The sequence below is a fragment of the Spirulina subsalsa PCC 9445 genome, from assembly GCF_000314005.1.
Taxonomy (GTDB): domain Bacteria; phylum Cyanobacteriota; class Cyanobacteriia; order Cyanobacteriales; family Spirulinaceae; genus Spirulina_A; species Spirulina_A subsalsa.
Map to the genome: position 1 here is coordinate 1,359,650 of NZ_JH980292.1, position 57,671 is coordinate 1,417,320.

Annotated in this window: 47 protein-coding genes, 1 tRNA gene and 1 CRISPR repeat array (2 of these 49 running past the window's edge); of the genes, 18 read left to right on the forward strand and 30 right to left on the reverse strand. The window is 48.5% G+C overall.

Annotated features, from left to right (window positions below; all coding sequences use genetic code 11):
* Positions 1 to 656: direct repeats of the CRISPR family, unit length 37 nt; unit sequence GTTTCAATACCTCATAGGCATTATACGTTATTTCAAG (it extends 1,352 nt beyond the left edge of the window).
* Positions 657 to 901: 245 nt separating this feature from the next.
* Both SPI9445_RS24575 and SPI9445_RS0106460 read right to left on the reverse strand, forming a co-directional pair.
* Positions 902 to 3,757 carry a DUF3769 domain-containing protein gene (locus SPI9445_RS24575; protein WP_017303916.1) on the reverse strand — a complete coding sequence of 952 codons (2,856 nt, stop codon included), beginning with the start codon at positions 3,755 to 3,757 and terminating at the stop codon, positions 902 to 904.
* Positions 3,758 to 3,940: 183 nt separating this feature from the next.
* Positions 3,941 to 4,057: a photosystem II reaction center protein I gene (locus SPI9445_RS0106460; protein WP_017303917.1), complete on the reverse strand. Its 117-nt coding sequence runs from the start codon at positions 4,055 to 4,057 to the stop codon at positions 3,941 to 3,943.
* A gap of 181 nt (positions 4,058 to 4,238) precedes the next feature.
* Here SPI9445_RS0106460 and SPI9445_RS0106465 point away from each other — a divergent pair, with 181 nt between their 5' ends.
* The 6 genes from SPI9445_RS0106465 (at position 4,239) to SPI9445_RS0106490 (ending at position 12,235) form a co-directional block, all read left to right on the forward strand.
* The gene (locus tag SPI9445_RS0106465; protein WP_017303918.1) at positions 4,239 to 7,196 is read left to right on the forward strand and encodes a calcium-translocating P-type ATPase, PMCA-type; all 2,958 of its coding nucleotides are present in this window, start codon (positions 4,239 to 4,241) and stop codon (positions 7,194 to 7,196) included.
* Positions 7,197 to 7,361: 165 nt separating this feature from the next.
* Positions 7,362 to 8,018 carry a glycerol-3-phosphate 1-O-acyltransferase PlsY gene (gene plsY / locus SPI9445_RS0106470; protein ID WP_017303919.1) on the forward strand — a complete coding sequence of 219 codons (657 nt, stop codon included), beginning with the start codon at positions 7,362 to 7,364 and terminating at the stop codon, positions 8,016 to 8,018.
* Between the two features lie 246 nt (positions 8,019 to 8,264).
* Positions 8,265 to 8,717 carry a hypothetical protein gene (locus tag SPI9445_RS0106475; RefSeq protein WP_017303920.1) on the forward strand — a complete coding sequence of 151 codons (453 nt, stop codon included), beginning with the start codon at positions 8,265 to 8,267 and terminating at the stop codon, positions 8,715 to 8,717.
* 276 nt (positions 8,718 to 8,993) lie between these two features.
* Positions 8,994 to 11,300 (forward strand): nSTAND1 domain-containing NTPase, encoded by a 2,307-nt coding sequence (locus tag SPI9445_RS24580; RefSeq protein ID WP_017303921.1) that lies wholly within the window; start codon positions 8,994 to 8,996, stop codon positions 11,298 to 11,300.
* 270 nt (positions 11,301 to 11,570) lie between these two features.
* A complete protein-coding gene (locus SPI9445_RS0106485; protein WP_017303922.1) occupies positions 11,571 to 11,816 on the forward strand; it encodes a DUF2281 domain-containing protein in 246 nt (81 codons plus the stop codon).
* Entirely contained in the window at positions 11,813 to 12,235 is a 423-nt protein-coding gene (locus SPI9445_RS0106490) for a type II toxin-antitoxin system VapC family toxin (RefSeq protein WP_017303923.1), read from the forward strand. Before SPI9445_RS0106485 ends, SPI9445_RS0106490 begins: the two co-directional genes overlap by 4 nt.
* Before the next feature lie 192 nt (positions 12,236 to 12,427).
* Here SPI9445_RS0106490 and SPI9445_RS24585 read toward each other — a convergent pair whose 3' ends face one another.
* From SPI9445_RS24585 to SPI9445_RS0106505, 3 genes are all read right to left on the reverse strand, one after another.
* On the reverse strand, positions 12,428 to 14,656 hold the full coding sequence (locus tag SPI9445_RS24585) for a S8 family serine peptidase (protein ID WP_017303924.1): 2,229 nt from the start codon (positions 14,654 to 14,656) through the stop codon (positions 12,428 to 12,430).
* A gap of 453 nt (positions 14,657 to 15,109) precedes the next feature.
* Entirely contained in the window at positions 15,110 to 15,628 is a 519-nt protein-coding gene (locus SPI9445_RS0106500; protein WP_017303925.1) for a ComEA family DNA-binding protein, read from the reverse strand.
* Positions 15,628 to 16,023, reverse strand: a complete 396-nt coding sequence (locus tag SPI9445_RS0106505) for an NINE protein (protein WP_017303926.1) — start codon at positions 16,021 to 16,023, stop codon at positions 15,628 to 15,630. Before SPI9445_RS0106505 ends, SPI9445_RS0106500 begins: the two co-directional genes overlap by 1 nt.
* A 168-nt stretch (positions 16,024 to 16,191) precedes the next feature.
* Here SPI9445_RS0106505 and SPI9445_RS0106510 point away from each other — a divergent pair, with 168 nt between their 5' ends.
* The gene (locus tag SPI9445_RS0106510; RefSeq protein ID WP_017303927.1) at positions 16,192 to 16,509 is read left to right on the forward strand and encodes a DUF1825 family protein; all 318 of its coding nucleotides are present in this window, start codon (positions 16,192 to 16,194) and stop codon (positions 16,507 to 16,509) included.
* Between the two features lie 69 nt (positions 16,510 to 16,578).
* Here SPI9445_RS0106510 and SPI9445_RS0106515 read toward each other — a convergent pair whose 3' ends face one another.
* Entirely contained in the window at positions 16,579 to 18,459 is a 1,881-nt protein-coding gene (locus SPI9445_RS0106515) for a transglycosylase domain-containing protein (RefSeq protein ID WP_420329817.1), read from the reverse strand.
* Positions 18,460 to 18,799: 340 nt separating this feature from the next.
* On the opposite strand from SPI9445_RS0106515, the gene tyrS reads away from it, so the two are divergent.
* Genes tyrS through SPI9445_RS0106530 form a run of 3 tightly spaced genes read left to right on the forward strand, consistent with a single transcriptional unit; the run spans position 18,800 to position 21,269 of the window.
* The gene (gene tyrS, locus SPI9445_RS0106520; RefSeq protein WP_017303929.1) at positions 18,800 to 20,023 is read left to right on the forward strand and encodes a tyrosine--tRNA ligase; all 1,224 of its coding nucleotides are present in this window, start codon (positions 18,800 to 18,802) and stop codon (positions 20,021 to 20,023) included.
* 17 nt (positions 20,024 to 20,040) lie between these two features.
* Positions 20,041 to 20,742 carry an orotidine-5'-phosphate decarboxylase gene (gene pyrF / locus SPI9445_RS0106525; RefSeq protein ID WP_017303930.1) on the forward strand — a complete coding sequence of 234 codons (702 nt, stop codon included), beginning with the start codon at positions 20,041 to 20,043 and terminating at the stop codon, positions 20,740 to 20,742.
* The gene (locus tag SPI9445_RS0106530; protein ID WP_017303931.1) at positions 20,739 to 21,269 is read left to right on the forward strand and encodes a hypothetical protein; all 531 of its coding nucleotides are present in this window, start codon (positions 20,739 to 20,741) and stop codon (positions 21,267 to 21,269) included. Before pyrF ends, SPI9445_RS0106530 begins: the two co-directional genes overlap by 4 nt.
* Positions 21,270 to 21,342: 73 nt before the next feature.
* Here the strand turns inward: SPI9445_RS0106530 and SPI9445_RS0106535 are convergent, their stop codons facing one another.
* From SPI9445_RS0106535 to SPI9445_RS0106560, 6 genes are all read right to left on the reverse strand, one after another.
* Positions 21,343 to 22,632 (reverse strand): DUF3086 domain-containing protein, encoded by a 1,290-nt coding sequence (locus SPI9445_RS0106535; RefSeq protein WP_033374278.1) that lies wholly within the window; start codon positions 22,630 to 22,632, stop codon positions 21,343 to 21,345.
* A gap of 127 nt (positions 22,633 to 22,759) precedes the next feature.
* Positions 22,760 to 23,146 carry a DUF3119 family protein gene (locus SPI9445_RS0106540; RefSeq protein ID WP_026079580.1) on the reverse strand — a complete coding sequence of 129 codons (387 nt, stop codon included), beginning with the start codon at positions 23,144 to 23,146 and terminating at the stop codon, positions 22,760 to 22,762.
* A gap of 172 nt (positions 23,147 to 23,318) precedes the next feature.
* Entirely contained in the window at positions 23,319 to 23,681 is a 363-nt protein-coding gene (locus SPI9445_RS0106545) for a response regulator transcription factor (RefSeq protein ID WP_017303934.1), read from the reverse strand.
* Between the two features lie 217 nt (positions 23,682 to 23,898).
* Positions 23,899 to 25,533 (reverse strand): CocE/NonD family hydrolase, encoded by a 1,635-nt coding sequence (locus SPI9445_RS0106550; RefSeq protein ID WP_017303935.1) that lies wholly within the window; start codon positions 25,531 to 25,533, stop codon positions 23,899 to 23,901.
* Positions 25,534 to 25,893: 360 nt separating this feature from the next.
* Positions 25,894 to 27,450: a M16 family metallopeptidase gene (locus tag SPI9445_RS0106555; RefSeq protein ID WP_026079581.1), complete on the reverse strand. Its 1,557-nt coding sequence runs from the start codon at positions 27,448 to 27,450 to the stop codon at positions 25,894 to 25,896.
* 330 nt (positions 27,451 to 27,780) lie between these two features.
* Positions 27,781 to 28,356 carry a cell wall hydrolase gene (locus tag SPI9445_RS0106560; RefSeq protein WP_017303937.1) on the reverse strand — a complete coding sequence of 192 codons (576 nt, stop codon included), beginning with the start codon at positions 28,354 to 28,356 and terminating at the stop codon, positions 27,781 to 27,783.
* 409 nt (positions 28,357 to 28,765) lie between these two features.
* On the opposite strand from SPI9445_RS0106560, the gene SPI9445_RS0106565 reads away from it, so the two are divergent.
* On the forward strand, positions 28,766 to 29,443 hold the full coding sequence (locus SPI9445_RS0106565; RefSeq protein ID WP_017303938.1) for a hypothetical protein: 678 nt from the start codon (positions 28,766 to 28,768) through the stop codon (positions 29,441 to 29,443).
* Here the strand turns inward: SPI9445_RS0106565 and SPI9445_RS0106570 are convergent.
* From SPI9445_RS0106570 to trmL, 4 genes are all read right to left on the reverse strand, one after another.
* On the reverse strand, positions 29,422 to 29,988 hold the full coding sequence (locus SPI9445_RS0106570) for a manganese efflux pump MntP (protein WP_017303939.1): 567 nt from the start codon (positions 29,986 to 29,988) through the stop codon (positions 29,422 to 29,424). The two genes, SPI9445_RS0106565 and SPI9445_RS0106570, sit on opposite strands and share 22 nt — an antisense overlap.
* Before the next feature lie 617 nt (positions 29,989 to 30,605).
* A tRNA-Met gene (locus SPI9445_RS0106575) sits at positions 30,606 to 30,679 on the reverse strand.
* Positions 30,680 to 31,002: 323 nt separating this feature from the next.
* Positions 31,003 to 33,135, reverse strand: coding sequence for a peptidoglycan DD-metalloendopeptidase family protein (locus SPI9445_RS27375; protein ID WP_017303940.1), 2,133 nt, complete (start codon positions 33,133 to 33,135; stop codon positions 31,003 to 31,005).
* A gap of 760 nt (positions 33,136 to 33,895) precedes the next feature.
* Complete coding sequence (gene trmL / locus SPI9445_RS0106590; RefSeq protein ID WP_017303942.1) at positions 33,896 to 34,384, reverse strand: tRNA (uridine(34)/cytosine(34)/5-carboxymethylaminomethyluridine(34)-2'-O)-methyltransferase TrmL; 489 nt, start codon at positions 34,382 to 34,384, stop codon at positions 33,896 to 33,898.
* 362 nt (positions 34,385 to 34,746) lie between these two features.
* On the opposite strand from trmL, the gene SPI9445_RS0106595 reads away from it, so the two are divergent.
* The gene (locus tag SPI9445_RS0106595) at positions 34,747 to 35,328 is read left to right on the forward strand and encodes a cytochrome b (protein ID WP_017303943.1); all 582 of its coding nucleotides are present in this window, start codon (positions 34,747 to 34,749) and stop codon (positions 35,326 to 35,328) included.
* A gap of 18 nt (positions 35,329 to 35,346) precedes the next feature.
* Here SPI9445_RS0106595 and SPI9445_RS0106600 read toward each other — a convergent pair whose 3' ends face one another.
* From SPI9445_RS0106600 to SPI9445_RS0106665, 13 genes are all read right to left on the reverse strand, one after another.
* Positions 35,347 to 36,330, reverse strand: a complete 984-nt coding sequence (locus SPI9445_RS0106600; protein WP_017303944.1) for a DnaJ C-terminal domain-containing protein — start codon at positions 36,328 to 36,330, stop codon at positions 35,347 to 35,349.
* Positions 36,331 to 36,402: 72 nt separating this feature from the next.
* Complete coding sequence (gene dnaK, locus SPI9445_RS0106605; protein ID WP_026079583.1) at positions 36,403 to 38,574, reverse strand: molecular chaperone DnaK; 2,172 nt, start codon at positions 38,572 to 38,574, stop codon at positions 36,403 to 36,405.
* 116 nt (positions 38,575 to 38,690) lie between these two features.
* Positions 38,691 to 39,626, reverse strand: a complete 936-nt coding sequence (locus SPI9445_RS0106610) for a LysR family transcriptional regulator (RefSeq protein ID WP_026079584.1) — start codon at positions 39,624 to 39,626, stop codon at positions 38,691 to 38,693.
* A 386-nt stretch (positions 39,627 to 40,012) separates the two neighbouring features.
* A complete protein-coding gene (locus SPI9445_RS0106620) occupies positions 40,013 to 40,267 on the reverse strand; it encodes a type II toxin-antitoxin system Phd/YefM family antitoxin (RefSeq protein ID WP_017303948.1) in 255 nt (84 codons plus the stop codon).
* A gap of 60 nt (positions 40,268 to 40,327) precedes the next feature.
* A complete protein-coding gene (locus SPI9445_RS0106625; protein WP_017303949.1) occupies positions 40,328 to 40,720 on the reverse strand; it encodes a type II toxin-antitoxin system VapC family toxin in 393 nt (130 codons plus the stop codon).
* Entirely contained in the window at positions 40,720 to 40,977 is a 258-nt protein-coding gene (locus tag SPI9445_RS0106630; RefSeq protein WP_017303950.1) for a hypothetical protein, read from the reverse strand. Before SPI9445_RS0106630 ends, SPI9445_RS0106625 begins: the two co-directional genes overlap by 1 nt.
* A gap of 59 nt (positions 40,978 to 41,036) precedes the next feature.
* Positions 41,037 to 41,249, reverse strand: a complete 213-nt coding sequence (locus SPI9445_RS0106635; RefSeq protein WP_017303951.1) for a DUF2283 domain-containing protein — start codon at positions 41,247 to 41,249, stop codon at positions 41,037 to 41,039.
* A gap of 93 nt (positions 41,250 to 41,342) precedes the next feature.
* A complete protein-coding gene (locus tag SPI9445_RS0106640; RefSeq protein ID WP_017303952.1) occupies positions 41,343 to 41,669 on the reverse strand; it encodes an element excision factor XisI family protein in 327 nt (108 codons plus the stop codon).
* A 95-nt stretch (positions 41,670 to 41,764) separates the two neighbouring features.
* Positions 41,765 to 42,073 carry an element excision factor XisH family protein gene (locus SPI9445_RS26915; protein WP_017303953.1) on the reverse strand — a complete coding sequence of 103 codons (309 nt, stop codon included), beginning with the start codon at positions 42,071 to 42,073 and terminating at the stop codon, positions 41,765 to 41,767.
* Positions 42,074 to 42,120: 47 nt separating this feature from the next.
* Positions 42,121 to 42,387 carry a hypothetical protein gene (locus SPI9445_RS24600; protein WP_017303954.1) on the reverse strand — a complete coding sequence of 89 codons (267 nt, stop codon included), beginning with the start codon at positions 42,385 to 42,387 and terminating at the stop codon, positions 42,121 to 42,123.
* 92 nt (positions 42,388 to 42,479) lie between these two features.
* Positions 42,480 to 43,091: a Uma2 family endonuclease gene (locus SPI9445_RS0106655; protein WP_017303955.1), complete on the reverse strand. Its 612-nt coding sequence runs from the start codon at positions 43,089 to 43,091 to the stop codon at positions 42,480 to 42,482.
* Between the two features lie 168 nt (positions 43,092 to 43,259).
* Positions 43,260 to 43,838 carry a Uma2 family endonuclease gene (locus SPI9445_RS0106660; protein ID WP_017303956.1) on the reverse strand — a complete coding sequence of 193 codons (579 nt, stop codon included), beginning with the start codon at positions 43,836 to 43,838 and terminating at the stop codon, positions 43,260 to 43,262.
* Between the two features lie 263 nt (positions 43,839 to 44,101).
* Positions 44,102 to 45,490, reverse strand: a complete 1,389-nt coding sequence (locus tag SPI9445_RS0106665) for a DUF3370 domain-containing protein (protein ID WP_017303957.1) — start codon at positions 45,488 to 45,490, stop codon at positions 44,102 to 44,104.
* 245 nt (positions 45,491 to 45,735) lie between these two features.
* Here SPI9445_RS0106665 and SPI9445_RS0106670 point away from each other — a divergent pair, with 245 nt between their 5' ends.
* The 5 genes from SPI9445_RS0106670 to SPI9445_RS0106690 all read left to right on the forward strand — a co-directional run bounded on the left by SPI9445_RS0106670 (position 45,736) and on the right by SPI9445_RS0106690 (position 53,893).
* Positions 45,736 to 47,019, forward strand: a complete 1,284-nt coding sequence (locus tag SPI9445_RS0106670) for a M16 family metallopeptidase (RefSeq protein ID WP_017303958.1) — start codon at positions 45,736 to 45,738, stop codon at positions 47,017 to 47,019.
* A gap of 30 nt (positions 47,020 to 47,049) precedes the next feature.
* Complete coding sequence (locus SPI9445_RS0106675) at positions 47,050 to 48,309, forward strand: M16 family metallopeptidase (RefSeq protein ID WP_026079586.1); 1,260 nt, start codon at positions 47,050 to 47,052, stop codon at positions 48,307 to 48,309.
* A gap of 59 nt (positions 48,310 to 48,368) precedes the next feature.
* Positions 48,369 to 50,120 carry a DNA repair protein RecN gene (recN, locus tag SPI9445_RS0106680; protein WP_017303960.1) on the forward strand — a complete coding sequence of 584 codons (1,752 nt, stop codon included), beginning with the start codon at positions 48,369 to 48,371 and terminating at the stop codon, positions 50,118 to 50,120.
* Between the two features lie 222 nt (positions 50,121 to 50,342).
* Entirely contained in the window at positions 50,343 to 53,225 is a 2,883-nt protein-coding gene (locus SPI9445_RS0106685) for a GAF domain-containing protein (RefSeq protein ID WP_017303961.1), read from the forward strand.
* 227 nt (positions 53,226 to 53,452) lie between these two features.
* Positions 53,453 to 53,893 carry a CAAD domain-containing protein gene (locus SPI9445_RS0106690; protein WP_017303962.1) on the forward strand — a complete coding sequence of 147 codons (441 nt, stop codon included), beginning with the start codon at positions 53,453 to 53,455 and terminating at the stop codon, positions 53,891 to 53,893.
* A gap of 319 nt (positions 53,894 to 54,212) precedes the next feature.
* On the opposite strand, the gene SPI9445_RS0106695 is transcribed toward SPI9445_RS0106690, so the two are convergent.
* Positions 54,213 to 55,400 carry a HetZ-related protein 2 gene (locus SPI9445_RS0106695; protein WP_017303963.1) on the reverse strand — a complete coding sequence of 396 codons (1,188 nt, stop codon included), beginning with the start codon at positions 55,398 to 55,400 and terminating at the stop codon, positions 54,213 to 54,215.
* Between the two features lie 742 nt (positions 55,401 to 56,142).
* Here SPI9445_RS0106695 and SPI9445_RS0106705 point away from each other — a divergent pair.
* Positions 56,143 to 57,671, forward strand: the 5' portion of a protein-coding gene (locus SPI9445_RS0106705) for an iron uptake porin (protein ID WP_017303965.1). The gene runs 244 nt beyond the window's last position; 1,529 of the gene's 1,773 nt are visible here — the first part of the coding sequence; the start codon lies at positions 56,143 to 56,145; its stop codon lies off the right edge, out of view.

Sequence of the window (57,671 nt, forward strand, 5' to 3'; positions counted from 1 at the left end):
CAAGCTGACTTGGACGATGACCTTCAAGATGCAATGATGGGGTTTCAATACCTCATAGGCATTATACGTTATTTCAAGATTAGTATAATCGTCGCACGCCAGATCAACCCGAGTGTTTCAATACCTCATAGGCATTATACGTTATTTCAAGAGGAGGATTCACAGGCCTGAAAAAAACATTATCCGTGTTTCAATACCTCATAGGCATTATACGTTATTTCAAGTCCGCAAAAATCCTTTAAAGTGTAAGCTCCTCGCGTTTCAATACCTCATAGGCATTATACGTTATTTCAAGAAATACAAAGCACGATAAAAGCGGAAAAGAGCCCGTTTCAATACCTCATAGGCATTATACGTTATTTCAAGTTTGTTAGTGTGAAACTATTGTCTCAATATAGCGTATCTGTTTCAATACCTCATAGGCATTATACGTTATTTCAAGTGCCTTTCCGTTTAGCCATGTCCTTTGTTAGTAGTGTTTCAATACCTCATAGGCATTATACGTTATTTCAAGTTAAAACCTCGCACTACTGCGAGGAATACTTAAGCGTTTCAATACCTCATAGGCATTATACGTTATTTCAAGGAAATCTCCTGCAAGGATGCGGCCTACCGATGTGTTTCAATACCTCATAGGCATTATACGTTATTTCAAGAGCGGCACTCTGAAACCGTTACCTAGTGGAACTTTCCCGCTTGACTTGCGCGACACCCACCCCAAAACTATAACACAGCCTCCGGGAAAAGACAAGAAAAGGCTGAAACCCTTGCCCTGTAAGGTGCGCGACGGTCTCTGAACTCAAGAGCCATTCAAACCCAGACCCTCCTTGAGTTTCAGCCATTTTCCCCGATCCCCTCAAAAAAACACCCACCCCGTCGCGCTAATTGTAACAGGGGAGTATCAATTGGTGACGCCATTAACCACGGGGCGAATGCGCTGACTCCCCCCAAACGGATCCGGAGTACCAATCCAGTTAAAGTCACCAATCCGAATCTGAAAAGAACCCACAGCCAACGTAGGGTTATAGCGCAACATTAAACTATAGGTGCGACGACTATATTCTAGAGAGAAATCTGTACTAATTTCTTGCCCGGTGTCCAAGTTAACCGAGGACTGCACCCCCAAACGGAACGGCCCATAAATTTGCTGCACAATGCCAAAGGAAAGGGTTCGTTGGTCGGCAATGCGGTCAAATAAGAAGGGGGATTGATTGGTAAATGCGGATTGAGAATAACTCACATTAAAGCCCGTGTAGTCAAAGAAAGGACGGGAAAAATGCCCCACTTGCCCCTGTAAACCAACAGTACCACTCAAGGATTCTTGACTGTCTCCATTACTGTATAAACTCGCTACTCCCGTGACACTGGTAGAGAGTTGAAGATAAGGCTGCACGGGGGTTCCGGTGTAGCGCAGTCCTTCTTCTGGTGTGGGAGGTAGGGCTTCCCCTTGCCATAACATAAAACTCCGACTGAGTAGGGCGGCGGTTTGATAGCGGGTGAGGGTAACGCGGTTATTTTCCCGCACGGGAGCCAGTAAATCCGCTCGGTCGGTGTCTGCGTTGATGATTTGAATGGCTCCTTGATAGGTCAAGTTAATTCCTGTGTCCCCTAAAACATACACGGGGGAGGTTAAAACAGCCCCGAGGTTACTTTGTACGGTTTGGAAGCCTAATGACCCGTTAAAGAGTTGATCTCGATAGCTATATTCTAGGGCGAGGGTGTGGGGTTTATTAATATCCCCAATCAGATGATTTAAGCGCGCACTGGCGCGAAAACGATTTTGATAGTTTTCGAGGTCTAAACCCGTTAAACTGGCGTTGCCTCGGAATTTGGTGCGTTTGCTTAGGTCGGCGGTGAGGGTACTTCTGACCCCAAACACAGAGGGGTCTAAAAAGCCTTCTTCAAAGATGGCGCGCTGGAGATAGTATTCTGGGCTGACTTGCCAGAGAACTTGAGGGGTTTTGATGATGGTAAAGGTGCGGGTGAGGTAAAAGCCCCCTCGTTCTGCTCCATCAATGCCAAAGGTAAATAAACCCTCTCCTCGGTCGTCGGGACGGCGATCAATGAGAATACGGTCGAGGAAAATAGGGAGGGTGAAGCCTTGATCAAAGACTAGACGGGAGCGACTGGTGAGCAGTTCATCTTGAAATTCATTGAGGCGATTGAGTCGGGCGGTATCTGCCCGGACTTCTAACTCAGGGGGGGAAAAGGGGTCGTTGGTGATGCGAATATTGGTCGCTCGCCACCCTTGGGAGTCGAATTCTACAAAGTCGGCTTCAAAGCGCAGACGGTTGACTTGTCCACTGCCTCCGGGGACCGGGACGGATTGCACAATAGTATCAGGGGTGGGGTTAATGTTGCTGGTACTCCCGACCCGAATTCCCCCAATAACGAAGGTGTACCCGGTGCTGGTGGTGATGCGTTGTAGGGGTTGTTGGGCTTGGATGCGATCGCTCAAAGGCCGTTCAGGTACAATGGCCGCGGCTTCGGCCGGGGAGAGTTGAAAGTCTAAATCCCGCCCAGAGGTCGGTTGATAGATTTCCCCTCGGGCTTGACGAATAATCCCCTGATCCTGCACTAATTGATACTCGAACTGTTCCCCCCGCAACACTTGATCCCCTCGCCGTAGGGCTACATTGCCCTCGGCATAAACTACCCGGTTGGGCAAACTCACTCGTACCCGGTCGGCGGTGAGAACAGCCCGGGAGAAGCGCAGAATTACGTTTCCATTGGCGAAAATGACTTTTTGGTTGTCGTCGTAGGTTTGACGGTCTGCATTGACCTGTAAGATGCCTCTGGGGTCAGGGGTGGCGGGGGGGGGTGGGGCAACGGCGGGCGGCGGGGAAGTGGGGGCTAGTTCTTCGTCGGCTTCGGTTTCTCGTACTCGGTTTCGGGGCTGCCGTCTGGGGGCGGGGGGAATTTCGGGGGTCACATCCTCCACCGCGTCATCGATGGCTTCATCTAGGGGGAAATCATCAGTAGTCTGGGGGGCGTTGAATTCGTACTCAATCACCTGACCGTCCTCATCTTCAATGCGCAGATGGGTAGGATCAACGTCTTGAATGGAATCTAAACGGGGATCCCCATCTTCTGACCATTGGAGGGGTACCGGCTGATCAAAAACAATAGTTGGGGAGGGAGTTTCCGCCACGGGGGGCGAATTTTGGGGGAGTAAAGGGGCTTGGCGGTCTGAGGGCAGGGCAAAGGTGACTTGAGGGGGGCGACTTGTCCGGGTAATGGCTTCCCCGAGGACTTCTGAGGAGTTATGGGTTTCGGGGTCGAAGCGGTCGGGAGGGGAGGGGGCGGCAGTCGCGAGGGGAGAAATGGGGGAAGTCAGTTCATCGCTGCTTTCCACGGGGCGGTCGGTCGCTTCTAGGGGGAGAGAGGCGAGGGTTAGGTTGGGGGTGGCGGGTAGATCAGAAAGGAACATTAACCCAAAAGAATCATAAGTGTCCAAGGCATGGGATTCTGGATGGGTTTGCCGACCGAGATGTTCCCCAGTGGTTACTTGACTGAGGCGGGAGAGAGGGGGAAAAGGCTGCCAAGGCTGGGAGTTTTGTTCTAAGGGGAAAGACTGGCTGGTCTGTAGGTCTGAAGGGGTGAAGACGACCTCGGTTTTGGGCTTTTGGGCAAGGGGGGAACAATCCACAACAACCCCCGGACAGGGCATCTGGGGGGTTGCCGCCTGAGCGGTGGCAGGAGACTCTGAAATCAGTTGGATCGGGGGGATAGAAGGGGGTATCACAAATTGAGGCATTTGTCAAGATTTAGAGACTGTCAAGATCCAAAGACAGAGGGGGAGGAGTAGAGTAGGCAATCCTGACTTAAGCCACGGCTTAGAAATCTGTGGAATGGGGCAAGGTGTGACTTGCCCCCATGAGGCATAGTCGCCGATTTTGGGCGGTTCTCTTGTAAGAATTGGGCGGATCAAAGGCTGATATTATTCCAAATCCCGACGACTCGGAGTCCGAGAGGGGTCATTGGAGAGAAAACCGAAGACGAACAAGCTGACAAAGAAGGCAACCACTAAATAAACAACAATCTTGAGAGTTAGCATTTATTAATCTCCTAAAATTAAAATGGCATTGCGAGCAGGTGTTCAGGCGGGGGGATTCCCCAAAACTAAGACCTGACAATATTTACAAATGTTATCATAATCTAACATCCTGTCGGCAGGTTAGGATAAAAAGAACACTGGTTATTTAAGCCGTGCCTTCGGTAACGCCCTTTCTCTATCTATGTTGACCCCAAACCAGCGCGATCGCGCCATTGTTAAACAGGGACTCACCTCAGAACAAGTTGAACTCAATCGTCAGAAATACGGACGCAATGTCTTGACCCCCCCGAAACGGGATCCGTGGTGGGTCTTGTTTTTGGAGAAGTTCGCTGACCCGGTGATTCGCATTCTCATGATTGCCGCCATTATTGCTTTGGTCGTGGGTGGATTCCAAGGGGAATATGTGGAAGGCCTGGGGATTATTATGGCCATTGTCTTGGCGACTACCTTGGCTTTCATTAATGAGTACCGCGCTAATCAAGCCTTTGCCATCCTCAATCAGTATGTAGATGATGTACAGGTGCGGGTGATGCGCGATGGACGTTTCACCACCATCCCCCGTAAGGATTTAGTCGTGGGGGATGTGGTCTATGTGGAACAGGGGGAGGAGATTCCCGCCGATGGGGAACTGTTGGAAACGGTGTCGTTGTTAATTGATGAGTCGAAGATTACGGGAGAGTCAGAAACCATCCAGAAAATGACCCGCACGGAAGCGGAAGAACAGGGAGTCCATGAGGACACGTATCCGGTGTTTAATGTGTACCGTAGCACGATTGTAGACCAAGGGAATGGTCTATTTGCCGTGTCGGCGGTGGGAGATCAAACGGAAATCGGTCAACTGGCCACGGCGGTGGCTACAGTGCAATCGGGGGATGAAACGCCCCTCAATCAGCAGTTAGAAAAACTGAGCCAACTCATTGGCTTGGTCGGTTTATCTTTTGCGACGCTGATTTTTTCGGCTCTTTTGCTGCGTGGCCTGTTGACTCGTGAATTAATCCTGACGGCACCCCAAGGCTATTTTCTAGGGGTTTTAATCCTCAGTGTGGTGGTGTTTTTAACTCCTGTTTGGGGTCCGGTGGTGTCCGATGGCTTGAGTTTGATGGATGAGGATTGGGAGTTACCCTCTGGGTTCACTGAGGATGGACTGAAGGCCTGGCTCAAAAGTTTGCTCTTAGGTCTGGCCGTTTCGGGGGTAGGGGTAGCGATTGGCTTGCTGTTGGATTTCTTGCCTACGCTTAAAGATGGCTGGTTGACGACGGAGGTCAGTAGTTCTCTGTTGCAATATTTTATGGTGGCGGTGACGATTATTGTGGTGGCGGTGCCGGAAGGCTTGCCCATGAGTGTTACTCTGTCTCTGGCCTATAGCATGAAGAAGATGGCCGCTTCTAATAATTTGGTGCGGCGGATGCACGCTTGCGAAACCATTGGGGCGGCGACGGTGATCTGTTCGGATAAAACGGGAACGTTGACCCGTAATAAAATGATGATCCATGAGGTGAATTTCCCCAGTCTCCACAGTACGAAGTTCACGGATTTGGAGTTTAATCGCCGTTTGATTGCGGAGGCGATCGCCGGAAATAGTACGGCGGACTTGGATCTGTTGGCAGATGGGCAAGTGGAGGCCATTGGCAACGCCACGGAAGGGGCGCTGCTGTTGTGGTTGGATCAGGAAAAGCTGGATTATATGGACTACCGCCGAGGCTTTCATATCCATTTTCGGATGTCTTTCTCAACCCAAAATAAATGGATGGCGACCTTGGGACGTTCTGGGGTGACAAGGAAGGATATTCTCCATCTTAAAGGGGCTCCGGAGGTGATTTTAGATCGCTGTTCCCATATCCTGACGGAATATGGGGTGTTCCCTTTACACAATAAGGAACCGATTTTGGCGGCGATTACGGCCTATCAAAAGCGGGGAATGCGCATTCTCAGTTTTGCCTATCAAGACCTGCCGGATAATTTACTAGAGTTTGACCTAGATGATATGGGGCATTATCTGACCTGGCTGGGCTTTGTGGCCATTGAAGACCCCCTACGGACGGAAGTTCCGGCGGCCATCCAAGCTTGTCGCCGTGCGGGAATTCAGGTCAAGGTGGTGACGGGAGATGGCGCCCAAACGGCTCAAGAAATTGCCCGTCAAATTGGACTCTGTGAGGATGACAAGACTTGGGAAACAGGCTGTTTAACGGGGCCTGAATTCCGCCAGATGCCTGATGAGGAGGCGAGGGAACGGGTGAAGTCTTTAAAGGTGCTATCCCGTGCGGTGCCGTTGGATAAACTGCGTTTGGTGAAACTGCTGCAAGAACAAGGGGAAGTGGTGGGAGTGACGGGGGATGGCACCAACGACGCGGCGGCGCTGAAACAGGCGAAGGTGGGGCTAGCAATGGGCAGTGGGACGGCGATTGCTAAGGAAGCAAGCGATATTATTTTGTTGGATGATTCGTTTCAAAGTATCGTTAACGCGATTATTTGGGGGCGATCGCTTTATGAGAATATTCAACGCTTTATTCTGTTCCAACTCACTATTAACGTGGTGGCTTTGGGGATTGCTTTGTTGGGGCCGTTCATCGGTGTTTCCCTTCCCCTGACGGTGACTCAAATGTTATGGGTGAATTTGATTATGGATACTTTCGCCGCCCTCGCTTTGGCGACAGAACCGCCCCATGATAGTGTTCTGGACTATCCTCCCCGTCCCCGCGATGCGTTTATTATTTCGGGCAAGATGGGTCGGAATATTTGTATTAGTGGGGTGATTTTCCTGCTGTTTTTAGTGGGCTTTTTGCGCTATCTACAACGGGATCATCTGATGACGGATTATGAACTCTCGATCTTTTTTGCGGTGTTTGTGATGTTGCAGTTTTGGAACTTGTTTAATGCCCGGTGTTTGGGGCTGAAACAGTCGGCTTTTCACAAGTTAAGCGAAAATTGGAGTTTTGTGGCGATCGCAACGACTATTTTAGTCGGGCAGGTCGTGATCATTCAATTTGGCGGGGAAGTCTTCCGCACAGTCCCCCTCTCCCTAGAAGATTGGTCTTGGATTATTGGCGGAACTTCGGTGATTCTCTGGAGTGGTGAAATCTGGCGTTTTACCCAACGATTACGGGAAAGTCGGGAGTCCGAAGTCGGGAATCGGGAATAGTCCAAACTCCTGCCTTTTGCCTCTGACCCCGCTTTGATAACTAATAATTCATAATGGATCAAAGCCACATCCTGCTAAAATGGGGGCGGGGAGTGCTTTGAGAAACCCCGCTGAACAAAAGCCCTAAGCCTAGGGCTTCATCGCTGTCTCTGAGGATTGGTTATTGTGTCATTGATTATTGGTGGCTTGCTCATTTTGTGTGCCTACTTATTGGGGTCAATTCCCACGGGGTACTTATTAGCGCGCTGGCTGAAAGGGATTGATATTCGGGAACAGGGTTCCGGATCAACCGGGGCCACCAATGTTTTGCGCCATGTGGGGAAAAAAGCCGCCCTCGCTGTCTTGTTGATTGATATGCTCAAAGGGGCGCTGGCGATTGCCTTAGTTCATCTCATCTATAACCTCCCCAGTCTGGCCGTAGAATTGCCTCTCGCGGCGAAACCTTGGTTAATCACCCTCGCGGGCATTATCGCCATTATTGGTCACAGTAAATCGGTCTGGTTGGGTTTTCAAGGGGGCAAGTCTGTAGCTTCGAGTTTAGGAGTCTTGCTCGTGATGAATCCTTGGGTCGCACTGGGTACCTTAGCGGTGTTTGCTCTCGTCCTAGGAATTTGGCGGATTGTGTCCTTGGGGTCTATTTGTGGTGCGATCGCCGTTAATCTTCTCATGCTCCTCCTCGGCCAACCCCTCCCCTTCTGTCTCTTCGCCGCCCTAGCTGGCCTCTACGTGATTATCCGCCACCGCAGCAATATTGAACGCATTCTCGCCGGAACAGAACCCACCATCGGCAATAAATTGCAACAGAAGACCGTAGACAGTTGATCATTACCTCTCCTCTGTAGCATGGTCAGGATTTTGAGATTAGAATTGGGATGGGGAGTGTTCAACAGCAAAAAAGCGGGATTAGCAGGTCTTGATATCCCGGCTTAACTCCCACGCCGTCTGCTCATGAAAGCAGAAGAGAAAACCGAACAAGGGTTAACGACAGAAGCCGAAAACTTACCCAACATTGGCAAAATATCGGTTTTGTGCAGATACTCTCTAATCCGGTAGATGAGGATTGAACTCATGGACGTTATTACAGTTTCTCGGTTCTTGATTCCCTGTGTCCCCTTTCTGGTCAAAAAAGCCGGGGAAGTTGATGTGGGGGATGTGATGAGTAAGGTGGGGAAGAATACATGGGAAGTCAGCCAGAAAATCTGGGCAGTGTTACAGCCGAAAATTGATCTCGAAGCGGCGACTAAAGCGGTGATGGAAGAGTTGGCGAAAAAGCCGGATGAAAAACTCTGGCAAGAAGCCTTTAAGCAAAAACTCACAGAAATGTTAGAAAATGATGCGGAATTGAGGGCGGCGCTGGGGAAGATTAAAGAAGGCTCAGACGAAGCTCAGGGGAGTGAGTCAGTTCAACAAACCATCGGTCGGATGGATAGGGGACAGGCGATCGCATCAATGAAGGATAGTAAAGCCGCTAACGTGGATATTAGTGGGAGTGGCAATACTTCCAACATCACCCAGTCATGAATGAGGATATGAACCAGAAAACAGAAGGCTAACTGTAGGTTGGGTACAACGACAGCGAAACCCAAAACCCGACAGTAGCCAACCTTTCAGCATTTCATATTCATTTAACCCCGTTCCTCATGAGAACTAAAGTTCTCTCACGCCTCTAGCGTTTGTCGTGCAAACTTTAGTTCTCTCCTATTGCTGCTCACTATCGGGTTCTCCTGACGTAACTGGAACTTCTAAACTGAGTCGGGTCAATGGTCACACATCAAGCGACAGCTTGGGGGAATTGTCATGGAAAATAATCAGATTAGCCAACGAGTGGATCACGCTGAGAAAAGCCAAATTATCAGCAGAATGCACCACAGCATGGCGATTAGTTTGTCCCTCGATGGCACCGGAAATCAGGTGATTATTTATCCAGATCGTTCTCCAACGCTGCCGGAGAAAACCACACCTTCCCCGGAACTCGGACCGAACCCCTATAAGGGATTGCTGGCTTTTCAGGAAACCGACAGCGATCGCTTTTTTGGTCGAGAAACCCAAGTCGCTAAACTGTGGGAGCAACTGCGCACCCTTTACGAAAGTGACAGCCAATCCCGAATTTTAATCGTTTACGGGCCTTCAGGCTCCGGGAAATCCTCCCTCGTGCGTGCTGGACTCATTCCCCAATTAGTCCGGCACCCGTTACCTGTACAAGAGGGGGTGAGGATTGCCACGTTAATTCCGGGAACTCATCCCCTCAAGGCTTTAAGCGATACGTTAGCGAGGGTAGCGACGGATGATCCTTGTCCGGCAGCGAAAAGTCAGGAGTTTCTGGATCTGATCCAAAAATTGGGCAAACGGCAGAATGAGGATAAATTTAGGGGATTATGGCAGATTGGGGCGATTTTACCGAATATTAAGACTTGTCCCTTGATTGTGTTGGTGGATCAGTTTGAGGAAATTTACTCTCAGTGTAAATCAGCCGAGGAACGGGATCTATTTATTGGGAATTTACTTTATGCGGCAGGTGATGGGGGTAAACAGGTGAGTGTGATTCTCACGTTCCGCAGTGATTTTTTAGGGGAATTACAACAACATCCGGCCTTATATCGACACTTCTCCGCCCCGGAACATGGGCATCTCATCCATCCCATGCTACCGGATGAGTTGCGACGTGCGATCGCCAAACCCGCCGAACTTGCCAATCATCCCTTAGATGAGGCACTTGTAGACTTATTACTTGAACAAATCGAAGGACGAGAGAACGCCCTCCCCCTCTTGCAATTTGCCTTAACACGCATTTGGGAGGGCTTAAAAGCGGGCATTCCTGCGGTTAAAACCCTTGAAGAAATTGGCGGAGTAGGGGGTGCTTTAGCCGGAGAAGCCCAGCGTTTATATGAACAATTAACCCCCGCCGATCAAATCCTAGCCCGTCGTATTTTCTTAGGCTTAGTGGAAGTGGGAGCGGGTGGCACTGACACCCATTACAGTCGCCGTCGGGTGTTATTTTCTGAACTGGTTGCTCAACGGGAAGAAGAGGAACGAGTGCGGGCAATTATTCGCAAATTTTCTGAACCCAATGTGCGGTTTTTAAGTGTTTATTCTGATCCGAAAAACTGTGACACAATTGAGGAGAAGAAACGCCATAACACGATTGAAGTTGCCCATGAGGCCTTAATCCGCAATTGGGGTCAATTAGGAGACTGGTTAAAGCAACATGAGCAGAAGTTAGCCAGAAAGCGACGCATTGAACAACTGGCTCAAGAATGGTTAGATGCAGGCAAGGTGAGCGGTTATTTGCTGAAGGATCGACCTTTAGATGATGCAAAAAAGTTTATGATGACTTGTGATGTTGAAACGAAATTATCAAGTTTAGCTCTGGAGTTTGTGGAGAAGAGTAAATGGAAACAAAGAACTCGTTTTTGTACGCTCTTGAGCTTTTTATTTTTGGGAATATTTGTGCCATCTGTTTATGCAATTCATACACAAAAACTGAACGAAGCAACCCAGATTTTAAATACACCAGAGGACAGTTGTCCTCGTAACCCTAGAATAGTGGGAACTTTACAATACCTTAAATTCGCCAGCTTGTTTGATCGTAATCTTTTAGACCGACGTCGATCTAACTTATGTCATGCTACTATTGCTAAGGTAAACCTCAACAAATTTATATTTATTGAGTCTAACTTTCAGCGAGCTAATCTACAAGAAACTCAATTAAGAGAAGCCTTATTAGATAGAACAAGGTTTGAAGGAGCTTTTCTAGAATGGACTAATTTTCGGGGTTCTGTTTTAATTAGGGCGAAGTTTGATTGTCTCAGTAATGATTGTTCTAATTGGGATAACATAACGCAATTAAGTAATGCAGATTTACGGAAAGCAAATCTCACAAATACAAGTTTTAAAAATGCTGTAATGTATAAAGTAAAATTTGATGAAGCAAAGTTATATGGCACTGATTTAAGTGGAGTTGAAGGGTTAATCACTAACCAATTAGATGGGGCTGAACTTTGTCAAGTAACCTTGCCTGATAATTTGCGAAATACAAATCTTGATCCAGACCGTGATTGTGATGACGTTATTCGATTAATGATTACATCGCTCAAGGATGAATAAGTTGCACCTAAATAGCGTAACTTTTGTAACTCAACCTTTCACAAGTTAAAATCTAGCAGATGTTTCAATTGTGTATCTTTTGTGAGGATGGTCATTTGGATTTATAGGGTCGTCTTGATACAAACAATCGAGGAAGATTTTGACAATTTGACCAAAGTTAGATAAAATGAGAATATTATTTTTTCAACCAATCTCCTATTTAACAGAAATAAGAGCTTTTGGGTAAGTCATCTCTGAAAATTAAACAGTTCTGCATGGAGATAAATAACTATGCTTCCCCTAGAAATAGCCATCCAAAAAATTCAACAATTGCCTCCTGAGCAATGGCAAAAGGTACTTGAATTTATAGAATTCTTAGAATACCAATCTATGCACCAGCAAAAAGCAACTAAAACCCTAGAAACTTCTGAAATTTCATTTGCAGAGGCAGCTAAAGAATTTATTGGCTGTCTCGATAGTGACTTAGAAGATTTGTCCTATAATCCTAAGTATTTAGAAGGATTAGGTCAAGAATGAGTCCAAAAATTATTGTAGACACGGGAGTTTTAATTGCTTTTCTCTTGCCCAAGGATAAATTTCATTCTTGGGCTGTTAGCCAATTTTCAAAAATTACTCATCCTGTCATCACCAATGAAGCGGTAATCACAGAAGCCTGTTTTCTAGCCCGAAGGATTTATCAAGGGCAAGCCACTATTTTAAAATTAATCAAACAAGGATATCTGGTTATACCCTTTACCTTAAACCAAGAAATAGAAGCGATAGAGAGCCTCATGCAACGCTATATTTCAGTCCCCATGTCGTTAGCCGATGCCTGTTTAGTGAGAATGAGTGAAATGTATGAAGATAGTAGAATTATAACCCTAGATAGTGATTTTACAATTTATCGAAAACACCGAAACCAAACAATTTCTATCATTATGCCACCGGATAATTAAGCCGACTCGTAGAAATGTGAATAGACTCTCCCCTAGTATTAAAATTAGGTTGTTATGAGCAAAAAAATATTGTCAAAAAAAGCCCCTAATTTAGCAAAATAGAAGCTTTTTGTCAAGTTACTTTGTAAAATTCAGCATTTCTGCTGGCGAGAGTCTACCTGTGACCACTTTTCCTTCCCTTATAGTCTAAACTTAACAAAGTCCGACCACCGATTCTTGCCCGTTAGAACTTTTAACATGAATTTGGGTTATTAGTAACCACGGATCTCCTGGTGATTTTCGATGGTAATTTTTACCATTAGGACAAAAAGCATAGTCTCCTGTTCCATTTTGAGTTCGATATAGAGTACAGGTTTGATTCACTTCTGAAGTAGTGAATATATCTATATCACTTTGAAGACTATAGGGGACACTAGAAGGTGAGGTTGAATCAAAGCTATAAATCTCAGCACTACATTTTGATAAAGCACTAATTGCCTGTTCCCTAACAGTACCCGTTCCATGCTCTACAAGCATTGTTAAAACCTTGATCGCTGTTCCCTGATATCGTCCTAACTGTAGTAACGCTTGCGCTGCCGCTACAGCATTTTCTTGAATAGCCTTGGTAGCATCTTGTGGATCTGGCTTTTCCTGACTTGCTGCTTTTTTAAACGTCAAATAATCTTCTAAAGACTTGCGCAAGGAATAGCTTAAACGAGTCACTTGAGAACGGGGCGAAAAGTTCTGTAATCCTAGTTTAAACTCAACATCTTCAATCTCACTGAGGTCAAATTTTGCCCGGATCAGTTGATCAATTTCCCATTGAATCTCTTCCCAATTTGCCCGCAGTTTCGGATAATCCGTCATGGTTTTTTTCCTCATAATAGGACGATGAAAAGCTGGAAATTCCCTAGAATCTTCAATAGCACCCGCGAAAGTCTGGATTTCCCCTGTATCCTGAAGAAAGGCGATCGCCTTTTCCCCATCCACCAAACCCGCACCCGTTGCCCTATCGACACCTGGCCGCGCCGGATAGCCCCCAGAAGCTGGGTTACAATACCCCTTGACAATATCCCGCGCCGTTTCCCGTAAAATTCGCCTAATCTCAGTTGGAGTCAGATTCGGTTGCACTTGCCGCAATAAGGCACAAATCCCCGCCACTTGGGGAGTGGCTACGGACGTTCCACTAAAGGCCGCCCAACCATCTTGGGGGCAGGTTTTGTCCCCAATGGCGGCATATTTGCGGTCAAGCTCACTGCCGGGGGGAACAGGTAACAGGATATAGTCGCCATAGGGAGCTTTCCCCACTAAACCACAGACATCCGGAACCTGACGCTGGGGATACACCGCACTAACAAAACCACTGGTTGCGTCACTGGCTTCTAACTCGGTTTCGGGGCAGTCTTGGGGATGCCAATAAACCCCCCCAATGGCAATCACATCCGGATGTTGAGCGGGAAACCCCCAACCCCCATTTCCCGCCGCAAAAAGTACCACAATCCCCCGATGGACGGCATCGGCAACGGTGGCCGCCAATACCCGATCATGGGCGGAAAGTTGATCCCCCCGTAGGTTTGACCCCCAACTACAGGAGATAATCTGGGGATTGAGGGCAATGGCGCGTTTTAATCCGGCGATACAGTTAACGTTTTTGCCCGGTTCGTTCTCTCGGACTACGATATTGGTTTTAATCATAGTCAGTTGAACATCGGGTGCGATCGCCAAAAGGTTAGCAGAAACCCCTGTACCGTGACCATTCTCGTCCTTCTGGGGTTCATCCGCCCCCGGACTGAGTAGCACATTCACCTGATAGTTTTGCTGCTCAAAATAGCGGTGTGCATACCATCCCGTGTCAACAATCACCACTCGGATTCCCTGCCCCCGGATGCCCTGTTCATGAACTCTCTGGACATTGAGGCCTCGTCGGAGATCCTCTGGAATCCGGAGATAATCATGGCTAACGGCCGGGGGAAAGGGGGAGGGGGTTTGATACTGGAGATAGGTGAGAGGTTCGTTAATGGCAATGCCATCTAAAACATCCTTTAAAGCAGGAGTTTTAGTGGTATCAATGCGCCCAAATTGTTTGGTGTCGAGGGTGTTGATAAAGTTAGAGGTGGTGATCACTCCGGGAGTATCCATCACAGGTCGCTCTAGGGAGATCAGGGAGGTATGGAGGGATTGCTCATAAACCTCCGCAGGGGCGGCAATGGTGAGGGAAAATGACCCCTCTTCTAAAACCTCAAACCCTAACTCAGATAGGCGTTGGCGGGCTGTTTCTAATGCGGTGCGATCGCCATAAAAATCCTCTACATTGTCCTGCGTGACCGCCTCAGCGCTAGAAAGCAAAGACTCCCCACTCTGAGAACGAATCACAGCCTCAGCATAAATCCTAGGTGGAAAGGGTTTAGACAAGAGCGCATCGGGAAGCTCGGCATCAGACATAGTATTTCACCAGCCTTAACACTTCCGGTTATAGTTATAAATACTTAGGATGTCACGGAATTGGATCAAAACTTCATAGTAGCGTTTAGTTTTCGTGACATCCTCCCGACACCGACCCTAGGGGTACGGTGCGGGCTTCCCCATATCACTGGACAGCATACCAACCCGAAGCTTTTTTAACGATCTGAACTTGTTTAACTACAAATCCATCAGGTATAGGGAGGTTTAACACGAATAGTAGCTTATTGACATGAACCTATTATACAATATCTAGGGATAAATGGTCACTCCCTAGTAAATGATTGTTGGTTAAGTTTCGGGGCATCGAACCCCTCAATTAACCGTCTTTCATCCCGACACTGACATTTGCTACGCAACGCTTTGCTACGCAACGCTTTGCGTTCACTTCGTGACGCTTCGCGAACGTACAGTGCGGCGCTTCCCGACGATGAGCTAAATCCACTGTAAATAGTGCATCAACTGCGCCACCTGCTCCCCCTTTAACCCTAAACGGCGCTGAAAATCCGCCAAATTCCGATAATTCCCACCCCTCACCCGCTCTTGTACAATCCGTTCCGCTAACGCCCCATCCAATAGGGGAATCCGGGTTAACTCCTCCAACGGGGCTAGATTAGGATTACACCGTTGGGGACTCTCTAGACTGTCGTGATCATAAAAATAAAAGCCTAAAATCGGTTCGAGGGGGCGTAAACGAGCCACCGGGACACTTAAGGCCGCCGCAATATCATCTAAACACAAAAACTGAACCCCCATCGTCGTTAACTCCACCAGCGTCCGCGCTTGGTGGATAGAAAGTCCGGGTAAACGTAACCAGTCGTCAATACTAGCCCGATTGACATCTAGGATAATCCCCAACTCCGCCGCGATCGCCACCTCCTCCAACGACTGCAACCGATAATAGGGATCCCGCAATATTCTCCCCCGTTTCCCCCCCCGATTAAACCCCAACACTAAAGATGCTCCAACAATTGACGGCGCTTTTGTTCAAACTCATATTCCGACAACAACCCCTCCTGACGCAACCCCTCCAACTGCCGCAACGCCTCCGCCACAGCCCCCACCCGTTCCGGTTGACTCCCCACCGTCACCCCCCCCAAACCCCCATTAAAACGCTGCTCAAACTCCTCCGACGGCAACAACAAATACCACACCGCCTCCACCGCACTCGCCACATGGGGAATCGGCGTAGCAAACAACAACAAATACACCACCCCCCAACCCGGTTGGCGCAAATAAAACTTATGTAACCCCACCAGAGGAACCACCATCGGCATCACCGCCCCCACCAACGCCAACAACACCGCAACCTTTTGATTTCTGGGTTGTTGCCCAAGACTCTCTAACACAGAAACCCCCTTATTTCTTCTGGCTTGCGACTCACACCTTCCCCCCCTTGACGGATACGGAAAACCGAATTGTCCCCAGACTTTGCTCTGCTTTAAAATATTCTCTAGAGAGACTCTTTAAAAAAAGTCATTCGGTAAACCCACTATAACAACCAACGCAGAGGAATCATGGGATTTTTTGAATCCGAAGTTGTGCAACAAGAAGCCAAACAACTCTTTGAAGATTACCAGTCCTTGATCCAACTCGGCAGCGAGTACGGCAAATTTGACCGCGAGGGCAAAAAAATCTTCATTGAGCGGATGGAAGCCCTGATGGAACGCTACCGCATTTTCATGAAACGCTTTGAACTCTCCGAAGACTTCATGGCACAAATGACCGTTCAACAACTCAAAACCCAACTCGGTCAATTTGGCATCACCCCCCAACAAATGTTTGATCAAATGCACCTCACCCTAGAGCGCATGAAATCCGAAATTGAGCAATGATAAAACCCGCCCCACAGAGCAGCCTTTTCTGCTCCGTTCTAGCGGGTTTTCACTTTAACCCCCAGAATCCTACTGAGGACGACGGAATTGAGAAGCCGCCGGAAACTGCTTCACCGGCTCATTCCTCAGTGCTTCCAACATAAAATCACGCCAAATCGGTGCCGCATAACCGCCCCCCGTTACCCCTTTCCCCAAAGGACGGAAATTATCGTTACCAATCCAGACCGCCGTCGAGAGTTGGGGAACATAGCCCACAAACCACACATCCCGCTCGGCGGAAGTTGTTCCGGTTTTCCCGGCGGCTGGGCGGCCAATATTCGCCGCCGTCCCCGTTCCCCCTTCAATGACTCCCTTTAAGACAGCATTCAAAGAAGCTGTTGCCCAAGGATCTAACACTAATTGGGGATTAGGCGTATTATCTAAAATCACATTACCCCGGCTATCCGTCACCCGTACCATAATCGTGGGTTCTGAGTGCCAGCCTGTACTGGCAAAAGTGGCATAAGACCCCGCCATTTCCAAGGGAGTGACCCCAATCGCCCCCAGAGGCAGAGAAACCACCGGATCCAAGGGGCTTTTAATGCCCAAGGTACGACAAACTTCAATCACATTCTTCAAGCCCACCATTTGACCCAACTTCACCGCCGGGACGTTGCGAGATTGGATCAAAGAATCCCGTAAGCTCATCGGTCCAGCAAAACCACCGCCGTAGTTTCTCGGGGAATAGTAAGCCGCACCATCCCGATAACGAACTGGACTATCATCTACTACAGAATAAGGAGTAAACTTGCCACTGGCAAAAGCCGCATAGTACACATAGGGCTTAAAGGCCGACCCCGGCTGACGCAGAGACTGAATCGCCCGGTTAAACTGACTTTCCCGGTAGTTCACCCCCCCGACCAATGCTTTGACAAAGTGGGTGCGAGGGTCTACAGCCACCAAAGCCACTTGGTCGGCATAGAGTCCACGACCTCTTAAACGACGGTGAGCGGTGGCGACCTTTTCCTCCGCCATTTTCTGAAAGTTGTAGTCTACTGTCGTTTGAACCCGCATTCCCCCTTGTAAAACTGCATCTTGACCAAAGCGCTGCTGAAGTTCACTAATCACCGCTTCTGTCACATAGGGCAGTTCACTGGCTTTCCAAGCCGTGGGACGACTCACTAACAAGGGTTCGGCTCGGGCGGCGGTTTCTTCTTCCGGGGTAATCCAGCCCAATTCCCGCATCCGGGTTAAAACCATCCCTTGACGGCGTTTGGTTTCCTTATAGTTAATAAAGGGGCTGTAATCTTCTGGGGCTTGAATTAACCCCGCCATAACGGCCGCTTCAGCCAGGTTAATCTCTGAGGCGGATTTCCCGAAGAAACTCTGGGCGGCCGTTTCTGCACCGTAACTGTTATGACCCCAATAGATGGTATTGAGGTACATTTCTAGAATTTGGTCTTTGGTAAAAATCTGTTCGACCCGAATGGCTAAGACCGCTTCTGCCAGTTTCCGGCTGACGGTTCTTTCCCGGGAGAGAAAGAGGTTTTTCACCAACTGCATGGTGATCGTTGACCCCCCTTCTACAACCGAACCTTGCCGCCAGTTGGCCACTAATGCCCGGGCAATACTGTTCGGGTTGATTCCTTCATGAACATAAAAATGACTGTCTTCAATCGCTAAAACAGCACGCTTGAGTTCAGGTGAGATTTCATCGAGTTTAACCACACTTCGGTTATACTCGCCGTGCAGACTGTCTAGTAACTTGCCTTTAATATCGTAAATATAGGTGGTTTCGGTGGGAACATAATTCCGAAGCACCCTCACATCGGGTAAATTCCGAAAACTGACCGCTAGCCCCACGAGGCCGCCTGCCACAATTGAACTGGTCAGCATGGTGATCCCAATTAATGTCCCTCCAGCCACTTTGGCTGTGCCTAGGGCAAAGTCTAGGCCAGGAGTTCTAGGGATTCGTTTTTCTGGTTTTTGTCGAACAGTGCTGGTCGCCACGGTGATTTCACTTCCTCACTCAAAAAAAAGATTAAACGCTCTGAGGAGAGACAGAACTTTACAATTGGTCTAGGCAGTTATCTATGAAAGTTTAGCTTATTGTTAAACAATCTTGGGTCAGAGAGCATTTTTTATATTGTGCCAATTTAACAAATTTAGGCTGGGACAATATGGTTTAAATGTACCATTATTGGGCTGGGTGTTTTTGACACTATATAATACGAACCGCAACAATTTATGATCAAGGGGGGGAATTTTAATCCTCTCGGCTTGAATTGGGACTTTTAGACTGTACATTAACATGACATTGGATTTTTTGACTTCAGACCTGAATTGGCTAGAACGGGGAACCCATGAAATTTTCCCCAATCAGCCCAATTCTGGGGAAATTGAGGAAAATTTAGCTTTATTCCTAAGTAAAGTTGATCGGCCATTGCGGGTCAAGTTGGGAATTGACCCCACGGGGGCGGATCTCCATTTAGGACATAGTATTCCTTTCCGCAAGTTAAGAGCGTTTCAGGACGCAGGTCATACCGCCGTGGTTATTATTGGAGATTTTACCGCACAGATTGGGGATCCGACAGGAAAATCTGAGGTGCGCCGCCAGTTAACACCAGAGGAAGTCAAGGCTAATGCTCAGACCTATTTAGACCAATTGCGTCCGGTGTTGGATTTTGAGACGGCGGGACGGCTGGAAATTCGCTATAACTCGGAGTGGCTGGGGGGTTTGGATCTCAAGGAGATTATTGGACTGTTGGCTCAGATGACGGTGGGGCAAATGTTGGCAAAGGAGGGATTTTCAGAACGCTATGCTCAGGAAAATCCAATTTATCTCCATGAGTTTCTCTATCCGTTGATGCAGGGCTATGATTCGGTGGCGGTGCAGGCGGATGTGGAGTTGGGGGGAACGGATCAGAAGTTTAATCTTTTGGTGGGTCGGGATCTTCAGCGCCATTTTGGCCAGAAACCGCAGTTTTGCCTGTTGTTGCCGTTGTTGCTGGGCTTTGATGGGGTGAATAAGATGTCGAAGTCCCTCAATAATTATGTGGGGCTGACGGAAGATGCACTCACGATGTACTCGAAGCTAGAAAAAACGCCGGATGCTTTGTTGCCAGATTATTTCACGCTGTTGACGAAGTTAGATATTGCCCAGTTGCCGGAGAATCCGAGGGAGCAACAAAAGTTGCTGGCGCTGGAGGTGGTGGCGCAATATCACGGTCGGGAGGCGGCACAGAAGGCACAGGAGGCGGCGCAAACGCTGGTCAAGGGACGGGCGCAGGAGGCGGAAGCGGTGCCGGAATATTCTCTGGCGGGGGTGGAATTCCCGGCGAAGTTGTTCTATATCTTGGGAGCAAGTGGGCTGTGTAAGAGTAGTGGGGAGGGCCGCCGACAAATTCAAGGGGGGGCGGTGCGTTTGGATGGGGAGAAGGTGACGGAGGTAGATGTGGAGTTCTCTGGGTCGGAGGATTTACAGGGGAAGGTGTTACAGGTGGGTAAGAAAAAGTTTGTTCGTCTGATTGTCTAGTTTTAATTTAAGTTCTCATGTCTCCAAGTGACCGGATTATTGTGCCTTTAGATGTGCCGACGGTGGAGGGTGCGATCGCCCTTCTGGATAAACTGCCCGAGGTCACATTCTGGAAGGTCGGCCTTCAATTGTTTATTGCCGCCGGGGTGGAAATCCTAGACCTGCTCACACAACGGCAAAAACGCATTTTTTTAGACCTCAAACTCCACGACATCCCCAACACTGTGGCCGGGGGGGTGGCCTCTGCCACGACTCACGGGGTCGATTTACTCACCCTCCACGCCACCGCCGGACGCGCCGCGCTGACGGCGGCCGCCCAAGCGGTGGGGGTGCATCCCCGGCCGAAACTGCTTGCTATTACCCTTTTAACCAGCCTAAACGCCCGTGATTTAGCCTTTGACCTCAAAATTCCCCTCGAACTGCCGGAATATGTCTTACAGATGGCATTACTGGCGAGGGAGTCGGGGATTGATGGGGCGGTTTGTTCCCCCCAAGAGGTGGCACAGTTGCGGGAGTTGTGCGGGTCGGATTTTTTGTTGGTCTGTCCGGGGGTGCGCCCCACTTGGGCGGAAGCGGGAGATCAGCGGCGGGTGATGACTCCCCGTGCCGCCCTAGACGCGGGGGCGGATTATTTGGTGATTGGTCGTCCCATTACGGCCGCGTTAGACCCGGTGGCGGCTTGGCACAGATTGGTTGAGGAGGTGGCACAGGGTTCATGAATAGAGGGTTTTGGGGGTTCGGTGTGGTCTTGCTCACCCTTTGGGGTGGGGTGGTTCCGGGGGTGGCTCAACCCGCCCGTTATCGTTGCCCAACGGAACTTGAGCCTTTGGTGGAGTTAATGTTACGGGACTTACCGAGTTATGCCAACCGGGTGATCAGTCGTTCCCGGATTTTGTCGGGTCAGGATAGCCGCACATCGGTTATTTTGGCAGGTCGCCCGGAGTTTGACCCTTTAAGTTTGGGTTTCGGACAACCTCCCCCTCCCCCTAGGGCTGACCCTCAACAGGTTTTTTTCACGACGTTAGAACGCCAATACTATCGGGATCGGATGGTGGAGCGTCAGAATTTTTACTGGTTATTTTTGACGAAAACGCCCAGTGGGTGGCGGGTGGCGACGTTGCTCACTCGTTTGGGGACGACTTCGGAGAAGGATCCTACACCCCCTCGGGAGAGTCATGAGGGAATTATGGGTCAAGCGGTGGCGTTGTGGTTGCGGGATTGTCGCGCTGGGGCGGTCAGACCTTAAAGGGAATAGGGAATAATTCTTGATTCCTCGTCTCCCGATTCCCGACTCCTGACTCCCCATTTCCCGTTCCCTATCAATACAAATAACTAGAACTTTGATTGGGATCTCGGGCAAAGGCTAACCAGAGGGGGAATTGTAGGAGGGACAAGTTAATTAGATCCTCGGTTTCGTCCATGATGATTACCGGGAGTAACTTGTCCTCAACTAAACGTTCTGCTTTCTGCACGAGGGCTTCTGGGGACTCAAATAAACCGATGCCTCTCGATGGACCGAAATCACTACGGGAGATGCCGAGACAGTCCTGTAAACCGCGCCGCCATTCTCCGAGGCGTTCTGGTGTGTTGGCTAACACTAACACCCGCAGGCGATCGCGATAAAGACTGTGCAACACCCCAATCACCGCCGAGGCCACCAGTATATTCTGTAAGCGACTGCCCATCGAACGAATCGCCCCCCGTCCCCCTTGTTTAAAGAACCAATCCTGCACCCGTTCCGCGTGGATGGGTTCAAAGGTCCGGCGCAGTTGCCAAGGGGGGCCGTAATAATCGGGTTTCATGCGATATTGATCCAGAATGGCCGTCACTTGTCGCCGTTGGTCTTGGAAATTCTGCTTGGCAAATTGGGGAGTCGGTGCTTCTTCGGGCATTTCCCCTCGGGGGGAACGTCGCCCGGTGTCGGGTGGGGTTTCCCGGTTTTGATAGTTGGGTAAGTCTAACTGTTCGGCCGCGGCCGCTAAGTCTTGTAAACTGCCCACTAAATACTCTTTAAACCCTTGAACGCGAATAGCGATTTCTTGGGAGGTTCCGGCAAAAGAACGGCGCATTTCTTGGGAGATGCGATCGCGCCGTTTCTCCAGTTGTTCGATAGACGCTTGTACAGCTTGTTTCTGGCCTTCTAATTCCTTCAACCCTTCCCGCATCATTTGGTCAATGACCTGTTGAATCGGTTGGGTTTCCTGTGCTAACCAGCGTTGTTTCTCCGCCCGCAGTGCCGCCACTTCTGCCTCTAGCTGGGCTTTTTGCTGTTCTAAGTCCCGCACCTCCTGTTCTAACTCTGTGGGAGGTGTGGGGGGTGTAGGGGGTTCGGTTTGTTCATAAACAGCCTCTAAATCCATTTCTGGGGATTCTGACTCAACCGGAGGGTGGGGTGCATCCTCTAAGGGGAATTCTCGATCTAGCTTGGCGAAATCCTGAAGCGGCGGCTGATGTTCTCCACCTTGGGGTTTCACACCCGAAGGGGTTAACTCCGGCAAGGGTTGGAGATTTTGAGATCCTGCACTCTCCTCCGTAACATCCGGTGTTGTCTCCTCGTACAACTCGGAGTCAGACAGAGGTTTAGGAATTTGGGTTTCGTCAGAATTCATTTTGCTGGTTGGTACTGATGGATCAAAAACTAGGCCAGATGGGGGAATAGGGGGAATTGATAATTGATAATTATTTCCTTTTGCCTCTTGCCCCCCCACACAGGCAGACATTCTCAGCCAGCCCTCATCAGATGCGGGGTAGGGGTTGGAGACAATCTTTTAGGGCTTCAGGATCAAAAATAATCGGCAAAAAGTGAATGCTTTTCACCTCTTTGAAATAAAACAAAATCGGAACACCCGGCCAAAAAACGCGCCAGTTTTGCCAATCTTCATAGGGAAAATGACGGATTAGAGTCTTGCCCCGGTACACATCCAGCGCCGTTTCTGTAAAGACTAAACGCAGCGTCGCCGTTTGAATGGAGAGGAAAACGGCGAAAAGTGCGATCGCCCCCCCTAGCCAAACTTGCAGCCAAAATAACGGGATTGCCCCCACCAACAAAAACAACGGTAAACGATAACTCGGTGATAGTTCAATTGTATTGTCACGAACAACAGTAGATCCGGTATTACTCATCAGAACAATTGGGTTTGCAACTCCGTCCCCGATGGTTTTGAACATCAAAGAGTCGAGACAGTGCCATCAGGTTCACCATCTCCCCTGTATTCTACCTGAAATCGACCCAGAACGCCCCCACTATAACTTTAGTTGGGTCAGAGAGCCTCAATATTCAAGCGCAACCCTTAAACTAAAATCTCAATCGACTCAAGGTTTTTTTCAACGCATCAGGATCCACAGGCTTAATTAAATAATCATCCGCCCCCAACATCGTCCCCCATGTTTTATCAACATCCGTCCCCTTAGTCGAACAAATGACAACCGGAATTTGTTTCGTGTCGGGACTACTTTTTAAAAAACGACAAAACTCAAAACCACTTTGACCCGGTAGAATCACATCCAAGAAAATAATATCCGGTTTACTTTGACCTAATTTTCCTTGCGCTTCTTCTACACTTCCAGCCGTCATGACCGTTAACCCCGATTCTTGTAGTTGACGGGTTAAAAACTCCCGATCTGTCACACCATCTTCAACAATAAGCGCCATCTTCATAAAAACAACAGTTTCCTAACGATAAAAAACAGAGCATGACATCATCCAGCAAAAGGGACTAGAATTCTACCGTTGCAGCTTCATCCACTTTGTGACATCCTCTCGACACCGACCCTAGGGGTACGGTGCGGGCTTCCCCATATCACTATGAGGCTTTCGGTGCTTCTACGGGAGGCTCTAGATATCTTTTTAGGGACATCCCCGATAACCTCTTCCTCTACAGGCAGCTTGACCCCCAGTGCGGGGCTTCCCGACGATGAGCTAAAGGCAATATAACCCGTGAGGGGGTATCCAAACCGGATAAAATATGTAATGTAATAATCTGCCCATCCATGAACTCCGGGATTCCTCTCCCTTCTCCTTGACCACTATTAACCGGATAGGCCGGGAAACAAGCCCCACTGATACTTAAACGCAAACCATAACCCTCCGGCACAAAACAGGCCGTCTCCTGTAGGGGAATTTCCAGAGGACTGGCCGCAGGCTGAGTTATGCGTTTATAGCCTTGGGTGATATTATACACAGTTCCATCCGGTCGCACCTCGGATAAAATAGCACACAAATCAAAGCTTTCCCCATCCGTTTCCCAGTAAATCAAGACCCGTCCCTCACCAACAATGTGACACCCTTGGGAGAGAGGAGGAGTCGTATAGGTAATCACATCACTACGACCGTCAAGAGCGCTCCGTTCAAAAGACCCCGCCGGACTAGCAGCATGACCCCCCAGCGCCGGAACAGGTCGCCAAGGGTCATGAACAAGGCTATCCTGTTGAAGAGTATCCGGGGGCGTAGTCAGGAGTTGCCCCCCATCCTCCCGCAGGTTAGCTAAACCATTGCTGTGGCAATAGTACACTTGGGGGGAAAGTTGCGGCAGCTGCTCAAAATCTTGCCATTGGTTGCGCCCCATAATAAACAGACGCACCGGAGGCTGTGCTAGCTCTCCAGTATCTCGACCTTTGAGGTGATAGTCAAACCAACGGATTTGTAGCTCATCCACCGGACTGGCCGCCTCTGCACCATAGTCTAAAGCCCCCACACGGCGACACCAAGGGAGATGTCCCCAAGGCCCAATGAGCAACCGTTGGGCAGCCTTGCAGTGGGTCAGACTGTAGCGATATAAGCGCAAAGTGCCGCGCAGGTAAGAGTCAAACCAGCCCCCGATGTGGAACATCGGCAAATCCACCCGGCTTAAATCCGGAGTGAATTGTTGCCAGTAGGGGTCTTGGGGGTTGGGGTGATGTAACCATTGCTGATAGAAATTACTGGGCGCGTATTTATTCAAACTCTCCTTAAAACGGGGAGAAGAGTCATAAAAAGGGAGGTCACCGGAGGCACTGTAGAGGACTTTATAGGCCGTGGCATCCCCTTTTAAGCGAGCCGTTTCCGCCGCCAACTGTACCGCCCAGCCCAGATTCCCCTGTAAACAAAACGCCCCATTTTCATAAGCCCAATCCTGATAGAGATCATAGGCCAACATCGCCGGACACAGCGCTTTCAGGGCAGGGGGTTGATGTTGCGCCGCATAGAGTTGGGTCATCCCCTGATAGGAGAACCCATACATCCCCACCACACCAGAACTCTGGGGCAACTGTGCCGCCCAGTTAACCGCATCTTCGCCATCTTCTCCCTCCCGGGTGAATAGCTCAAACTCCCCCTCTGAAGTTCCCCGACCCCGCACATCTTGAATGGCCACAATATAGCCCCGGGCTGCATACCAACGGGGATGAGCATAAACCACCGTTGAGGCAATTTTTCGACCATAGGGTTGTCGCATCAACAACACAGGAAACTCCCCGGACTCATCAGGAGTATAGACATCTGCATCTAAGCAAATGCCATCCCGGGTGTACATAGAAACAGTTTTCTGGATAATCTTCAAGGGTTTTGAGCGTGAGAGGAAAGGATTGGAGCGGGTTTGTATCTAGTCTAACCAAAATTGAACTAGCTAGAGCTTGCTGAATAACTCTGCTCCGGGTGGAAAACAGGGAACGGGAAGGAACAGGGGGAATAGGAAAAAGGCAAGCTTTTTTGATGATTTATCCCTAACACCTTGCAGTTTCTCGCTCCTAAACCGCCAAAAGCCCTACTAACACTGATTAGATGGATATTCAGCAGACCCTAGCTAGAACTTTGTTAGGGTGCGCCAGCGAGACGATTAAGTTCAATCCTCAGTGTTTCTCGACTGCACACCCTCATCCAATTAGGGCAAGTTTCAATTATTGTTCGCGCTCAACAAACGACCAATAGTTTTATTATTCGCCGTAAACGTTTTACGCGCCACTCGTTGCACATCTGCCGCCGTCACAGCCGAAATGCGCTCGATTTGTTGAAATAAATTCCGCCAGTTTCCTGTTTTCACCTGATAACTGACTAACAATTGTGCCATTCCCATATTGGAATCTAGACTGCGCAATAAACCCGCCCGGGCTTGGGTTTTCGCCCGATCTAATTCCTGTTGTGTCACAGGTTCTCGTTTCATTCGTTCAATTTCTACTTCTAAAGCTGTCGCTACATCCTCGACGGTATGATCGGGCGCAGTTAGGGCATAAAATAGCAGCAAATTGGGGTATTTATCCCCCGGAAAACCATTAAATCCTTGGGCATTTAAAGCCACTTGTTTCTCTTCTACCAAGGAGCGATAAAGCCGAGAGGTTCGACCATCACTGAGGATGCTAGTCATAATTTGATAGACGGCATGATCTCGGTCTGTAATCGCCGGACGGTGAAACCCTTCTAAATACCAAGGTTGGGATTCTAAGGTGAGGGTGACTTCCCGGGTTTCCTGTTGGGGAGGTTCAACTAAGGTCATTTCAGGCGGTTGTGGTTGGTTTGGATAACGCCCAAAATAAACCTCTGCCAACTGTTGCACCTGATTCGGGTTGACATCGCCCACAATGGCCACCGTGAGATTATTGGGGACATAGTACAGATCAAAAAACGCTTGAATATCATCCCGTCTCATATCGCGTAAATCGTCTTCATAGCCAATGACAGGATGTTGATAAGGATGGGTGGTAAATGCTTCCCCTAAAAAGGCTTCCACCATTTGACCAATGGGGGAATTATCAACCCCTAAACGGCGTTCTTCTAAGATGACTTCTTTTTCTTCAAAAAATTCCCGAAAAACAGGTTCTAAGAAGCGTTCGGATTCTAAGGACATCCAAAGTTCTAATTTATTCGAGGGGAAGCTGTAGAAATATACCGTATAGTCCGCAGAAGTGGCTGCATTTAAACCCACTCCTCCCTCTTTTTCTACAATCTGCCCGAATTGGTTTTGAATCGCTACATCTTTGGCTTGAGCATGAATTTGATCAAAATCTGCTTGCAGTTGAGCGACTTTTTCTGTCTCTCCTGCTGCTTTAGCGGTTTTGAGTTGTTCAAACAAGTCATCTAGCTGATCTAATAAAACCGCTTCTTTTTCATAGTCTCGGGTGCCGATGCGTTTTGTGCCTTTGAAGGCTAGGTGTTCAAGGTAATGAGCAAGACCTGTTTTGCCTTCGGGTTCATCGGTACTGCCCACATCGGCATAGGTTACAAAGGAGACGACTGGGGCATCATGACGTTCTAGGACGATGAATTTCATGCCATTTTCAAGGCTAAATTCCGTCACTTGGTTAAGCACCCGATCTAGATAGGGTTGAATGGATTGGGCTTGGTTTTGAGCCAAAGCCGGGGTTATGGTGCCAGTCCAGATGATCAGTAGGGCAAAGAGTCCAGACAGAACTTTTAACCACTGCACAGGACGGGATGCTGTTTGTTGACGCTCCATTGGTGTTAAACGCAGAGTTAGACGATGGTTTGTTCTTTCCCATCTTAGGCGGAATAGGAAGGACTCGCCAAACTCCTTGGCTTTTTCCCCCTGTGGGGTGTGGGGAATAGGGAGGGTGTAGGGGAAATCATGAATTCCCCCTACCGCGTTTTCTTGAGCCATTTATAGCGGGTCTATCTGGGTTGTGAATCTCTTTTGGAGGAAGAATGCAGGAGTTCAGAAACTCAGAAGTCAGTAGGGGAAGAGCTTTGAGCCTCTAATTCAAAAATCCAGGGTTATGTGATCGCATTTCATAATTGATTGAGGCTTGCTATATTCTATAAAAACGGACTAATCTACGTTTTTATAGAATAAATGTTTGCCAATTTGCACGGTGAAGGTAGCCCCTCGGGTCCAAGTGGGACGCGCAATATAATTAGCATGATAATGAGTGGCTCCCCCTGTGGGATCAGGGACGGATGCTGTTAACACTTTTTTGGCATTTTCTCGACATTGATTAAAAAGTGTATTTCCTTCTTCTACAGATTTAATAATGCTATTGTTGGCATCATTAGGGTTCCAACAGGAAAATTGCCAAGGTTTTAAACAAACTTCTTTCACGGTGCGACCATACCATGTTTTTTCCCCGACTCGGTTTATAATAACCCAACCGACCCCTATTTGTCCTAATTCGGACTCTCCTCGCGCTTCCCCAAAGATGGTTCTTGCTATAATATCAAGGTCATCTCTGTTACTCGATAGGCTGCTAGTATACAGTGAGGGTAGATGAATGACATCATCAACTTGAATAATATGGGGGTTCCTAATCTGGGGATTCAGGGCGAGTAAACTGGGTAAGGATAACCCATAGTCTCGCGCAATTTTAGATAAACTGTCTCCGGTTTTTACTCTATAGTGAGTGAGCATTGATCGTCATCCTTATTGATCTGATTGTCATTTTTACTAAGGTTATGCTTTTTGGGTGTTGCGCTTCGCTGTCCCCAAGCTACACATACCATGATGGAAATACAATTAAAGAAATAGCATGATTTTTGCTATTTAGTAGCATCTATGTTTTGGCCAATAAGTACTTTATGGGTTTACTCAAAGGCTAAGGGTTTCGTACAGTTTGCTATGGCGCACGATATAGATTATTTTGTTACCCTATCAGCAATTGTACTAAATTTACTTATAAATTTAGCGGTTTCTTAATTGTTTTTATATAGTTTACAAAAATTTATATTTTTTGAAAAAATCTAAAATTTTTCGGAAGAATTAATTAAAGGTTGGAAGCGTTAAAGTTACTTGTTTTTGGGTGATTATTGTTTAAATAACTATGCTAAATCCGGTTCAACAAAATATTTTAGTTCTGGCTGTTTATGGGATTGTCTTGGCGTTTGTGTTTTATCAGATGTGGGTGGATCTGGATGAGTTTGTTTCGGTGAAGTTAGATCAAGAGGCGTTAAAAAGGGATTTGGAAGGGCAAAATTTAGAGGATTTGGTGGAAATTGAGTCTAAATTTGACGATTTGTATAAACCGGAACAGTTAAAGGCGATCGCACTCACGATTAAAAACAAGTGTCCGAAGGAGACGCTGTTTATCAATTGGGAGCGTAGCACGCTTAATGATCTCAAGGGGGAGTCGCGACGGGTGATCCGGATGGTGCCGGGGATGAAGGTGGATCTTTCTCAGCCTCAAGTGTTCGGATTGGTGGCACCTGGACAAACCTTGAAGGAAAAAATCACGGCTGAACCCTGTTTAAAACCCAAAGGAGATGGTAGTTTAGAGCTTGCGAAGCCGTTATTTAAGGCAGATGGGTTATTAAAGGCGGCGAAAAAGGGCGATCGCGTCACCCTGCGTTTAATCCTTGAATTTAGCCAACCGACGGTAGGGGTTCACAATACCAGTCTACATCCCATCTCCTGTCAATTTAAGTTCAGTAAAACGCCCCTTGCTCGTGCCATGTACTGGGAGGGAAAACCACGCAAAAATCAGAAAGGCAAGGGACAATGAGGGAGTAAAATCTGCCCCCCAATCCCGACCAATAAAATGCCACCTAAGACCTTAAACTGACCTTGAAAAATCGCCCCAAAATGATGGCCAACCCATAACCCCAGTAAGGAGAAAGCCACAGTTACTAAGCCAAGAATCGTCATTAACTGAACAATCCCCATTTCTACTCCGGCTAATCCAACTCCCACCCCTAAACTATCTAAACTCAACACAAAGGCTAACCCTAACAGGGTGAAACCATCCAAGGATAAATTTTCGGGTTGTGCCGCATTAGAAACTATCCCATCGTAAAGACTTTTTGCCCCTAAAAAGGCTAATAAAATCCCCGTGAGTTGTCCACTAATGACGGTTAAATCAACCCCTAAATGTTGACCAATTCCCCAGCCCACTAAGGGCATGAAGACTTGAAACAGTCCAAAACAGAAGGCCATCCTGATGGCTTGCTGCCAGTTGAGGTGAGGGACTTGTAAACCACTAGATACAGATACGGCGAAGGTATCAGAAGCTAGTCCTAATGAAATGAGTCCTAGGGTGGTCAGAGTCATAATCACTCCTCTCGGGTCAGCGATTCAAGGTACTTATTTCTTCAGAAACTCAGCCATGATTCCGTATACTTCATCAAAACCTTACATAAATCTTTTCAATGGCGGATTATTTTCTGAGTTCTATTGTTTTAGAATCGTTCGCAGAATGTGATGTTCCCTAACTGGATGTATCTAGGCCAAAACTCTGATGGGTACCGGGATTAATCACGATTGCGCCGGAAACCGGGTTTCTGGTGGCTAGGTTTCCTTATGAGGCAACCTGAAAGAAACAAGAATCCCCAACGCAAGACGTTGGGGTACTTCAATCTTCAAACGTGAACTACCCCACCCTGCCTAGGCGCGAGGATGGAGCTTCCTGATTCAATGGGAAGTGCTTTCCATACCGAAGTATAGCGAGTCTTATCTTCCCTCCCCAGGCAGAAGTCCTAGTTCCTAAGACCCAAATTTTCTCTTGCAACACAGCCCTTTTTAGCTTGGTTTTCGCTTTGGGAGTTAGTGGTCAAGATGTATTTATCTTAGCATGGATTCGCTGTCGCTCAGTATATTGCTGGGTTGCTATCCATCCCCTCCCTGCAAGCGAGGAAGGGGAATTCCGCAACCAACATTTTTGTTAAAAATGGCTCGGGGCAGATTTGAACTGCCGACCTTGGGCTTATGAGTCCCCTGCTCTAACCAACTGAGCTACCGAGCCGTAAAATTTCACTCGCAGTTATTAATCCTAACACAGAATTTTCAAAAACTCTACTAAATTTTTTGGAAAATTGGGCGGGGTTTAGATTTCTCCTGTCCCTAATTTCGTGAGTTGTTGGGTTGTGTTGTTGCTTCACTCAACCTACGGGCGCTGTGATTGGTTTGTTGGGTTGCGCTTTCCCTGTGCCTAACCTACGGATCGCGCAACCTAGGGGTTCTATTCTTTGGGCTGGGGTATCCTCTGGCAAGGAAAAGCCCCGTTCAATGCCTCAGCATTGAACGGGGAAACTCAACAGGATCGTATCGGTAAACCGCAGGCAATTTCTAACGATTTCTCGGTAAGAACGCCATAGGATTCACAGCACCGCGTCCAGCTGGGTGGACTTCAAAGTGCAGGTGAGGCCCGGTGCTAAAGCCTGTGCTACCCATCAGGGCAATTTTCTGACCTTGCTCTACGCGCTGACCGGGACGCACTAACAGGCGGCTGTTGTGAGCATAACGGGTCATGCTGCCGTCGGGGTGGCGAATATCGACTAAGTTTCCATAACCGCCAGAGTTCCAACCTGCGGTAATGACTTCTCCGGCGGCGGCGGCATAGATGGGGGTTCCGGTGGGTGCGGCAATATCAATGCCTCGGTGCATCCGTCCCCAACGAGGACCATAACCGGAAGTCAGGACACCGCGAGCCGGCCAGATGTAGCCGTTGAATTCGGGAGGCCGTTCAGGCAAGTATTGATCCCGATCCTGTAAGGGGGGCAGTTGAGGTTCAACGGCTTGACCCGAGGGCAGTTGTAATAAACGGTTGTAGCCTTGTACCGGAGCGGGTGCGGCGGCCACAACACTAGGCTGAGGATTGGGACGCTGTACGGTAGTCCGGGTTAATTGAGGTTGACGGACTTCTTCAGCTACAACGGTGGTGGATGGAACTGAACTGGTGCTGGCTTGGGTGCGTTGACGCTGCCATTCGGGGTTAACCGGAGCGGGTTCAGGAGTTGCTGCCACTTGAGGGCTAGACTCATGAGAGCTTTCGGTATAGTCGCTGGAGGTTTGGCGATCGCGTTGAGCGCGATACTCTTCCCGCATCCGGCGAATTTCGTTGGCCATCCGCTCTACATAGGGGTTAGCCGGATCTTCGAGGTTAGAAGCCACGGTTGCGGCAGGTGTTTGAGCCACAAGAGTGGATTCTGAATCACTCGTTTCTTCCCCACCGTTATAAATGACCGTTGGGGTTTGACTCACTAAGGTGCGCACCATTTCGGAGCGAGGAATCCGCAGTTCCTGATTAATTTGCAGGTTATGAGGATTACGGATGTTGTTGGCCTGCATTAATTCGGCGCGAGATACACCGTAGCGGTTGGCAATGACATCTAAGGTGTCACCGGGTTGTACAAGGTAGACAGAACCCGTAACGGCTGTAGGGGGGACAAAGACAGAATCACGGGAGGTTGTAGAACCACCGACTTGAGTTGCCGCCACAATCACGGATTCGGGATTTTGGGCGACGGGTTCTTCTGCCGTTGTTTCTACAACGGTTTCGGGAATGACTACGGAATCTTCTGCCGGGCGTTCTGTTTGGGTGAAGGCCTCGGTGTTAAAGGAAAAAGTAGATGCAGATTCTGAAGAAGAGGAGGCGATGATTCTGGGAACATCCCCCTCACGGGTTCTAGTGTTGGTGTCGCTGGAAAGGGTAGGGGTTGTGGGAGAGGCTACCGCTTCACCAACGGATAAAGACTCAAGGGGTGCTGCTTGTTCCTCTGTTGCTACTTGAGGAGAGATTAAGTCGAGTTCGGACGCATCCTGACGCGGGTTGAGGAGATGATCAAGGGTTCCTGGGACTACCACAGAATCTTCTGAGACAGATTCGGGAGTGGAGGAAACCAAAGCACTGGCATCAGGTTGATGACGGGCAACAAGAGTTTCGGCAGGTCGGTCATCTTCGCTGGCAGCAATCCCGTTCACGGTGGGGATTTTCAGCGTTTGACCAATGGCGAGAACCGATTCAGATTGGATGGCGTTGGAAGCGGCGATCGCTTCGGGGGTGAGACCGTAGTCTTGAGAGATGTCCCAAAGGGTATCGCCATCCTTAACCCGGTGTTTGATTAAAGCCGGGGTAATCACAGCCGGAGTAGTATTGGCGGTGACGGATTCCTGAACCACTACACTGTTGGCAGCTACAACGGAGACAGCATCTTCTGTGTCGGAGTTCGTTGGGGCTTTGGTGGTAATGGGCAGGGTATTCAGGGAAGATTCTGCGGCAAGGGCTTCTTCACCTTGGCTGGGGAAGAAAACACCTGCGGAGAGGGCAGCAATTCCTAACACCGTGGCACGAGCGCGACGGGCGACATCGTTGTTCAGTTTAGAAGTTGTCTCTTCCTTTGCCGAGGGGTTGGTCAGGGTCTCAGGGGAGTCTGCTAGGCAGGGAGGAATAGTTTTGTTTTGTGTGAGTGAGCGTTTCAACAACGACCTCCTAGTGTGTAATAAGCGATTGACTGTCTAGATTAATCTGCGTTTGATGTTACTCCATGATTTGGGTTTTGTAACTGAACGCATTATCGCAAGTGACGACAATCACTGACAGTAAACTCACAGTGAGTAACCTAGGTAAGATTACTCTGCTTTTCCAATTTAGACAAGTCAATCGGAAAAAAAAGTTGATTTGAGAGTGAAATTCCCTGATTGAGTTGCTCAGATTGATCAGGATTAACCTGCAAACAGCCAGCCAAAAAACCCAGCCCCAAAACTTTGGTAGGCCTGAGATTTGGGATCTGTGTGCGGTTTAGGATCAGGTGCAACTCTTGGAATAACATACGACTACAGAATGTGGGCTTCCGGAATGACTGACAAACTCAATCGGAGATTATGGAGTGAGATTGTAGCACTGTTTTGAGAGGGGAGGGTAATACTGAATTTCTTGATCCCTGATGGCAACGATAAGCAGAAACAATCAAGAAAGGGGTAAATGTTGATGGTAGAAAAAGCTGCAAACTGAGGGTTTTAAATGCTTTCCCACGGTTCTATATTTTAAAAATAGTTTTTTTGAACTATAAAAAAAGGGGTAGGTGATGACTCCTAAAGAGATGTCCGTGATGATAGAAATTTCTTATCAGGTTTCTCTGATTTTGTAACTTGGATAACTTAACTCCCCTTGAGGGACACATTCTCTGTAGTTAGGTGCAAAGAGCAGGGGAGAAAGGGAAGGCTAGAAGCCTTAAAAAATCTAGTCTTTCGGGCAAGAGATGCGGGGGGTTTCTAGGTGGCCGAGTTGTCGCCGCGCTTCAAAAAGGGCGACGGCGGCACTGACGGATAAATTCAGACTGCGTACTCCTGTTTCGGTCATGGGAATATAGAGGGTGCTGGTGCATTGCTGCAAAATCTCGGGGGGCAAACCTTGGGTTTCGCTGCCAAACATTAGCCAGTCGTCTTCTTGAAAGGTGTATTGTACATAGCTCTGGCTACCACGGACGGAAAAACCCAGTAAGCGCCCGGTGCGAGTTTGGTGATAGCTGAGGAAGGCTTCCCAGTTTTCGTGATAGTGCAAATCAACGTGAGGCCAATAATCCAGACCAGCGCGTTTGAGATGGCGATCGCTAATTTCAAATCCTAACGGCGCGACGAGGTGGAGAGGCGTTCCCGTGGCGGCACAAGTTCGGGCAATATTACCTGTATTCGGGGGAATTTGAGGATAAACGAGGACGACATTGGGCATAGCTAGAGAATGGGGAAATGTCCTATAGGGTACGACAGTTTGGGGGCGTTCGGGCTGGGGGGAGACATGACCTATACATTTTTCTGATATCACAGAATGCCCCTCCATTGATTAGTTTTTATTAACTATTGTAAACAGAACCGATCAATTGGGTGAGCGGTTAATCCTTGAATCGGGAGTTGGGTTAAAGCGGAAAGAGGGGATTCAGACAACTAGGAGAGGCAGGATCAGAAAAGAGCAAGATAGAATAAGGCCAAATTGTGAAGAAAATCTAAAACGCTCACGATCACAGAAGAGGAAAAATCTCCGTCAAGGCTGACTAGCCTTGCTTTTCAACGAGTCAATAGGAGGACACTCAGGACATGGATGTACCGAATCCCATCGCAAAATCGAGAAAAAACTCTGCCTTTAAACATCTCATGACCGTCCACTGGTGGATGGTCGCCTGCTATGTAATTATTTTCTCCCTAGGGATGATCATGGTGCAATTACCCGCAAATTTCGATATTCGCAGCCCCATGTATAGCGTCCATAAATCAATGGGCGTGTTAACCATGGCCTTGTTAACTTGGCGGATTTTAACCCTCTTGCAGGTGTGGTGGAAGAAATACACCCGACGATTCCCTAAACTGACGCTTCCTTGGTTTAAAACGGTAATTTTGCATACGTCACTTCATCTATTTATGTGGGCGGTTCCGATTACGGGCTATTTCCTCTCCAACTCTTTCCGCAGTAATAATGTCCAATTATTTGGGCTACCCTTACCGGATATCTTCCCGGTGGATTCCAGCGCCGTGGGATTAGCCCGTAATTTGCATTTCTGGCTGAGTTATACGTTTCTGGCCTTTATTGTCTTACATAGCCTTGATCAATGGAAGGTTGTCCGGGCTAATCTCCGCCGTTTTCGCAGTTTTCTGACCAAAGACCAGAAAAACCTAGATTGAGCAGGTTAGCTTGCCCCCCTAATCAACCCATTCCCGACGGGGTTTAAAGGACTCAATCCCTCGTAACTTCTCATAGAGTTCTTTTTCTTCGGGGGTGATGGTTTTGGGAATGACTACCTCAATTTCGACTAATTGATCTCCCCGACCTTGATTTTCCGTGGGGAATCCTTTTTGGGCGAGACGCAGAAGTTGACCGGAACGCACGCCACTGGGGACATTCATCTTGACTAAACCATCCAAGGTGGGAACTTCCACCATGCCCCCTAATACGGCCTCGGTGGGGGTGACAGGGACGCGACAGAAGATGTCGGGGCCTTGGAGTTCAAAACGGGGATGGGGTTCAATGGAGATTTTTAGATACAAGTTGCCCCCTTGAATACCTTGACCTTTCAGACGGATTTTCTGACCGTCTAACATTCCGGGGGGCATATCCACTTCTAGGGAGCGGCCATCTTCTAAACGAATGCGTTCCCGTCCTCCCCGATAGGCTTTTTCGAGGGGGAGGGTCAAACGGGCTTCTACGTCTCGGGGGCGGTCTTTGACGGCGGTTCGACCTACGGAATACTCGGTTTTGGTGCGGCCGGGGCGGAAAGCGTCGGGGTCTTTGGGGTTTACACGGGTGCTAGTGCGGGGGGCAGACCGGGCTTTTTCCTGACGTTTGAGGAGTTCTTCGACAAACCGATTAAAGTCGGGGTAATCTTGGGGGTCTAGGTCAGGACTGGGGGTTTTGCCGTTGCGTCGGACGGTGGTTTTCCCTTTGCGCTTAAAGCCGCTTTGCTGCCAAAAACGACTGAATTGGTCATATTGCGATCGCCGATTTTCATCAGACAAGACCTCATAGGCCTCGTTAATCGCCTTAAACTTCTCCTCCGCGCTTTTATCCCCCGGATTCAAGTCAGGATGGTAGCGTCGGGCGAGTCGGCGAAAGGACTGCTTAATATCCCCATTAGGGGCATTAGGGGCAACTTCTAAAATGTCGTAATAATTGCGAAAATTTTCCATAAGTGCATCGGGAACAGGGCATAGGACAAGGGGAACAGCGAGCCAGCTTACATCTGTCCCCTAGGACAGAATTTAGAACCAATCATCATCATCTTCATCCCAGTTATTTTCATAAACGGGACGAGTGGGACGGCGCTCTCCCCGATTATTCGCCCGGTCATTATAGGGATCTCGTTCCGGCCGCCCCCGCTCATAGGGTCGAGCCTCATAGCGTCCTTGTTCGGTCCGAGGTTGTTCATAGGGGCGGGCTTCATAACGACCGTAGTCTCCCCGACCTGATGAGCCATAGGCGGGCGGTTCTGCCCCCCGTCCCGGACTATTGTAGGGGTCATAATCATAATAGGATGACCCCCGTTCATCTCGTTTTTTATCTCCCGAAAAGGTGCGCTTAATGGAGCCAAAGAAATCATCATCCTCCTCGGCCGCATACTGAAGGCGTACCTCCCGATTCAGTTCATAGAGGGCATCTTGTAAATCGGCAGCCGCCCGGTCTATCCCCCGTTCGTCCTCCCGTTGCAGGCTTTCCTCTAACTCCCGAATCAGGGAGTCAATTTGACGGCGGTAGTAACTGGCGAATTGGGTACCAAAATCTAGCGCCACCTCTTTTAAACGCCGTTGAGACTGATCCACTAAGGCTTTCGCCCGATTGCGTTTTTCCACCCGTTCCCGTCGTTCCCGGTCTAACTGGGCGAAGCGTTCGGCTTCCTCAATCATCTCGTCTACTTCGGTCTGACTTAAGGTAGAAGCCCCTTGTACGACAATACTCTGTTCTCGTCCGGTGGTTTTATCCATTGCTGTCACCTGTAGGATACCGTTGGCATCAATATCAAAGGCGACCTGAATCTGAGGAATGCCGCGAGGGGCCGGGGGAATTCCGCTTAACTTAAAGCGTCCCAAGGATTTGTTATCCCGTGCCATTTCCCGTTCCCCTTGCAGGATATGGACTTCTACCATGGTTTGATTGTTTTCCCCGGTGGAGAAGATATCGGAACGACGGACGGGGATGGTGGTATTGCGGGGGATTAATTTTTTCATCACCCCACTAACGGTTTCTAAGCCTAGTGAGAGGGGGGTAACATCGAGTAAGAGGATGTCTTTCACATTCCCAGCTAAAATTCCCGCCTGAATCGCCGCACCGACGGCTACCACTTCATCGGGGTTAACATTTTGGTTGGGTTCCCGATTGATTAGATTGCGGACTAAATTCTGCACCATGGGAATCCGGGTGGAACCGCCCACTAAGACCACCTCATCAATTTGCATGGGGGTGAGTCCCGCATCTTTGAAGGCGCGTTTCACCGGACGACGGAGACGGGCGAGTAAGTCTTCACAGAGAAACTCAAATTCTGGGCGAGATAGGCTAGTTTCAATGTGTTTGGGGCCGTCTTCGGTGGCGGTGATGAAGGGTAAGTTAATTTCTGTGCTGGCAACTCCAGAGAGTTCTATTTTGGCTTTTTCGGCGGCTTCGGTTAATCTTTGGAGGGCTTGGCGATCGCTTCGTCGTAAATCAATGCCCTCGACCTCTAGAAACTTCTCCGCTAGCCAGTCTACAATTTTCCGGTCAAAGTCATTCCCCCCTAACTGGGTGTCCCCACTGGTGGAACGCACCTCAAACACCCCATCGCCCACTTCTAAAATAGACACATCAAAGGTGCCGCCCCCCAAATCAAACACCATAATCGTCTGATTTTGTTGGCGGTCTAAACCATAGGCCAACGAGGCCGCCGTCGGCTCATTAATAATCCGTAACACTTCCAACCCCGCAATCCGCCCCGCGTCCCGTGTGGCTTGCCGTTGGGAGTCGTTAAAATAGGCCGGCACCGTAATCACCGCCCCCGTCACCGATTCCCCTAAATAGCGTTCCGCCTCTTCGGCCAGACGACGGAGAATAAAGGCCGACACTTCTTCTGGGGAAAAATTCTTTTCTTGGCGCGGACAGGGGATTTTAATGTTCCCTTGTTCATCTCGACGCACCGTATAGGCCACCCGTTTGGATTCAGGGTTTAATTCGGCATATTTGCGACCGATAAAGCGTTTGACAGCATAAAAGGTGTTTTGGGGGTTTAAGACGGCTTGCCTGCGTGCCATTTGCCCGACCAGTAAATCCCCATCCTTATTAAAACCAACAACGGAGGGGGTGGTTCGCATTCCTTCGGAATTGGCGATCACGATCGGTTTCATGCCGTCCATTACGGCAACTACCGAGTTTGTTGTCCCCAAGTCTATGCCAACTACTCTACCCATGCGTGCTGTCAATATCCTTAATAAATGTTAAGTCGCTGTTCTCATTGTATCTTGCCAGATGTTTAACTCAAGAGGGGAGAGCAAAGAGAAAAAAGAGACTGCAAGGGAGAGTGGGATCACGCCGACTTCCTTCGTTGCTCAAGGCTATCGGGTAGGGCAATTTTAGGGCTTTCTGCCAGTAAATAGTCTAAAAAGGTCTGAGCAATGACCGATAGCTGTTTCCCGCGTAAATAGCTGGCATACCAATGAGTTTGGATGGGGAAGTGTTGGACATTGAGGATGGCCAACTCACTGCGATCGCCTTCTGTGTTCAGGGTATGCTGAGACAGAATGGAAATTCCTAGACCTCCTGCGATCGCCTGCTTAATCGCTTCATTACTCCCCAACTCTAAACGCACTTGTACATTAATCTTATATTGATTAAACAACTGTTGAATCGCACGACGAGTTCCCGACCCAGACTCCCGCATAATAAACGGCACATTCTGAAGTTGTTTCAAGGCAATATGGGATTTTTTCGCCAGAGGATGATCACGATGGGCAATCACCACTAAAGGATTTTCTAGAACAGGATGAGTATTTAAATCAAGATCCGTCGGAGGCTGACTGAGAATATAAAGATCATCCAGATTCTCCTGCATTCGGCGAACTAATTTCTGGTGATTCGTCACTTGTAGCGCAATATCCACATCAGGATACCGTTGGCAAAAAGACCCCAACACCCGAGGGACAAAATATTTCGCCGTCGTCACCACCCCCAAACGCAAACGCCCCCGCTTAATGCCTTGTAAATCAGCCACTGTCATTTCAAACTGTTCGAGGCGCTCAAAAACATCATTGCACGTGGCTAACAACGCTTCTCCCGCTTGTGTTAAATACAATTGCTTGCCAATTTGTTCAAATAAAGGTAAACCCACATGATGGCTCAATTGTTTAATCTGACTAGATACTGTCGGCTGAGTAATCAGTAGTTCTTCAGCCGCACGGGTAAAGCTACCATGATGAGCAACCGCTTGAAACACTCGGAGTTGATGAAGAGTAGCTTGCATAATCGTTAAGTCAGGGCATCAACAATCCACAGAAAGGAGTCAAAAATCGTAATCACAAGACATCTGCAAGACCCGCTTTGGCTAACGGTGGGATAGGCGTTTCCCCCTGATTCCCAGAGATGTCCCCCCCATTATGGATTATTTCTCCATCATACCCCAGTATCCTAAGAGAGATTCACCTAGTCCCATCCCCCCAAGGCTGACAAGTTAAACCCACTCCTCAATTCTATACGGATTTGACAGACTTTGACAAAAGCAATATTTCTGGAAATCTTCTTAGATGTCATTCATGTAACCTCCTTCCTCAAGTTGATCAATCCATTGAATAACTTGCGGATTGGGGCGTTTGGCAACCAGTTCTGAAATAACATTAGTATCGAGTAAATATTTCATAAAACTAGCTCACCGCGATCAGGACCTGCATCAAGGGTGAGGTCTAGTTCCATACCAACTAGGGGAGATTCCTTGAAAAAATCCGAGAGTTTCTTTTGCGTTAGGAGTAGTTTACGATAATCAGCACAGGAAAGCACAATCGCTGTTTCAGTGCCGCGTCGTGTGATCACTTGAGGGCCATCAGTTAAGGTCGCTTCAACAACTTCAATCAGTTTGTTTTTTGCTTCCTGTAGTTGCCAAGTACCACTCATCTTCAACCTCCTAAACAGCTAGTCTGTCTAGATTGTAGATCAACTTCATCGATGGCGGCTTTAGTACCAATCCACTATCAACAATCCCTCAACTCTTTGAAATTCCCGCGTATTGTGCGTTACCAGTGTTGCCTGCTGTGTTAAAGCGGTTCCTGCAATTAGGACATCGAAAGGGCCAATAGGCTGTCCTCTTTGCTCTAACTTAGCCCGAATATTGGCGGCAACTTTAGCCACCTGATGGGTGAAAGGTAGCACATTGACACGACTAAGTAAAACATTGAGTTGCTCACGACGCTTATCAGCCTCGGTAGATTTTTCCAGCCCAACATAAAGCTCAAAAAGGACAATCGTTGGAATTGCAATTTCACTAGCTAATGTATTTTCTAGATGGGTTTTGACTTGCCCAATACCCTTGAAATAATAGATCACTATATTAGTGTCCAAGACATACATTACAAAGTCTCCCTTCCTACATCTTGAGTTAAAACCCCTCGTAACTCTTCAGCCGTTGGAAAATCTGGCCAAGCCCCCGCCAACTCGCCAACCAATTGTCGCCAGGATTGCATATCTTCAATTGTCGTCATACTAGATAGACCATCGATCTGCTCTTCCTGATTCTGGACAAACTGGGCAAATACCAAAACCATCTGAGATTTTTGCTCAGGCATAGATTTTACCAGTTCATAGATTTGGTCTGCTGTACTCATCATGCCGCTAACACCTCATTCATCTCATCAATAATCCCATCCATCCTATCGCCAGATTGCAGTTACACAGATTGAGCCAATTTAGCCCTCAAACCAATGACCGTTATCCCAACCACCTCCTGAGTTTCTTCGTCATACCGCAAGACTATTCCATCGCCAATATCCACCCCAACAGCAGGGCGCGCAGTCCCTAACGACAAATATAAAACATCTGCTTCTTGGTGATAGTCCCAATTGGCATGATCGGATCTCTGTAAGATTTTTAGCGCTTCCATAGAACGTTCCTCCGTTGTGATGAATGACCAGTGAGATAAGCCGTTAAAACGAATCCGTCTAATTGACTAACCTCCCAATAAGCAACAACAACATTATAATTTTGAAGATAGAGGGCTAGGTTGGCGATTATTCACAATATCCGCCTTATCAATGCCTTCAGCAATCAGCACCTGGGTTAGACCTTCCTCAAAATTATCCTCCTCAATCACAACCTGATTACCGACCAAACGGGCATGAAATAAAATCGTATCCATCCATCGCTGTTTATCCCACCCCGTCGCCAAAACCAGAAAGTGACCCGACTCAAGATCACAAACAGGATAAAGCCTAATCGCTTGGAGACGTGGTTGATCCACTGTAGCAATTTGCACAGTCTTCTTGAGAATGTCAGCATAGCTTAACCTTAAGGCGTGATCCATTGCACAATAACCTCCTGAAGTGGTTCGTAAACTAATAAGTTAATTTTATTACGCTGAAGGACTAACTGAAAAATGGGCTTTTGAAAATGGTTGATTTAAACTTCTTGACTCACTGCCAGGAATAACTGGCGATCAGGTTCTTGTTCCCCCAATGCCCACTGGTAAAGTTGTAATTGTCCCATCGTTTTCTCTAGTTCACTAATTGGGGAAGAAGTATCAAAATCCTTTACCTCAACAGCAATTTTGCGATTAGCCTTCTGCGCTGTAAAAAACTTTTCGGCTCCTAAATCAGCCTTTAAAAGGGTTTGCTCTAAGACCAAAACTAACGGATCATCTGTGATTGTCCATCCATCTGCTTCTAGAGTATTGCGGAGGGAAAAATGTAAACTATCTCGCCTTGACATTACGCCGCTAACGCCTCATTCATCTCATCAATAATCCCATCCATTCATTATGGAGTAAACTGGCGTTCCAGATATTGACGAATAATACCGACCATCAACTGAGGAACAGAGGTTCTCATCTTTTGAGCCAAAGAATCCAGCCGTTTCATATCTTGCTCAGATAGCTCATCGTTCACCTCAGCCCAAAGATTAAGTTGTTGTTGAGCATAGATTTGATAGCGTTGTATTGCCTCTCTGGAATTTGGAATAGACCGCCACTCCCCACCTTCTACAGATGCTAACAAATCCCGCTCTTCCTGATCTAATGTAGACATTGCTCTAATCTCCTAAGTATTGCTTTTTCATTTAAAGCTCCTTTCAAGGTTGAACTACCCCCCTCCCAGAAACCCGGTTCAACCTATCAACCCTAGACTGGATCAGGTAATGGCTCAAAAACAATCTCTTCATAAAATTCCTCGATCGCCCCACTAAAATTAATACTGGCTAACTCGACGCGATCGCCCCCCCGATAGCTGAGAAGCAACCAATCCCCCGCCTCATTTTTATGGTAAATATCAATCGCCATCTCCTCAGAACTCGCCAACACATAATCCACTAAATTCGGATTACGGCGATATCTTTCAAACTTCTTGCCACGTTCGCGTAGCGTTTCCGAAGGAAAATCATAGGCCTCTGTACGGGGGGATAAAACCTCCACAATCAAGCAAGGATAAGTGATATACTGAGTGGTAGAATTATCTCTCTGATCACAAGTAACACTCAGATCCGGATAGGTATAGTTGCAAGTATTGAGAATATTCACACGACAGTCAGAATTGTATGTTTTACAACCACTTCCCCGCAAATGAGGCTTAATAATCGTTAAAAAGTTTCCTGCAATATCACTATGATTTTTTGTCCCCCCACTCATCGCATAAACCCGCCCATCAATTAGCTCATGCTTTTCTAGCTGCTTTGCTTCCCAAGCAAAATACTCTTCAGGGGTAAAGTACGACTCCTGTTCTCTCGCTACAATCATGAGAATCTCCCATTCTACAAGTTGTAATACCAGTTTAAACCTTATAAGTCACATTCCGCAGGTTAAGACTGATTATGTGAGTAAATAGTCCGTCAGGCCCCCCATATCATCATTATCCGGTCTGAGGGAGTCTACGCAAATCTTCATCTGGTGGATTAACGCCATAGTTTATTCATCAAATTTAACCCGTTTGTAAAGGTCTGAGAGATGAAGCTGAAGGTTAATTATTTCTAGTTCCACAATGGCATCTTTGCCGATAAATTCGGTAAATAACCATTGACGCTCACCGACTTTTCTGTAAAGTTCGACTCGATGGGATTTTTGGTCAATCAACAAATACTCTTGTAATTGGGGAAGGGAACGATAGAGGGTAAATTTTTGACTTTTATCAAATCCGGCAGTAGAAGGGGATAATACTTCTGCGATGAAACAAGGATTGGTTACGGCCATTTGTTGATTGTCGGTAAATTCAGGTTCTCCTTCAATCACCATCACATCGGGGTAAACGTAGCTCTGAGATTCCCCAATCCATAGCCTCATGTCACTGACAAAAATTTCATAATTTTGCTCTCCCCTTTGTAAGGGAAGTAAACGACTTAAGTTTAAGGTTAACCGATTATGATTAGCTGAAGCACCCGCCATTTTAATGATTTCTCCTCGAATCCATTCACTTTTATCAATTGCTTTTTCCTCTTGTTTTAGATAGTCTTCAATGGTGATTGAGGGTTGCTTAATGATGACAGCCATAGTTTATCTTTGATGTTAAGTGAACACAGGTACAGCAATTTTGAGGAAACCCCTCCCCCAATTTTGACAAGTTAAGACCCAAAGTTAGGGATTGAGGGAACAGGGAACGGGGAGTTGGGAATCGGTGTAGGGGCGCAATGCTTGCGCCCTAGGGAGTCGGGAGTCGGGAGTCGGGAGTCGGGAATCCGGGAACTCTCCCCCCTGTTCCCTGTTCCCTGTTCCCTGTTCCCTAAAATAAAAGAGTTTCGGCTATTCACTACCCACTATTCCCCTGTTCCCTGTTCCCCGTTCCCTGTTCCCCTAGCAGGTAACGTTTGCACCGTGACCACTTGGGGGGGCGTTGCATCGGGGGGATAGAGGAAATTAAAGCCAACGGTTTTGGTTTCTTGGGGGTCTAAATTCAGGGTGACTAACGGCACTCCCTGCTGTCCACGACGCTGGACGAGGTGGAAATGACGGGTTTGGAAATTCCCTGTTGAGTCGGGATATTGCACTTGGACGGTTCCCCGGAAAAAGGTGGCGGTGGGGAGGGGGTCAAAAAAGCGCAGTCCCCCGTCTAATTCATTTTGTTTGATGGGAGTTTCTAGGGTGATGGTGACGGTTTTGGGTTGGTCGGAGGGGTTATGGAGGGGTAAGGTTAAACGGTATTCGATGCCGTAGTTGCCATGGGCTTTATAGGCTGTGTCGGGATAACGGACTAACATGGGGGCGCTTTGAATTTGTCCGGTGCCGAGGGTGCCTCGATCTAAGGTACTGATGCCGTAGGAGAAGGCTTGACCGACTTGGGGAATGGTTAGATAATCCCGGTCAGGATCGGTTAGTCGGGCTTGCCATTGGGAACCTTGGGCGACTCCGGCCACGCGACCATAGATAAAACTGCCTTCGGTGGAGTCGGGGGGGGTGGGGGTGCGATCGCGAGGTGTGGCTAACTGTCCATTGACTAACAATTCTTGCCACTCTTCTAAGGTGGGAGAACGTTCCTCTCCCTGTTCATCGGTGGGGGCAAATTGCGCCAAACTAGCGACGTAGACTTTCCCGGTACTTTCTAAGCGAAAATAACTCGACCGTCCATTTAAGGGGGGTTCTAGGGTTCTTACGGGGATGGGGAGGTTCATCAACATTCGACTTTCTCCGGCCGGGATGATGATTTGGGCGGGAAATTGTCGTTGTCGTCGGCCGCGCACTAAATCACTCATTACCCGACTGCCTGGGCCGGCATACACTTCCCCAAAACGGTTCTCTCGCACGGGGGGGAGGTTAATAAAGGGGGCATCGGGTTGACTGAGGTAGCTGGCCGCTTGCCGTAGTCGCAGGATGACGGGGCGATCGCCGGGATTGTGGACTAATACGCCTAAATACAGGGTGCGTAAGTCTTCCGGGGTGGGTGCTTTGGCGACATGGTGGGCAAATACATCAAAGCGCCCTTCAAAACCAAAGTTCAAATGAGCCTCGGGATGGGCTTTTTCTTCAGGGGGAAAGGTGGAGAGCAAAATTCCACTTTCTAGCACCAATTCGGGACTATTGCTATTAAACACCGGAACTTGATCCAGTTCTCCCGGTAAGGGGCGCACTTCTTGGGGGCGTACAATCTCTTGGGGCGGGGGTGGGGTGGGGGTTTGGGCTAAAAATAGAAGGGGTAACAGTGAGAACATAGGTCTTGATTAAAAGGTGAATCGGTGATCGATGATCTAATGATGCAGTTTCTGGTCAATAGTTTCCGTTTTTCTCTCACCAACGTTAAATTCCCTCTGGGGGAAGACGAGTTAACCCGATCCCCGATCAAGGATGGCTTTACCCAAAGATGTCACAGAATCTGTATAAAAGTGATCTACTTTACAAGAGGGGACAGGTTAGAATAAAAAATTATACCTTTGCGCGTCACCTAGCGAGCTTAATCTTGCAACAACTTACTCGACTGGTTCAACAACATACTGCAATCCCTTTTCCGGCGCAAATCTTCCGCCTGGAAAGCGGCCTAACCGTAATTCATCAACATATCCCTGCAACTCCCGTCACGGTGGTGGATGTGTGGGTGCGGGCTGGGGCGGCCGCAGAACCCGATGATTGGTATGGTATGGCTCACTTCTTAGAACACATGATCTTTAAAGGGAGTAAAACGGTTGGGCCAGGGGTGTTTGATTGGGTGATTGAGAATAGTGGGGGGATGACGAACGCCGCAACCAGTCATGATTACGCCCACTTTTTTATTACCACAGCCGCCGAGTATTTGCCGGAAACCTTGCCTTATTTTGCGGAGATTCTCCTTCATGCTCAGATGCCCGATGATGAGTTTATCCGGGAACGGGAAGTGGTGTTAGAGGAAATTCGGTCTTGTCAGGATGATCCCGACTGGTTGGGCTTTCAGGCGTTGTGTGAGACGATTTATGGGGACTATACCTATGGGCGGTCGATTTTAGGGACGGAAGAACAGGTTAAAATGCGATCGCCCAATCAAATGCGCTGTTTCCATCGGACTCACTACCAACCAGAAAATATGACGGTGGTTTTAGTGGGAGGAATTGAACAGGAAACGGCCTTATCCTTAGTGAGTGAGAACTTTCAAGGCTTCGAGATTCGTTCAGAATGCCCCCCCACTCGACAAAAAATTAAACCCATTCTGCAAAAAATCGAACGCACCGAACTCCGTTTACCCCGTTTAGGTCATGCCCGCTTAATCATGGGTTGGTTAGGCCCGGGTGTGGCACAATTAAATGAGGCCTGTTGTCTGGATATGTTATCGGTGATCCTAGCCAGTGGTCGTTCCTCCCGCTTGGTGCGAGAATTGCGCGAAGAAAAACAACTGGTGCTAGATATTGCCAGTGAGTTTTCCCTACAACGGGATGCGAGTTTAATTACCATTACAGCCTGGTTAGCGGAGGAAGATGTAGAGCAAGTCGAGGCCATTATTCGCGATCGCCTACAAGAACTTATCTCCCAACCTGTCACCGAGGCCGAACTCCAACGCACCAAGCGACTCCTCTGTAATGATTATGCCTTCTCCACCGAAACCCCCAGTCAAATGGCTGGACTCTATGGCTACTACAACACCATCAGCGCCGCCGAACTTTCTGTAAGTTATCCCCAACGCATCCAACAGATTCAAGGCTTTGATTTACAACGAGTCGCGGCCAAATATCTCTCCCCCGAAAAATACGCCGTCACCGTCATGGGCGGTTTATAATCTTTCCCTTAAACTCCTGACACTCCTGACATGATGCAACCCGTTCAACGCACCACCCTGTCTAATGGAATTACGGTGCTAACCGTTGAGAATCGAGCCACTGATATTATTGCCGCTCGTTTATTTTTCCGTGCCGGAGGGCGCTGGGAACCCCTCGAACAGTCGGGGATGTCCCACCTGCTGGCCGTCTTGTTAACCAAAGGCACCCACACCCTTAATTCCGCCGAAATTGCCGAAAAAGTCGAATCCATCGGGGCTAGCTTAGGCGCTGACGCGTCCGCCGATTATTTTGTGATGAGTTTAAAAACCGTCACCGCCGACTTTGGGGAAATTTTAGACCTTGCGGCCGAACTTTTGCGATCGCCCAGTTTCCCCCCCAACGAATTTGAACTAGAGCAAAACCTCACCCTCCAAAGCATTCACTCCCAAAAAGAACGCCCCTTTAACCTGGCCTTCCAGCAACTGCGCAGCGCCATGTATCCCCAGCATCCCTACGGCGTTTCCATCCTAGGCACAGAAGAAACCGTCAGCCAACTCACCCCCGCCCACCTGCACCAGTACCATAACACCTATTTTCGCCCCGATAATCTCATCGTCAGCCTTTCCGGCTGCATTGACCACGAAGAAGCCATTACCCTAATTGAACAAACCCTCGGCGACTGGCAAGCCCCCTCCCACCCCCTCCCCACCCTAGAACTCCCCCCCCTGTCGAGTCACCCCCAAATCGACAAACTCCCCCAAGATAGCCAACAATCCATCATCATGTTGGGCTACCTCGGCCCTTCAGTGTACAAACGGGAAGACTACGCCGCCCTGAAACTGCTCAACACCTACCTCGGAAACGGTTTATCCAGTCGTCTTTTTGTGGAATTGCGGGAAAAACGGGGATTAGCCTATGATGTTTCCGCCTTTTATCCCACCCGCTTGGAACCCTCCCAATTTGTGGTTTATATGGGAACCGCCCCCGATAATACCCCCGTCGCCATTGCCGGATTGGAACAAGAAGTTAAACTACTCTGGGAAGCCCCCCTCGCAGAAGAAGAACTTCAGTCCGCCAAGAATAAACTTTTAGGACAATATGCCCTCGGCAAACAAACCAACGCCGAAATCGCCCAGATATTAGGCTGGTATGAAACCATTTCCGTAGGCATTGAATTTGACGAGGACTTTCAGGCAGCCGTTCAGGACATCACCCCCCAACAAGCCCAAAACGTCGCCCAGCGTTATCTCGGCACAGACCCCTATATTTCCCTCGTCGGACCGGCTCAAGCGTTAGAATTAGCGAGTTAATCCTACATCGTTAAGGGTGAAGGGCTAACCTGTTGACTGAAAATGGGGGGGTTTAATAGATGTTACTGTCGCTAAGGATTGAAAACTTTGCGCTAATTGATCAACTAGAGATAGAGTTCGGCACTGGCTTAAATGTGTTGACGGGGGAAACCGGGGCGGGCAAGTCGATTATTCTCGATGCTATTGATGTGGTGTTGGGGGGAAAAGTCAGTAGTCGCTTGTTGCGCACAGGGAGTCAACGGGCGCTAGTGGAGGCCACCTTTAGCTTAACGGAGAGTTTAGCCCATTGGTTAAAGGAACAGGAGATTGAACTATTAGAAGAGGAAACCTTAGTCTGTAGTCGGGAAATGTCAGCGAAATTAGCCCATTTTCGCTCCCGTTCCCGGATTAATGGGGTGTTAGTGAATCGGAAAATTGTTCAGCAACTGCGCGATCGCCTAGTGGAAATTACCGCCCAAGGGCAAACCGTAGAACTCCTAGTTGCTCAACGCCAACGGGACTTATTAGACCTCTACGGCGGCGTAGCCCTACAAAGGAGTCGTGAAGAGGTCAAAGCCGCTTACGAGGCGTATAAAGCCACACAGCAGGCACTGGAGCAACGTCGGCAGTCAGAACAGGAACGGTTACAACGACTGGACTGGTTAAATTATCAGTTGCAAGAGTTGGAGGGGGCAGAGTTAAACGATCCCGACGAATTAACCGAATTAGAACAAGAACGCGATCGCCTGTCCCATGTCGTAGACCTGCAAAACCTTAGCTATCAAGTCTATCAACTCCTCTACCAAAACGACCAAGAGGGGGTAGCGGTAGCCGATTTACTCGCCGAAGTGGACAATCACCTGCAAGCGATGGTGAGTTATGATGGGCAACTCACCCCCGTCTTAGAAATGGTACAGGGTGCGATCGCCCAAGTCATAGAAGCCGGACAGCAAATCAATCATTATGGCGATCGCCTCGAAGCCGATCCCCAACGCTTAGAAGAAGTCGGGGAGCGCATTCAAACCCTGAAACAAATCTGCCGCAAATATGGCCCCGAATTAAGTCATGCGATCGCCCATCGGGATCACCTGCAAAACGAACTCGCCCAACTTACCACCGCAGAACAATCCCTCGAACACCTCACCGCCCGCTACGAAGCCGCAGAAGCCACCCTAATCCGCCTCTGCGCCCTCCTCACCCAAAAACGCCAACAAGCCGCCCAAGACCTCGAAAATCAACTGATCCGAGAACTTAAACCCTTGGCAATGGAGAAAGTGCGCTTTGAATGTCGCCTCACCCCCACCCATCCCACCTCCCAAGGCATGGATCAAGTGACCTACTACTTTAGTCCCAACCCCGGCGAACCCCTACAACCCCTTTCAAGTACGGCCTCCGGGGGGGAAATGAGCCGTTTTCTCTTAGCCTTAAAAGCCTGTTTCTCCCAAACCGCCTCCGAGACAAGTCAGAAAACCTTGATATTCGATGAAATCGACGCTGGAGTATCGGGGAAAGTAGCTCAGGCGATCGCCGAAAAACTGCACCAACTCAGCCGCCCCCATCAAATCCTCTGTGTCACCCATCAACCCCTGATTGCCGCCCTCGCCGATCATCATTTCCGCGTCGATAAACAAGTGATTGAACAGCAAGAAACCCACCCCGACACCATCCCTAACACCTTGCGCACCGTCGTCCGTATCACCTCCCTTGACCATAGCGACAGTCGCACCGCCGAACTCGCCCAACTCACCGGGGGAGATTCTGCCGGAGAGGCGATCGCCTTTGCCCAGTCCCTCCTCGCCCAAGCCGCCGCCCGACTAGACAAAAGAGGCTAAAATGTCTAGTGACACTCCCGGCTATCACAGCACAGGGATTCTTCACTCAACGAATCAGCGAAGGACAGGGCTTTAAACTCAGGTTTTTGGTAAACTTATCACCATCAGAATCAAAAGCCCGACCCTTGAGTTAGGCTAACGGGAGTCCGATGGCTACACCAAGCCCCCTTAACTCTCATCTCTCATCCGCTAAGACCCCTGTCCTCCAATTTGTGAAGAGAAATGACTGCTGCATCTCCTGACCCCAACCAACCCCAATCCCATGACCCGAATCAGGTTTCCAATCGCCATCCTGATCACACTCCCGCAGCAGGTACATCTACGGGAGAATCGGTTAATCCTGAAATCCTACACGACCAGCACTCCTCTTCTCATCCCAGCACAAACCGCAAATTTCAGCCCACCGGACCCACCATTGATATTGACGTAACCCCAGAAGAAGAACCAGCCCCCGCTAGCCAAACCTCTAAATTTGACAGGTCAATTCAGAATAATAGCACCACCATTGATATTAACCCCACCCCAGACCCTAACACCCCCGAGAACAGCCCCCCCAGCAACGGCAATGGGTCATCCTCTGCCCTAGTTGCCGCTCAAGGCACCTTCTCCAACTTCCTCGCCCCCCTGAATAAAGAAACCTTCCAAAAGGTGGTGATGGATGTTGAAGAAAAACTTAAGGTCGTCAATCAAACCCTCTCCCTCCTCGACAGCGTATTAGATAGCGAAGGGTTTGATGCCATCCTGGACGAAATGTTGCGCTCCATCACCCTCAAAACCGGGGAACTCCTCGGAGCCGACCGCACCACCATCTACCTCCTAGATGATGATCAAGATGAACTCTGGTCGATTGTCGCCAAAGGAGACGACGGAAAACCCATTGAAATCCGGATTCCCGTCGGAAAAGGCATTGCCGGGGAAGTTGCCCAATTGCGGGAAGTGATCAATATCCCCTACGATTTTTATGATGATCCCCGCTCGGTCGCCGCCAAGGAATTTGACAAGCGCAACAACTACCGGACTTATAGTATGTTAGCCCTGCCCCTTCTAACCGACGAAGGGGAACTGGTCGCCGTGGTGCAACTGATTAATAAACTAGAACCCGATCATGCTCCCACCGCCGATCTAGAACATCGGATCTCCCATACAGGATTTACAGAGAATGACCTAGAAGTATTTGCCAACTTTGCCCCCTCCATCCGCTTAATTCTAGAATCTTCCCGCTCCTTCTATAAAGCTACCCAAAAACAACGGGCGGCCAATGCGTTGATTGAAGCCACCAACTCCCTCAGTCGGGGCAATTTAGACCTAGACACCACCCTACGGACGGTGATGGATGCGGCGAAAAAACTCATGAACGCTGACCGTAGCACCCTCTGGCTCATTGACCGCGAGAAAAACGACATCTGGACGAAAATTCCCCTTGATAACGGCACCCTGCTAGAAATTCGGATTCCCATTGGTGTGGGGTATGCTGGACGAGTGGCAGAAACCGGGGAAGTTCTCAATATTGGTTTTGACCTCTACAATCATCCGGAGTCGGAAAAATCCAAGGAAACGGATCAAAGAACAGGATATCGGACTTGTAGCTTGCTTTGTATGCCCGTTTATAACTCCGATGGCGAGTTAATCGGGGTGACGCAGTTAATCAACAAAATTAAACAAGGGGATTATCCCCCTTATAATTCCGAAGATTGGCCAGAACCTCCCGAACGCTGGAAAGCGAGTTTTAACCGCAGTGATCAGGAGTTCATGAAGGCCTTTAATATTCAGGCCGGGGTGGCGTTACAAAATGCGACCTTATTTGCCCGAGTGCAGCAACAAGAGCAAATGCAGCGCGATATTTTGCGCAGCTTAACTAATGGTGTGATTTCCACGGATAAAAATGGGGTGATTATTGCGGCCAATGAAAAAGCGCGGGAATTGTTAGGGTTTGATGATAGAAACCCCCTCGAAGGAAAGCCTATGAATGCCTTAGTGGAGATTAAAGGTAAAGATGTTGTTGAGAAGGGAGAGGTGGCCAAAAAAGGCGAGTTTTCTGAGTGGTTTAACCGGGCTTTACATCCGAAAGATGATAAAGATCGAGAACAGTACTATCCCGATCAAACCATTATTTCGGCGGCCGGAGAGGAACATTCTGTTAATCTTTCTATTAACTCGATTAGTGATGCCGCCGATGAAGATAATGTCTATGGCGCGTTGGTGGTCATGGATGATATTAGTGATGAAAAGCGGCTAAAAAGCACGATGTACCGCTATATGAACCAAGAATTAGCGGAACAGTTATTAGAAAAAGGGGAATTAGAACTCGGGGGAGAACGCCGGGAAGTGTCGGTTTTATTCTCAGATATTCGCAGCTACACCACATTAACGGAAAAATTGCAAGCTGAAGAAGTGGTCAGTATGCTGAATGAATATTTTGAGTCCATGGTTGAGGCCATTTTTGCCCATAAAGGAATTCTGGATAAGTATATTGGGGATGCCATCATGGCGGTATTTGGGACACCGTTCCCGTTACAAGATCATGCTTGGAAAGCGGTTCAAAGTTCCTTGGATATGCGCTATCGTTTGGCAGATTTTAATGAAAAACGAGTGGCAGAACGGAAAGATCCCATTCGGATTGGGATCGGGATTAATTCTGACTATGTGATTAGTGGAAATATTGGTTCTAGTAAACGGATGGAGTTTACAGCGATTGGGGATGGGGTGAATTTGAGTTCCCGGTTAGAAGGGGCGAGTAAACAATATGGTTGCGACATTGTAATTAGTGAAAATACCTTTAAACAATGTTCAGATAAGGTGATTGTGCGGGAGTTAGATTGTATTCGGGTGAAGGGGAAAACTACACCTGTGGGGGTTTATGAGTTGGTGGAACAGGTGAATGCTAAATTACCCTATGAGAAGGAACAAACCATTGAGTTATATAACCGGGGACGGGAACTTTATTTGAAGCGCAATTTTGCCCTCGCCCTAGGTCATTTTGCCACAATTTTAGAGGTGAATGGAGGAGATAAGGCGGCGGGTTTACATATTGAACGCTGTCGCCATTTCTTGGAAGTTCCCCCAGATGATGATTGGGATGGGGTGTTTACCATGACGACTAAATAATTTTGCTATAGTTTGGGGCAATTGCACTATATGAAGCTCTCCCCACCTGTGAGGGTGGGAGGTGGGGGAGTGTGTCGCTATTTTTGTTCAACTCATTTGTGATTAGATCCGGAGTTTGGGGTCTAAGATTTGAGATAAGATCAGCTAGGGTTGGTCAAGTCCGCTTTTTGTGTGTAGCACCAAAGCCTACAATAGAGTTTGCCTTTCAGACTTAGGAGGAGAAATCCATGGAAGAATCCAACGTAAAAACCGCCGACACCACACAAACCCCTGATATCAAGACGGAACCCTCTGGTGCGATCTCGACAACCCCCTCGGCCACTCCCCCCCTGAGTGATCAGCCTTGGCAGGAATGGTTAGAGCCTGTTTTAGAGTTTTTAGCCAAGTTACCGGACTACTTGGGTAAGTTTTTCTCAGACTATAAGCAACCCCTGATTACGGTGGGTTTGATTGTGGCGGGTATTATTTCGGTGAAATTAACCCTCGCGCTGTTGTCTGCTATTAATGATGTCCCCCTGTTGGCTCCCATTTTTGAATTAGTGGGGATTGGATACACGGCTTGGTTTGTGTATCGGTATCTGTTGCAGTCCTCCACTCGTTCTGAGTTACTCACGGAATTTAATACGCTCAAATCTGAGATTTTAGGAACTGGCTCTAAAGAGGGTTAATCTCTAGGGTTTGGGAACTGATTGAGTGATTTTTGAGTGCATGAGGGTGATGGGTGTTAACTCATCGCCTTTTTTCGTTTCTGGAATAGGGAATGGGGGGGAGCAGGAGAGCAGGGGAGAGGAGGAGAGGAGGAATTAAGACTTATTACCTAGGGTCTGCTGAATAACACGCCTATGCTAGGCTCAACAAGGGAACAGGGAACTCTTAACAGGGAACAGATCATCTAAAACTGGCACGATTGCCTATTCCCGACTCCCGACTCCCGACTCCCGATTCCCCAACTCTCGGACTTATTCAGCAAGCCCTACCTATTCCTTATTACCTATTCCCGACTCCCGATTCTCCTCTTAATTCTTGGGCGATTTGGTAAGTTTTAGTCCACTCGGACATAACTTGAGATTTTTTGAGCTTGAGGGTTTTGGCGATCGCATCAATCACCTGACCTTCCTTTAACTGACCGAGGATGTCTTGTTGCAGAGGAGTCAGACCTTGCCAAAACTGCTCCCATTGGGTGGGAGTTAAGCCTAGATTATGCTCCTTGAGGGAAATTTGTAGCCAATTGGCCACTAATTCGGGCCGACTCTTGAGGGCGAAGATTTTTACGGCATGGTAACTGACCTTTTCCCGGAGACGGTAAACCTGTTTGACGGGGAGATTTAACTGTTGGGCGATCGCATCTTGAGAACAGCCTTGTAGATACAACCGTAGCCAAGACACCGCCAGAGGTTCGACTTTTTCCCGTAAATACTGCTCAAACTCATCCTGTACCGTCTGACGCAGTAATTGCTGCTCTTCCCAGTCCTGTTGTTCTTGATAGCTTGTCACTGCTTCCGTATCCAACAGACTCACCGGAGAATCGGTTTCATCTACGGCAATTTCTTCAGAGATCATTTTAATCCGTTCGCTTTGGGGAATCTGAGTCATGCCCCCCCGTTGAGAACGTCGGAGATAATTGACAAAACGATAGACCAATAGGGGCTGATTGCGAATGGGACGCATACAGTATTCCTCAACGGAGGTTAGAAGTAATGTGTTGCGTAAAACCTTATCCTCAGTACATTCTCCAATCCAAGCGATCGCCGATTGAATATAGCGATCGCTGTTTAACATTTCCTGAATCACCTCTTGTAACACATCCGCCACCGCCCGCTTGCGATCGCGACTTAACGCCACCCAAGTCCGGATCTTATTACGCAGCACCACCAAAGACCCCAAACGATTGATCAAATTGCCATAGGCCCGACTCGGTGGCACCCCTAAATAACGTTGCTGCAAAATACGGTAGCGATACTCCATTGCCTGTTTCGCAATCTGTTCCTGCCGAGCATCCAACCCTTCCCAGCGCGTCAAATCCTCACCCAACAACCAACGAACAATACTGTTTCGGCGAGTTTCACTCAGATCCGGACAATCCACCCTTAAATACTGATCCCACGTCTGCTGGAGTTCCTCGACTAATCCATTCATGCTCTTTCTTTCCTTTAACCCCTGCTGGACAGTTTGCATCACAATCTCCCTTGGCAAAGCGAAACATTAACTATGCTCATTTCATCATCTTAGGCCAAGGATCTCAGTGATCTTTCCAACCTCAACCCACCCATAATCATCACCCCTTCCACCAGAAATCATCACACAGCTAACCTGATATATCTCTCCCCCATCCCCCTATTTTGATCTCCCCTCTCCTGTGTTGAAGATCACAAAGCAGACAGTCCATGCCCCCCGTCTTGTTCCCCCCTTCTTGTTCCCCCCTTCCAAAGGGGGGCTAGGGGGGATAAGTCCATTGAATGGGGGGCTAGGGGGGATACCTTAACTCAGTGAGAATCGGTTAGCTTTTCCCTTCGTTGAGTGGAATCCCCCTAAATCCCCCTTCTAAAGGGGGACTTCCGTATTTCCCCCCCCGTCTTGTTCCCCCCATATTTCCCCCCCTTCCAAAGGGGGGCTAGGGGGGATAAGTCCATTGAATGGGGGGCTAGGGGGGATAAATTTTGACAACTTATTCTGAATAATTGCCCATTGACTTGACAGAACCTACAAGAGTCATTACCATCGTGTCCAAGAATATTTCAAGTTTCATCCCCAAAAGTTTCCCATTCGCCTAAAATTTCGTTAGACTCGAATGGGAAAAGTGAACTGGAACTTTGTCTCTCTAGTCAGACAGGTACGTCTAGAGTAACCTGAGCGGTTAGGATTACAGCACTCGAAAGTTCATTTTTTCGTGTTCCCTGGTTAAGTGTGAGGAAGATTGATGTCTAAAAATATTAGAAAGGCTTTGTTAGCTGGACCCGCTACCTTCGGCGCGCTGCTAGCCGTTGCAGGTAACGCAGTCGCCAGTCCCATTTCCACGAACGACACTGATTTCGTGTCCGCTAGCGACCTGCTCCAGCAAATTGATAGCTATAGCTCTGAAGGGAGCGCCACCTTGGGTCAAGCCGGATTTACCGGAGCTTCCCAGTTTAGTGATGTTTCCCCCGGGGACTGGGCATTCCAAGCGTTAGATGACCTCGTGCGTCGCTACGGCTGTTTAGCGGGTTATCCCGACGGAACATTCCGGGGCAACCGTGCCTTAAGCCGTTATGAGTTCGCAGCCGGTTTAAACGCGTGTTTACAACAAATTGAGCGCATCATTGCTGAAACCACGGCCGATTTTGTGACTCGCGAAGATTTAGAAGTGCTTCGCCGTCTGCTGCAAGAATTTGAAGCAGAATTAGTCACCTTAGGAACTCGCGTTGATAATCTGGAATCCCGCACCGCTTTCTTAGAAGACAACCAGTTCTCTACTACCACCAAATTAGTTGGGGAAGCTATCTTTAACTTAGATATTCCCTTCGGGAAACGGGCGAACCCCACATTCTTAAGCCATGACTTGGGAGCTTTTCCTTTTGCTCCAGGAGCCATTGGCAACAACGGCGTTGTGATTGATGGGGATACTGTATTCACCGATGCCGCCGGAAATATTGTGGGAACTCATGTTGGTTTCGGCGAGCCTCCTGCTCAACGGGATCTTGACAGCAACCTCGCTTTCTCCTACCGAGCGCGTTTAAACTTTGATACCAGCTTCTTCGGGACTGACCGCTTGCGCACCCGTCTCCAAGCTCGGAACAACCTGAACCTGTCTAGTGTAGAGAACTTGGGGACGGATATGCTCTCCCCCAACAACTACGGGAACAGTAACAACCAGGTTCAACTAAGCAAGTTGTGGTACTACTTCCCCTTGGGTCGTAATATCCGCTTCCACGTTGGGGCGCAAGGGATGGATATTGATGACATCCTTGACTCCGCTTCCACTAACCCCTACGCCATTGATGGCTTACCCTTGGGTTTAGCCTACAACACGGCTTTCTATGATACCCAAGGGGCTGGACGGGCTGCAATTGGGGCTAATATCAAGTTTAGCGATCGCATTGGTTTAGATATCGGTTACTTTGCGGGCAACGCCAACGAACCCACTCGCGGGCTATTTGGTGGGTCTTATGCCTTACCCGTTCAGTTGAACTTTAACTTCGACCGATTCAACTTTGCGTTAGGCTACTCCCGGACTTATGCTCCTAGCGGAGATGTGTTCTTATCGGGTGTAGGCGATCGCTCCGCCGCTCCCTTTGGTCAAAACGCCACCTCTGGCAACCACTACCACCTCGCCGCTAGCTTCGACATCAGTCGCCGGGTGAACCTGAGCGGTTGGTTTGGTTACACCAGTGCTACTGGTGAAGCAACCCGCGCCGCTTTAGTGAAAGGTCGCAACGCCGACATCTGGAACTGGGGTGTGAACTTAGCCTT

Coding starts and splice junctions, on each gene's coding strand:
- SPI9445_RS24575 (WP_017303916.1), bottom strand. CDS start 3,757: ATGCCTCAATTTGTGATACCCCCTTCTATCCCCCCGATCCAACTGATT.
- SPI9445_RS0106460 (WP_017303917.1), bottom strand. CDS start 4,057: ATGCTAACTCTCAAGATTGTTGTTTATTTAGTGGTTGCCTTCTTTGTC.
- SPI9445_RS0106465 (WP_017303918.1), top strand. CDS start 4,239: ATGTTGACCCCAAACCAGCGCGATCGCGCCATTGTTAAACAGGGACTC.
- SPI9445_RS0106475 (WP_017303920.1), top strand. CDS start 8,265: ATGGACGTTATTACAGTTTCTCGGTTCTTGATTCCCTGTGTCCCCTTT.
- SPI9445_RS24580 (WP_017303921.1), top strand. CDS start 8,994: ATGGAAAATAATCAGATTAGCCAACGAGTGGATCACGCTGAGAAAAGC.
- SPI9445_RS0106485 (WP_017303922.1), top strand. CDS start 11,571: ATGCTTCCCCTAGAAATAGCCATCCAAAAAATTCAACAATTGCCTCCT.
- SPI9445_RS0106490 (WP_017303923.1), top strand. CDS start 11,813: ATGAGTCCAAAAATTATTGTAGACACGGGAGTTTTAATTGCTTTTCTC.
- SPI9445_RS24585 (WP_017303924.1), bottom strand. CDS start 14,656: ATGTCTGATGCCGAGCTTCCCGATGCGCTCTTGTCTAAACCCTTTCCA.
- SPI9445_RS0106510 (WP_017303927.1), top strand. CDS start 16,192: ATGGGATTTTTTGAATCCGAAGTTGTGCAACAAGAAGCCAAACAACTC.
- tyrS (WP_017303929.1), top strand. CDS start 18,800: ATGACATTGGATTTTTTGACTTCAGACCTGAATTGGCTAGAACGGGGA.
- pyrF (WP_017303930.1), top strand. CDS start 20,041: ATGTCTCCAAGTGACCGGATTATTGTGCCTTTAGATGTGCCGACGGTG.
- SPI9445_RS0106530 (WP_017303931.1), top strand. CDS start 20,739: ATGAATAGAGGGTTTTGGGGGTTCGGTGTGGTCTTGCTCACCCTTTGG.
- SPI9445_RS0106535 (WP_033374278.1), bottom strand. CDS start 22,632: ATGAATTCTGACGAAACCCAAATTCCTAAACCTCTGTCTGACTCCGAG.
- SPI9445_RS0106540 (WP_026079580.1), bottom strand. CDS start 23,146: ATGAGTAATACCGGATCTACTGTTGTTCGTGACAATACAATTGAACTA.
- SPI9445_RS0106545 (WP_017303934.1), bottom strand. CDS start 23,681: ATGAAGATGGCGCTTATTGTTGAAGATGGTGTGACAGATCGGGAGTTT.
- SPI9445_RS0106550 (WP_017303935.1), bottom strand. CDS start 25,533: ATGTACACCCGGGATGGCATTTGCTTAGATGCAGATGTCTATACTCCT.
- SPI9445_RS0106555 (WP_026079581.1), bottom strand. CDS start 27,450: ATGGAGCGTCAACAAACAGCATCCCGTCCTGTGCAGTGGTTAAAAGTT.
- SPI9445_RS0106560 (WP_017303937.1), bottom strand. CDS start 28,356: ATGCTCACTCACTATAGAGTAAAAACCGGAGACAGTTTATCTAAAATT.
- SPI9445_RS0106565 (WP_017303938.1), top strand. CDS start 28,766: ATGCTAAATCCGGTTCAACAAAATATTTTAGTTCTGGCTGTTTATGGG.
- SPI9445_RS0106570 (WP_017303939.1), bottom strand. CDS start 29,988: ATGACTCTGACCACCCTAGGACTCATTTCATTAGGACTAGCTTCTGAT.
- trmL (WP_017303942.1), bottom strand. CDS start 34,384: ATGCCCAATGTCGTCCTCGTTTATCCTCAAATTCCCCCGAATACAGGT.
- SPI9445_RS0106595 (WP_017303943.1), top strand. CDS start 34,747: ATGGATGTACCGAATCCCATCGCAAAATCGAGAAAAAACTCTGCCTTT.
- SPI9445_RS0106600 (WP_017303944.1), bottom strand. CDS start 36,330: ATGGAAAATTTTCGCAATTATTACGACATTTTAGAAGTTGCCCCTAAT.
- dnaK (WP_026079583.1), bottom strand. CDS start 38,574: ATGGGTAGAGTAGTTGGCATAGACTTGGGGACAACAAACTCGGTAGTT.
- SPI9445_RS0106620 (WP_017303948.1), bottom strand. CDS start 40,267: ATGAGTGGTACTTGGCAACTACAGGAAGCAAAAAACAAACTGATTGAA.
- SPI9445_RS0106625 (WP_017303949.1), bottom strand. CDS start 40,720: ATGTATGTCTTGGACACTAATATAGTGATCTATTATTTCAAGGGTATT.
- SPI9445_RS0106630 (WP_017303950.1), bottom strand. CDS start 40,977: ATGATGAGTACAGCAGACCAAATCTATGAACTGGTAAAATCTATGCCT.
- SPI9445_RS0106635 (WP_017303951.1), bottom strand. CDS start 41,249: ATGGAAGCGCTAAAAATCTTACAGAGATCCGATCATGCCAATTGGGAC.
- SPI9445_RS0106640 (WP_017303952.1), bottom strand. CDS start 41,669: ATGGATCACGCCTTAAGGTTAAGCTATGCTGACATTCTCAAGAAGACT.
- SPI9445_RS26915 (WP_017303953.1), bottom strand. CDS start 42,073: ATGTCAAGGCGAGATAGTTTACATTTTTCCCTCCGCAATACTCTAGAA.
- SPI9445_RS24600 (WP_017303954.1), bottom strand. CDS start 42,387: ATGTCTACATTAGATCAGGAAGAGCGGGATTTGTTAGCATCTGTAGAA.
- SPI9445_RS0106655 (WP_017303955.1), bottom strand. CDS start 43,091: ATGATTGTAGCGAGAGAACAGGAGTCGTACTTTACCCCTGAAGAGTAT.
- SPI9445_RS0106660 (WP_017303956.1), bottom strand. CDS start 43,838: ATGGCTGTCATCATTAAGCAACCCTCAATCACCATTGAAGACTATCTA.
- SPI9445_RS0106665 (WP_017303957.1), bottom strand. CDS start 45,490: ATGTTCTCACTGTTACCCCTTCTATTTTTAGCCCAAACCCCCACCCCA.
- SPI9445_RS0106675 (WP_026079586.1), top strand. CDS start 47,050: ATGATGCAACCCGTTCAACGCACCACCCTGTCTAATGGAATTACGGTG.
- recN (WP_017303960.1), top strand. CDS start 48,369: ATGTTACTGTCGCTAAGGATTGAAAACTTTGCGCTAATTGATCAACTA.
- SPI9445_RS0106685 (WP_017303961.1), top strand. CDS start 50,343: ATGACTGCTGCATCTCCTGACCCCAACCAACCCCAATCCCATGACCCG.
- SPI9445_RS0106690 (WP_017303962.1), top strand. CDS start 53,453: ATGGAAGAATCCAACGTAAAAACCGCCGACACCACACAAACCCCTGAT.
- SPI9445_RS0106695 (WP_017303963.1), bottom strand. CDS start 55,400: ATGCAAACTGTCCAGCAGGGGTTAAAGGAAAGAAAGAGCATGAATGGA.